This window comes from Shimazuella kribbensis DSM 45090 (genome assembly GCF_000428065.1).
In the GTDB taxonomy this organism is placed as follows: domain Bacteria; phylum Bacillota; class Bacilli; order Thermoactinomycetales; family Thermoactinomycetaceae; genus Shimazuella; species Shimazuella kribbensis.
Map to the genome: position 1 here is coordinate 115,150 of NZ_ATZF01000012.1, position 56,295 is coordinate 171,444.

General features: G+C 40.6%; 63 protein-coding genes (2 of these 63 cut by a window edge). 28 read left to right on the top strand and 35 right to left on the bottom strand.

Going from position 1 to position 56,295, the window contains the following annotated elements; all coding sequences use genetic code 11:
• From A3GQ_RS27220 to A3GQ_RS0115705, 3 genes are all read left to right on the top strand, one after another.
• Positions 1 to 320 carry the 3' portion of a hypothetical protein gene (locus A3GQ_RS27220; RefSeq protein ID WP_156877763.1) on the top strand. Its footprint begins 154 nt before the window's first position, so 320 of the gene's 474 nt are visible here — the last part of the coding sequence; its start codon lies beyond the left edge, outside the window; it ends in the stop codon at positions 318 to 320.
• Positions 321 to 489: 169 nt separating this feature from the next.
• Positions 490 to 930, top strand: a complete 441-nt coding sequence (locus A3GQ_RS0115700) for a peptidylprolyl isomerase (protein ID WP_028777868.1) — start codon at positions 490 to 492, stop codon at positions 928 to 930.
• Between the two features lie 127 nt (positions 931 to 1,057).
• Positions 1,058 to 1,303 (top strand): hypothetical protein, encoded by a 246-nt coding sequence (locus A3GQ_RS0115705; RefSeq protein WP_028777869.1) that lies wholly within the window; start codon positions 1,058 to 1,060, stop codon positions 1,301 to 1,303.
• On the opposite strand, the gene rlmD is transcribed toward A3GQ_RS0115705, so the two are convergent.
• The 6 genes from rlmD to gatC form a co-directional block, all read right to left on the bottom strand.
• The gene (gene rlmD / locus A3GQ_RS0115710) at positions 1,287 to 2,660 is read right to left on the bottom strand and encodes a 23S rRNA (uracil(1939)-C(5))-methyltransferase RlmD (protein WP_028777870.1); all 1,374 of its coding nucleotides are present in this window, start codon (positions 2,658 to 2,660) and stop codon (positions 1,287 to 1,289) included. The genes A3GQ_RS0115705 and rlmD overlap by 17 nt on opposite strands.
• Positions 2,661 to 2,672: 12 nt before the next feature.
• A complete protein-coding gene (locus A3GQ_RS0115715; RefSeq protein WP_028777871.1) occupies positions 2,673 to 3,422 on the bottom strand; it encodes a sirohydrochlorin chelatase in 750 nt (249 codons plus the stop codon).
• Entirely contained in the window at positions 3,419 to 3,724 is a 306-nt protein-coding gene (locus tag A3GQ_RS0115720) for a hypothetical protein (RefSeq protein WP_028777872.1), read from the bottom strand. Before A3GQ_RS0115720 ends, A3GQ_RS0115715 begins: the two co-directional genes overlap by 4 nt.
• Before the next feature lie 334 nt (positions 3,725 to 4,058).
• A complete protein-coding gene (gene gatB / locus A3GQ_RS0115725) occupies positions 4,059 to 5,486 on the bottom strand; it encodes an Asp-tRNA(Asn)/Glu-tRNA(Gln) amidotransferase subunit GatB (RefSeq protein WP_028777873.1) in 1,428 nt (475 codons plus the stop codon).
• Positions 5,483 to 6,931, bottom strand: coding sequence for an Asp-tRNA(Asn)/Glu-tRNA(Gln) amidotransferase subunit GatA (gatA, locus tag A3GQ_RS0115730; protein ID WP_245596799.1), 1,449 nt, complete (start codon positions 6,929 to 6,931; stop codon positions 5,483 to 5,485). Before gatA ends, gatB begins: the two co-directional genes overlap by 4 nt.
• Before the next feature lie 11 nt (positions 6,932 to 6,942).
• Positions 6,943 to 7,233, bottom strand: coding sequence for an Asp-tRNA(Asn)/Glu-tRNA(Gln) amidotransferase subunit GatC (gene gatC / locus A3GQ_RS0115735; RefSeq protein WP_028777875.1), 291 nt, complete (start codon positions 7,231 to 7,233; stop codon positions 6,943 to 6,945).
• 179 nt (positions 7,234 to 7,412) lie between these two features.
• On the opposite strand from gatC, the gene A3GQ_RS0115740 reads away from it, so the two are divergent.
• Together A3GQ_RS0115740 and A3GQ_RS0115745 are read left to right on the top strand one after the other, a co-directional pair.
• A complete protein-coding gene (locus A3GQ_RS0115740) occupies positions 7,413 to 7,679 on the top strand; it encodes a hypothetical protein (RefSeq protein ID WP_028777876.1) in 267 nt (88 codons plus the stop codon).
• 175 nt (positions 7,680 to 7,854) lie between these two features.
• A complete protein-coding gene (locus A3GQ_RS0115745) occupies positions 7,855 to 8,220 on the top strand; it encodes a hypothetical protein (RefSeq protein WP_028777877.1) in 366 nt (121 codons plus the stop codon).
• Between the two features lie 78 nt (positions 8,221 to 8,298).
• On the opposite strand, the gene A3GQ_RS0115750 is transcribed toward A3GQ_RS0115745, so the two are convergent.
• A complete protein-coding gene (locus tag A3GQ_RS0115750; RefSeq protein WP_037465194.1) occupies positions 8,299 to 9,243 on the bottom strand; it encodes an MBL fold metallo-hydrolase in 945 nt (314 codons plus the stop codon).
• Between the two features lie 125 nt (positions 9,244 to 9,368).
• Here A3GQ_RS0115750 and A3GQ_RS0115755 point away from each other — a divergent pair, with 125 nt between their 5' ends.
• Entirely contained in the window at positions 9,369 to 10,178 is an 810-nt protein-coding gene (locus tag A3GQ_RS0115755; protein ID WP_028777879.1) for a Cof-type HAD-IIB family hydrolase, read from the top strand.
• A gap of 231 nt (positions 10,179 to 10,409) precedes the next feature.
• On the opposite strand, the gene A3GQ_RS0115760 is transcribed toward A3GQ_RS0115755, so the two are convergent.
• On the bottom strand, positions 10,410 to 10,715 hold the full coding sequence (locus A3GQ_RS0115760; RefSeq protein WP_028777880.1) for a hypothetical protein: 306 nt from the start codon (positions 10,713 to 10,715) through the stop codon (positions 10,410 to 10,412).
• A 162-nt stretch (positions 10,716 to 10,877) separates the two neighbouring features.
• Positions 10,878 to 11,051 carry a hypothetical protein gene (locus A3GQ_RS27225; RefSeq protein WP_156877764.1) on the bottom strand — a complete coding sequence of 58 codons (174 nt, stop codon included), beginning with the start codon at positions 11,049 to 11,051 and terminating at the stop codon, positions 10,878 to 10,880.
• Between the two features lie 223 nt (positions 11,052 to 11,274).
• Between A3GQ_RS27225 and A3GQ_RS24610 the strand changes: the two genes are divergently transcribed.
• The gene (locus A3GQ_RS24610) at positions 11,275 to 12,234 is read left to right on the top strand and encodes a DMT family transporter (protein ID WP_051271899.1); all 960 of its coding nucleotides are present in this window, start codon (positions 11,275 to 11,277) and stop codon (positions 12,232 to 12,234) included.
• 99 nt (positions 12,235 to 12,333) lie between these two features.
• Here the strand turns inward: A3GQ_RS24610 and A3GQ_RS26345 are convergent, their stop codons facing one another.
• Positions 12,334 to 12,504, bottom strand: a complete 171-nt coding sequence (locus A3GQ_RS26345) for an ester cyclase (protein ID WP_083964265.1) — start codon at positions 12,502 to 12,504, stop codon at positions 12,334 to 12,336.
• Between the two features lie 219 nt (positions 12,505 to 12,723).
• Between A3GQ_RS26345 and A3GQ_RS0115780 the strand changes: the two genes are divergently transcribed.
• Positions 12,724 to 13,059, top strand: coding sequence for a hypothetical protein (locus tag A3GQ_RS0115780; RefSeq protein WP_028777881.1), 336 nt, complete (start codon positions 12,724 to 12,726; stop codon positions 13,057 to 13,059).
• 79 nt (positions 13,060 to 13,138) lie between these two features.
• Here A3GQ_RS0115780 and A3GQ_RS0115785 read toward each other — a convergent pair whose 3' ends face one another.
• From A3GQ_RS0115785 to A3GQ_RS25780, 4 genes are all read right to left on the bottom strand, one after another.
• Entirely contained in the window at positions 13,139 to 13,801 is a 663-nt protein-coding gene (locus A3GQ_RS0115785) for a response regulator transcription factor (protein WP_028777882.1), read from the bottom strand.
• Entirely contained in the window at positions 13,779 to 15,290 is a 1,512-nt protein-coding gene (locus A3GQ_RS24620; RefSeq protein ID WP_169818301.1) for a sensor histidine kinase, read from the bottom strand. Before A3GQ_RS24620 ends, A3GQ_RS0115785 begins: the two co-directional genes overlap by 23 nt.
• A gap of 434 nt (positions 15,291 to 15,724) precedes the next feature.
• Positions 15,725 to 16,885: an RNA-guided endonuclease InsQ/TnpB family protein gene (locus A3GQ_RS0115795; protein WP_037465197.1), complete on the bottom strand. Its 1,161-nt coding sequence runs from the start codon at positions 16,883 to 16,885 to the stop codon at positions 15,725 to 15,727.
• A 271-nt stretch (positions 16,886 to 17,156) separates the two neighbouring features.
• A complete protein-coding gene (locus tag A3GQ_RS25780) occupies positions 17,157 to 17,837 on the bottom strand; it encodes a Crp/Fnr family transcriptional regulator (protein WP_051271905.1) in 681 nt (226 codons plus the stop codon).
• A gap of 44 nt (positions 17,838 to 17,881) precedes the next feature.
• Between A3GQ_RS25780 and A3GQ_RS0115805 the strand changes: the two genes are divergently transcribed.
• Genes A3GQ_RS0115805 through A3GQ_RS0115815 form a run of 3 tightly spaced genes read left to right on the top strand, consistent with a single transcriptional unit; the run spans position 17,882 to position 20,999 of the window.
• Positions 17,882 to 19,255 carry an amino acid permease gene (locus A3GQ_RS0115805; RefSeq protein WP_028777884.1) on the top strand — a complete coding sequence of 458 codons (1,374 nt, stop codon included), beginning with the start codon at positions 17,882 to 17,884 and terminating at the stop codon, positions 19,253 to 19,255.
• On the top strand, positions 19,252 to 20,382 hold the full coding sequence (locus A3GQ_RS0115810; RefSeq protein WP_028777885.1) for an aminotransferase class V-fold PLP-dependent enzyme: 1,131 nt from the start codon (positions 19,252 to 19,254) through the stop codon (positions 20,380 to 20,382). The genes A3GQ_RS0115805 and A3GQ_RS0115810 overlap by 4 nt, the downstream gene beginning before the upstream one ends.
• A complete protein-coding gene (locus tag A3GQ_RS0115815; RefSeq protein ID WP_028777886.1) occupies positions 20,379 to 20,999 on the top strand; it encodes a YitT family protein in 621 nt (206 codons plus the stop codon). Before A3GQ_RS0115810 ends, A3GQ_RS0115815 begins: the two co-directional genes overlap by 4 nt.
• A gap of 35 nt (positions 21,000 to 21,034) precedes the next feature.
• On the opposite strand, the gene A3GQ_RS0115820 is transcribed toward A3GQ_RS0115815, so the two are convergent.
• Positions 21,035 to 21,223 (bottom strand): twin-arginine translocase TatA/TatE family subunit, encoded by a 189-nt coding sequence (locus tag A3GQ_RS0115820; protein ID WP_028777887.1) that lies wholly within the window; start codon positions 21,221 to 21,223, stop codon positions 21,035 to 21,037.
• A gap of 168 nt (positions 21,224 to 21,391) precedes the next feature.
• On the opposite strand from A3GQ_RS0115820, the gene A3GQ_RS0115825 reads away from it, so the two are divergent.
• The 6 genes from A3GQ_RS0115825 to A3GQ_RS0115850 all read left to right on the top strand — a co-directional run bounded on the left by A3GQ_RS0115825 (position 21,392) and on the right by A3GQ_RS0115850 (position 25,319).
• Positions 21,392 to 22,072, top strand: coding sequence for a response regulator transcription factor (locus A3GQ_RS0115825; RefSeq protein ID WP_028777888.1), 681 nt, complete (start codon positions 21,392 to 21,394; stop codon positions 22,070 to 22,072).
• Positions 22,065 to 23,114, top strand: coding sequence for a sensor histidine kinase (locus A3GQ_RS0115830; protein WP_028777889.1), 1,050 nt, complete (start codon positions 22,065 to 22,067; stop codon positions 23,112 to 23,114). Before A3GQ_RS0115825 ends, A3GQ_RS0115830 begins: the two co-directional genes overlap by 8 nt.
• Positions 23,115 to 23,211: 97 nt before the next feature.
• Positions 23,212 to 23,997: a LamG domain-containing protein gene (locus tag A3GQ_RS24630; protein WP_051271908.1), complete on the top strand. Its 786-nt coding sequence runs from the start codon at positions 23,212 to 23,214 to the stop codon at positions 23,995 to 23,997.
• A 56-nt stretch (positions 23,998 to 24,053) separates the two neighbouring features.
• Positions 24,054 to 24,305 carry a hypothetical protein gene (locus A3GQ_RS0115840; protein ID WP_028777890.1) on the top strand — a complete coding sequence of 84 codons (252 nt, stop codon included), beginning with the start codon at positions 24,054 to 24,056 and terminating at the stop codon, positions 24,303 to 24,305.
• 183 nt (positions 24,306 to 24,488) lie between these two features.
• Positions 24,489 to 24,839 (top strand): hypothetical protein, encoded by a 351-nt coding sequence (locus A3GQ_RS0115845; RefSeq protein ID WP_028777891.1) that lies wholly within the window; start codon positions 24,489 to 24,491, stop codon positions 24,837 to 24,839.
• Between the two features lie 138 nt (positions 24,840 to 24,977).
• Positions 24,978 to 25,319 carry a hypothetical protein gene (locus tag A3GQ_RS0115850; RefSeq protein WP_028777892.1) on the top strand — a complete coding sequence of 114 codons (342 nt, stop codon included), beginning with the start codon at positions 24,978 to 24,980 and terminating at the stop codon, positions 25,317 to 25,319.
• 192 nt (positions 25,320 to 25,511) lie between these two features.
• Here A3GQ_RS0115850 and pruA read toward each other — a convergent pair whose 3' ends face one another.
• Complete coding sequence (gene pruA, locus A3GQ_RS0115855) at positions 25,512 to 27,056, bottom strand: L-glutamate gamma-semialdehyde dehydrogenase (protein WP_028777893.1); 1,545 nt, start codon at positions 27,054 to 27,056, stop codon at positions 25,512 to 25,514.
• 163 nt (positions 27,057 to 27,219) lie between these two features.
• On the opposite strand from pruA, the gene A3GQ_RS0115860 reads away from it, so the two are divergent.
• From A3GQ_RS0115860 to A3GQ_RS0115875, 4 genes are all read left to right on the top strand, one after another.
• Positions 27,220 to 28,143, top strand: a complete 924-nt coding sequence (locus A3GQ_RS0115860; RefSeq protein ID WP_028777894.1) for a proline dehydrogenase family protein — start codon at positions 27,220 to 27,222, stop codon at positions 28,141 to 28,143.
• A 166-nt stretch (positions 28,144 to 28,309) separates the two neighbouring features.
• Positions 28,310 to 28,798, top strand: coding sequence for an Lrp/AsnC family transcriptional regulator (locus tag A3GQ_RS0115865; RefSeq protein ID WP_028777895.1), 489 nt, complete (start codon positions 28,310 to 28,312; stop codon positions 28,796 to 28,798).
• Between the two features lie 27 nt (positions 28,799 to 28,825).
• On the top strand, positions 28,826 to 30,028 hold the full coding sequence (locus tag A3GQ_RS0115870; protein WP_051271911.1) for an aminotransferase class I/II-fold pyridoxal phosphate-dependent enzyme: 1,203 nt from the start codon (positions 28,826 to 28,828) through the stop codon (positions 30,026 to 30,028).
• 168 nt (positions 30,029 to 30,196) lie between these two features.
• Positions 30,197 to 30,730: a hypothetical protein gene (locus A3GQ_RS0115875; protein ID WP_028777897.1), complete on the top strand. Its 534-nt coding sequence runs from the start codon at positions 30,197 to 30,199 to the stop codon at positions 30,728 to 30,730.
• A gap of 67 nt (positions 30,731 to 30,797) precedes the next feature.
• Here A3GQ_RS0115875 and A3GQ_RS0115880 read toward each other — a convergent pair whose 3' ends face one another.
• A complete protein-coding gene (locus A3GQ_RS0115880; RefSeq protein ID WP_028777898.1) occupies positions 30,798 to 31,232 on the bottom strand; it encodes a hypothetical protein in 435 nt (144 codons plus the stop codon).
• Between the two features lie 190 nt (positions 31,233 to 31,422).
• On the opposite strand from A3GQ_RS0115880, the gene A3GQ_RS0115885 reads away from it, so the two are divergent.
• Positions 31,423 to 32,157 carry a YheC/YheD family protein gene (locus A3GQ_RS0115885; protein ID WP_028777899.1) on the top strand — a complete coding sequence of 245 codons (735 nt, stop codon included), beginning with the start codon at positions 31,423 to 31,425 and terminating at the stop codon, positions 32,155 to 32,157.
• A gap of 49 nt (positions 32,158 to 32,206) precedes the next feature.
• Here A3GQ_RS0115885 and A3GQ_RS0115890 read toward each other — a convergent pair whose 3' ends face one another.
• The 4 genes from A3GQ_RS0115890 to A3GQ_RS0115905 all read right to left on the bottom strand — a co-directional run bounded on the left by A3GQ_RS0115890 (position 32,207) and on the right by A3GQ_RS0115905 (position 36,033).
• Positions 32,207 to 33,199: an asparaginase gene (locus A3GQ_RS0115890; protein ID WP_028777900.1), complete on the bottom strand. Its 993-nt coding sequence runs from the start codon at positions 33,197 to 33,199 to the stop codon at positions 32,207 to 32,209.
• 250 nt (positions 33,200 to 33,449) lie between these two features.
• Entirely contained in the window at positions 33,450 to 34,340 is an 891-nt protein-coding gene (locus tag A3GQ_RS0115895) for a YitT family protein (protein WP_051271914.1), read from the bottom strand.
• A gap of 103 nt (positions 34,341 to 34,443) precedes the next feature.
• Positions 34,444 to 35,367 carry a tyrosine-type recombinase/integrase gene (locus A3GQ_RS0115900; protein ID WP_028777902.1) on the bottom strand — a complete coding sequence of 308 codons (924 nt, stop codon included), beginning with the start codon at positions 35,365 to 35,367 and terminating at the stop codon, positions 34,444 to 34,446.
• A gap of 366 nt (positions 35,368 to 35,733) precedes the next feature.
• Complete coding sequence (locus tag A3GQ_RS0115905; protein ID WP_028777903.1) at positions 35,734 to 36,033, bottom strand: hypothetical protein; 300 nt, start codon at positions 36,031 to 36,033, stop codon at positions 35,734 to 35,736.
• A gap of 181 nt (positions 36,034 to 36,214) precedes the next feature.
• Here A3GQ_RS0115905 and A3GQ_RS0115910 point away from each other — a divergent pair, with 181 nt between their 5' ends.
• Positions 36,215 to 37,561 (top strand): helix-turn-helix domain-containing protein, encoded by a 1,347-nt coding sequence (locus tag A3GQ_RS0115910; protein WP_028777904.1) that lies wholly within the window; start codon positions 36,215 to 36,217, stop codon positions 37,559 to 37,561.
• Between the two features lie 277 nt (positions 37,562 to 37,838).
• Here the strand turns inward: A3GQ_RS0115910 and A3GQ_RS0115915 are convergent, their stop codons facing one another.
• The 4 genes from A3GQ_RS0115915 to A3GQ_RS27230 all read right to left on the bottom strand — a co-directional run bounded on the left by A3GQ_RS0115915 (position 37,839) and on the right by A3GQ_RS27230 (position 41,363).
• Positions 37,839 to 38,234 (bottom strand): hypothetical protein, encoded by a 396-nt coding sequence (locus A3GQ_RS0115915; RefSeq protein WP_156877765.1) that lies wholly within the window; start codon positions 38,232 to 38,234, stop codon positions 37,839 to 37,841.
• A gap of 826 nt (positions 38,235 to 39,060) precedes the next feature.
• Positions 39,061 to 39,597: a hypothetical protein gene (locus A3GQ_RS0115920; protein ID WP_028777906.1), complete on the bottom strand. Its 537-nt coding sequence runs from the start codon at positions 39,595 to 39,597 to the stop codon at positions 39,061 to 39,063.
• 155 nt (positions 39,598 to 39,752) lie between these two features.
• Positions 39,753 to 40,766 (bottom strand): P1 family peptidase, encoded by a 1,014-nt coding sequence (locus A3GQ_RS0115925; protein ID WP_028777907.1) that lies wholly within the window; start codon positions 40,764 to 40,766, stop codon positions 39,753 to 39,755.
• Positions 40,767 to 41,192: 426 nt separating this feature from the next.
• Positions 41,193 to 41,363, bottom strand: coding sequence for a hypothetical protein (locus A3GQ_RS27230; protein ID WP_156877766.1), 171 nt, complete (start codon positions 41,361 to 41,363; stop codon positions 41,193 to 41,195).
• A gap of 414 nt (positions 41,364 to 41,777) precedes the next feature.
• Between A3GQ_RS27230 and A3GQ_RS0115935 the strand changes: the two genes are divergently transcribed.
• Together A3GQ_RS0115935 and A3GQ_RS0115940 are read left to right on the top strand one after the other, a co-directional pair.
• Positions 41,778 to 42,071 carry an NHL repeat-containing protein gene (locus tag A3GQ_RS0115935; protein ID WP_028777908.1) on the top strand — a complete coding sequence of 98 codons (294 nt, stop codon included), beginning with the start codon at positions 41,778 to 41,780 and terminating at the stop codon, positions 42,069 to 42,071.
• Between the two features lie 319 nt (positions 42,072 to 42,390).
• Complete coding sequence (locus A3GQ_RS0115940; protein WP_169818302.1) at positions 42,391 to 42,975, top strand: SMP-30/gluconolactonase/LRE family protein; 585 nt, start codon at positions 42,391 to 42,393, stop codon at positions 42,973 to 42,975.
• A gap of 388 nt (positions 42,976 to 43,363) precedes the next feature.
• Here A3GQ_RS0115940 and A3GQ_RS0115945 read toward each other — a convergent pair whose 3' ends face one another.
• Genes A3GQ_RS0115945 through A3GQ_RS0115955 form a run of 3 tightly spaced genes read right to left on the bottom strand, consistent with a single transcriptional unit; the run spans position 43,364 to position 48,616 of the window.
• Positions 43,364 to 45,085: an acyl-CoA dehydrogenase family protein gene (locus A3GQ_RS0115945; protein WP_037465201.1), complete on the bottom strand. Its 1,722-nt coding sequence runs from the start codon at positions 45,083 to 45,085 to the stop codon at positions 43,364 to 43,366.
• Between the two features lie 11 nt (positions 45,086 to 45,096).
• Positions 45,097 to 46,275: an acetyl-CoA C-acyltransferase gene (locus tag A3GQ_RS0115950; protein WP_028777911.1), complete on the bottom strand. Its 1,179-nt coding sequence runs from the start codon at positions 46,273 to 46,275 to the stop codon at positions 45,097 to 45,099.
• Positions 46,276 to 46,288: 13 nt separating this feature from the next.
• Entirely contained in the window at positions 46,289 to 48,616 is a 2,328-nt protein-coding gene (locus tag A3GQ_RS0115955; RefSeq protein WP_028777912.1) for a 3-hydroxyacyl-CoA dehydrogenase/enoyl-CoA hydratase family protein, read from the bottom strand.
• Between the two features lie 236 nt (positions 48,617 to 48,852).
• Between A3GQ_RS0115955 and A3GQ_RS0115960 the strand changes: the two genes are divergently transcribed.
• On the top strand, positions 48,853 to 49,710 hold the full coding sequence (locus A3GQ_RS0115960; RefSeq protein WP_028777913.1) for a PIG-L family deacetylase: 858 nt from the start codon (positions 48,853 to 48,855) through the stop codon (positions 49,708 to 49,710).
• Between the two features lie 20 nt (positions 49,711 to 49,730).
• On the opposite strand, the gene A3GQ_RS0115965 is transcribed toward A3GQ_RS0115960, so the two are convergent.
• The 3 genes from A3GQ_RS0115965 to A3GQ_RS0115975 form a co-directional block, all read right to left on the bottom strand.
• Positions 49,731 to 50,000: a hypothetical protein gene (locus tag A3GQ_RS0115965; RefSeq protein WP_028777914.1), complete on the bottom strand. Its 270-nt coding sequence runs from the start codon at positions 49,998 to 50,000 to the stop codon at positions 49,731 to 49,733.
• Positions 50,001 to 50,085: 85 nt separating this feature from the next.
• On the bottom strand, positions 50,086 to 50,856 hold the full coding sequence (locus tag A3GQ_RS0115970; protein WP_028777915.1) for a sporulation protein: 771 nt from the start codon (positions 50,854 to 50,856) through the stop codon (positions 50,086 to 50,088).
• 331 nt (positions 50,857 to 51,187) lie between these two features.
• Positions 51,188 to 51,985: a hypothetical protein gene (locus tag A3GQ_RS0115975; RefSeq protein ID WP_156877767.1), complete on the bottom strand. Its 798-nt coding sequence runs from the start codon at positions 51,983 to 51,985 to the stop codon at positions 51,188 to 51,190.
• 209 nt (positions 51,986 to 52,194) lie between these two features.
• Between A3GQ_RS0115975 and A3GQ_RS27235 the strand changes: the two genes are divergently transcribed.
• Positions 52,195 to 52,740, top strand: a complete 546-nt coding sequence (locus A3GQ_RS27235; protein WP_156877768.1) for a hypothetical protein — start codon at positions 52,195 to 52,197, stop codon at positions 52,738 to 52,740.
• A gap of 60 nt (positions 52,741 to 52,800) precedes the next feature.
• Here the strand turns inward: A3GQ_RS27235 and A3GQ_RS0115990 are convergent, their stop codons facing one another.
• From A3GQ_RS0115990 to A3GQ_RS0116000, 3 genes are all read right to left on the bottom strand, one after another.
• Positions 52,801 to 54,315 carry a carboxypeptidase M32 gene (locus A3GQ_RS0115990; protein WP_211227740.1) on the bottom strand — a complete coding sequence of 505 codons (1,515 nt, stop codon included), beginning with the start codon at positions 54,313 to 54,315 and terminating at the stop codon, positions 52,801 to 52,803.
• 150 nt (positions 54,316 to 54,465) lie between these two features.
• Entirely contained in the window at positions 54,466 to 54,879 is a 414-nt protein-coding gene (gene speD, locus A3GQ_RS0115995) for an adenosylmethionine decarboxylase (protein ID WP_037465206.1), read from the bottom strand.
• 207 nt (positions 54,880 to 55,086) lie between these two features.
• Entirely contained in the window at positions 55,087 to 55,860 is a 774-nt protein-coding gene (locus A3GQ_RS0116000; RefSeq protein WP_028777921.1) for an enoyl-ACP reductase FabI, read from the bottom strand.
• A 244-nt stretch (positions 55,861 to 56,104) separates the two neighbouring features.
• Here A3GQ_RS0116000 and A3GQ_RS0116005 point away from each other — a divergent pair, with 244 nt between their 5' ends.
• Positions 56,105 to 56,287, top strand: coding sequence for a hypothetical protein (locus tag A3GQ_RS0116005; protein WP_028777922.1), 183 nt, complete (start codon positions 56,105 to 56,107; stop codon positions 56,285 to 56,287).
• Here A3GQ_RS0116005 and A3GQ_RS0116010 read toward each other — a convergent pair whose 3' ends face one another.
• Positions 56,288 to 56,295: the final stretch of a hypothetical protein gene (locus A3GQ_RS0116010; protein WP_028777923.1), read on the bottom strand. Its footprint extends 379 nt past the window's final position; the window shows 8 of its 387 coding nt (coding positions 380-387); its start codon lies off the right edge, out of view — the gene reads right to left on this strand; it ends in the stop codon at positions 56,288 to 56,290.

Genomic DNA, 56,295 nt, shown 5'->3' on the forward strand with positions numbered 1-56,295 from the left:
AAAACAAAGAATGGATGTTTACGTACAGGAAGGTTGGTATCCCTATCGTCTACATTTCGAGGATGAAGACTCGCTACTCCCTGAAGGAGCGGCTGAGTTACATGATCGAGCTTTCCCACGCCCGCCTCTACTTTGTGTGGAAAGGTCATCTCCCTCGTAAGTTCTCATCGGAAGAAATCGGTACGCGAATTTCGGTTCGTACAAAGGGAATTACCGTTCCTCACCGAATCCGGGAAGACACAGAAGAACACAGAATCATGCTCCAACAGTTCAAAGCGGAAATGGAGCAGCTAGCCCGTCAAGCGCTTCTCATCCACTAATTGCGCAAAACAAGAAAGCAGAAAATAAATGCTTTCCTCGTCGGCCAGAAGCTTTTGCTTCTGGCCGACACGCATGTTAAAGACGATTTCATCGCCTATTCTGTTGTACCTATGAAACTATCTACAAATAATGTTACAATAGACGATGATTACGTAAGGAGGGTATGAAATGGCAGTCAAAGGAAAAATCACTCTTGAAGATGGAAAAGAACTCCAATTGGAATTTTTTCCAGAAGTAGCACCTAATACAGTAGCGAATTTCAAAAAATTGGCTGATGACGGATTTTATAACGGACTAAACTTCCATCGCGTCATCCCTGGTTTTGTAAGCCAAGGAGGATGCCCACAAGGAACTGGATATGGAGGAGCAGGATATACCATCGCATGCGAAACAGAAGGAAATCCTCATAAACACGTTCCAGGAGCACTCTCTATGGCTCATGCAGGCAAAGACTCAGGTTCTTCTCAGTTCTTTGTCGTACATGAAGACCAAGCTCATCTAGATGGTGTACATACAGTATTTGGAAAAGTAACTTCAGGTATCGAACATGTACTTAGCATGAAACAAGGGGAAAAAATGCTAGAAGTTCAAGTTTGGGAAGAGAAATAATACAAAAGAGGCTTCTTTCAAGAAGCCTCTTTTATTTACAAAACATCTATCTTTTAACAAAAAAGTTCAACTTTGACCAAATACTTTGGATTGGTCATGATAATGATATACTTGTAAAGGCTTCTAATTGGAAGCACCCAACAACCTATTAAAGGGGGTTCTAATCATATTTACTTATGGATTCATTTTCATTGTTGTCATTTGTATCTTTGCTTTTCTAGCTACTTTTCAATTGGGAAGAAAACAAAACAAGCAACACAATCAACATTATGATCAAAGTAGAAAAAAAATGTTGGGCTTGCTTAGTATCATTTATTTGGTTGTTATCGTAATCGGACTTGTATTTGTTTACTACTTCATACTTGCAAAGTGAACAGTCCTACCAATTCCACATGGCTCGTTTGCGGAAACATATCTACAGGTTGTACTTCTTGCAGATGATAGCCATGTTCACTTAAATATTTTGCGTCTCTAGCAAACGTAGCTGGATTACAAGAGATGTAAACAATTCTTTCCGGTTTCATTTGTGATGCTGCTTCAAGAAAAGGCTCTTCACACCCCTTTCTTGGGGGATCTACAACAATCACATCTGCAAACAATCCTTCTTTTTGCCACCGTGGCAGAATTTCTTCTGCTTTCCCTAATTCAAACTGAGCATTTTTAATCTTATTCAATGTCGCATTTTGTTTGGCATCTTCAATCGCGGAGGGGACAATCTCCATGCCATATACTTTTTTTGCTTGATTTGCGAGATAGAGGGAGATCGAGCCAATGCCGCAATAAGCATCAATCACTGTTTCTCGGCCTGTAAGATTCGCATAAGCTTTTGCTTGTTCATATAGTACTTCTGTTTGGATTGGATTCACTTGGAAAAAAGAATGCGGAGAAATAGCAAAACGAATACCTCCAATGGTGTCATAAATAACGGGCATTCCCCAAAGTAACCGATTTTCCTTCCCTAAAATAACATTTGTTCGGGCAGTATTTATATTTTGTTGAACCGAGGTAATAATGGGGAAAGTTTGCCGCAGTTCTTTGACCAGCTCTTGAGCTGACGGGAGTTTTTCTCCATTGGTCACTAGTACAACCATCAACTCATTTGTATGTACTCCTTGACGAATAAGGATGTGACGTAAAATACCTTTGTGTGTTGTTTCATCATAGATGGAGATATGTAAACGTTCCACTATCTCTTTCACTTTACGGGTCAGTTCTGTCTGTAGTTCGTTCTGAATGAAACAAGTCTCCATATCTACTACTTGGTGTGTACCAAGTTGATAAAAACCTGCGACTACTTTACCTTCAACTGTTGCAAAGGGAATCTGGACCTTATTGCGATAACTCCAAGGATGTTCCATTCCTTTCATAGGGTGAATGGTAACATCAGTAAGTAAACCAATCCGTTCTAACTGATCTACTACTTGTTGGTATTTCAATTTCAATTCTTCTGTATAGGATATGTGCTGCAACTGACAACCACCACAACTGTCAAAATGAGGACAAATTGGTTCGATGCGCTCGGCATGAGCAGTTAGTACCTCCAACAGTTCCCCTTCTGCAAATGTTTTTTTTACTTTTGTAATGCGTATTTTTACTTGTTCTCCAGGTAGGGCTCCTCCAATAAATACAGCAAATCCTTCATATCTGCCTACTCCTGTCCCACTATGACCAAATCCATGGACGGTACATTCAATTATTTGTCCTTTCTGGACAGGGGGCTTTTGCCTCATCTTTCGCAACTCCTATATGGATAAATTTTCACGAGATACAGTTTCAATCCATCTTCCTACATTTTCATGTGGCAAATACGCTTTTCCGTCATAACGATAGGATAAGCCTTCCACGCGTCCGGGAATTTTCTTTTTTGTAAAATATCCTTCGCTTAAAAACAAAGGCAGGAGGAGAACTGGATCTTTGCTACTTTCTTCTTCTAACCGAGTTCGCAAATTATCTGGCAGCGTAAAAGCATAAGAGATAGATTTAGCATTTAGTTTCGCTTGCAACTGAGTAGCGATACCATTTGCCACTTTTTCCCATTCAACTTGGAACCAAGGAAGATTGCTACCATGTCCTACAAGTAAAATTCTTTCATTAGCTATATCTGTTGACAATGCAGTAGCTCGTTCGGCCAAAATATCTAAAATAAAAGGATGATCATTCATAGGAGCTAGTAGCTTTATAGAAGCTGTATGGGCAATTGGCTCTTCATCCATTTCCAATCGAGAATTTGCCTGTAATCCCAACAAATACCGTATTTCTTCGATATGTGTGCTTCCAGAAGACACAAAGAGAGGGAGAGCTGTAATATTCGTTACACCCATTTGTTCCAATTGATGTATGCCATTTGCAATCGTTCGATCTTCTACCATTTCCAAAAAACTAGTTACTACAGGAACAGGTAAATTTACACGCTGAATACATTCATCTACTTCACGAACCCAATTTTCGTTGCTCGAGCCATGAGCAATGACCAAAACCCCTTGCTTTTTCATTCTTCTTTGTCCTCCCTTTCATCAATTTTCCGTTGTTGGTAAGATAGCCAAGTGGACAAGGCATAGATTAAACTTAAAACTCCGATTGTAATATACACTATTCCGAGCATGGTAAAAGCAAAAATAGCATTACCCATCAGCACCAGAAATAAAAGTAAGTACATTCTGCGCGAAAAGGCTTGTTTTCGTCGTTCCATCCAACTAAACAAATGATAGAGCGACATGATAAAAAATAGAACAGAAATTATCGAATTAGCAGATAGATAAACAACTCCTATAAAAATAAACAGAAAATATACCAAGTACGATCTTCTCCCCAGTCTCCCCAACATGGAAACCTAAATTTCCTGTTCCATCTCTTTTCTTCCATTACGTATGTATACATCCATTATAAAGAATAGGAGACAAGTAAAGAAAACTTGCCGATTGGCAAGCCCTATAGGGCCGCCGCTAGAGGCATAGTTGCACTTATGCATCTCAGAATAGGGACAAGTCTCGCTACGTTGCTACTCTCCTAGTTTCGTTTTGCACCTCAGATAAACGTTATACTTTCTTATCTGAAAAAAACTCGCCCCATTGAGGACGAGCCTTTCCCTATCATTCCGAAGAAGGACAAGTCCTTACCAGGCAAATATATTAAGAACCAACTTGTTCACGTATCAACTGATTGACCAACTGTGGGTTTGCTTTCCCTTTGGTTGCTTTCATCACTTGCCCTACTAAAAACCCTAGAACTTTGTCACGCCCGCCTTTAAGCTCTTCTACAATAGCTGGATTTGCAGATAGAACATCTGCAACGGCCGTTTTTAGAGCACCTTCGTCGCTAATTTGCACCCAACCTTTTTCTTCTACAATGGCAGAAGGTTTATGTCCAGTAGCCAACATTTCTTTTAACACATCTTTTGCTATTTTACTACTGATGGTTCCTTTTTGAATCAAAGTGATCATTTCTGCAAGGTGGCTAGAAGTAAGAGGTGTATCTTTTAATTCTAGTCCTTCACTATTTAAATAACCAAGTACTTCAGAGAGTAACCAGTTAGAGGTAAGTTTTGGATCTGCTCCTTTTGAAACAGTATCCTCAAAGAAATCAGCGAGCATACGGCTAGAAGTCAGCACACCTGCATCGTAGGATGATAAACCGAACTCTGACTTATAACGAGCAACTCGTTTATCTGGCAACTCGGGAAGCCCAGCTTGGATTTCTTGTTTCCAAGCTTCATCAATTTGCAACCGAACAAGATCTGGTTCTGGAAAATAACGATAATCATGTGCTTCTTCTTTGGAACGCATGATTTTAATGGTATTTAATTCTTCTGACCAACGAAGGGTTTGCTGAATCACTTTATCCCCATCGTCTAAAACCTCTGCTTGGCGTACTTCTTCGAACTCGAGCGCTCGCTCTACATTTCGGAAAGAATTTAAGTTTTTCAACTCCGTTTTGGTTCCAAATTGTTCTGCACCCACAAGCCTTAAACTAATATTTGCATCACAACGCAAAGAACCTTCTTCCATCTTTACATCGGATACACCTGTATATTGAATGATGGATTTGATTTTCTCCAAGTATGCTTTCGCTTCTTTCGGAGAACGCAAATCTGGTTCTGATACGATTTCGATCAACGGAACGCCAACCCGGTTAAAATCAACGAGAGAAGCATCTCCATCGTGTGTTAATTTACCAGCGTCCTCTTCTAAGTGTAAACGTGTGATCCCAATTCGTTTGGTTTCTCCATCTACCTCAATATCAATCCAACCATGCTCACCGATCGGTTTATCAAATTGGGAAATCTGATAAGCTTTAGGAGAATCAGGGTAAAAATAATTTTTCCGATCAAATTTCGTATCCTCTGCAACTTGGCAATTCAGTGCCATAGCAGCTTTCATTGCAAAATTAACTGCTTGTTTGTTTAGAACAGGCAGAACACCGGGATGGCCTAAACAGATAGGACACGTTTGGGTATTTGGTGGTGCACCAAAGGAAGTAGAGCAACCACAAAAAATTTTGGTGTTTGTTGCCAACTCGACGTGTACTTCTAATCCAATAACTGTTTCATATTTGCTCATGCTTTCACTCCCCCTAATGCAGGCAGTTGAAGACGACCTGCTGTTTGTTCAAATGCATGAGCAACACGTAGGACAGTCTCTTCTGCAAAGGCTTTACCAATAATTTGAAGTCCAACTGGGAGACCTTGTGCCAATCCAGCAGGAACGCTAATAGCAGGTAATCCTGCTAAGTTCATTGGAATCGTACATATATCGTCCAAATACATTGTCAAAGGATCAGAAATTTTTTCGCCAATTCGATAAGCAGTCGTTGGTGCAGTAGGGCCAACGATCACATCGTGCTCAGCGAAAATATTATCAAAATCTTGCTTGATCAATGTACGCGCTTTTTGTGCTTTTATGTAATAGGCATCGTAATATCCAGAACTGAGTGCATATGTCCCTAGCATGATTCGGCGTTTGACCTCTGGCCCAAAACCGTTGCTTCGGCTTTGTTCATAAATATCAAGCAGATTTTTCCCTTGGCGAACCCCATAGCGAATACCATCAAAGCGAGCCAAGTTGGAAGAAGCTTCTGCTGGTGCAAGAATATAGTAGGTTGCTACCGCATACTCCAAGTTAGGAAGGGACACTTCGGATATATGTGCACCTAGTGCTTCCAATTGTTTTACTGCTTTTTCAATTTGTGCTTTCACTAGAGGATCTGTTCCTTCGCCTAACATTTCTCTCGGAACAGCAACTTTCAACCCTTTGATCTCCCCTGTTAGAGCAGAAAGGTAATCAGGTACTTCTTTGTTCACCGAAGTGGAGTCCAATTCGTCATGACCTGAAATCGCTTGTAATACAGATGCGGCATCTTCGACATTTTGAGTTATCGGGCCAACTTGATCCAAGGAAGAGGCAAATGCCACCAAACCAAAACGAGATACACGACCATAGGTAGGCTTTAACCCAACAACTCCACAAAAAGCCGCTGGTTGGCGGATTGAACCGCCTGTATCCGATCCAAGAGCAAAGGTGACTGCACCTGTAGCAACTGCTGCCGCCGAACCACCACTAGAACCACCAGGAACGCGATTTACATCCCAAGGATTCTTCACAGGATGAAAACTGGAGTTTTCATTGGATGAGCCCATCGCAAATTCATCCATGTTCGTTTTCCCCATGATGATTGCATCAGATGCGAGCAATTTATTGACTACTGTTGCATTGTAAATAGGTTGATAGTTCGCAAGCAATTGACTTGCACACGTAGTCGTCAATCCTTCGGTCACTAAGTTATCCTTTACACCAGTAGGAATAGCTGCAAGGATGCCGCGCTCAGAAGTCGTAGACAGCTTTTGCTCTAGTTCTTTTGCTTTTTCGATTGCTCCTTCTTCATTAATAGCTAGAAAAGAGCCGATTTGAGGTTGTACTTCTTTGATTCTATGTAAGGATTCTTCTACTATTTCTGTAACGCTTCGTTCTTTTTTTGCTAATTGACGATGTATTTCACGTATGGACAAAGCTTTTCCCCCTATTCTTCAAACACCGCAGGAACGCGGAATGAGCCATCTTTTTGATCTGGTGCATTCAGTAATACTTTTTCTCTATCCAATGACGGTTTGATCGTGTCTTCACGCATCACATTGGTAACAGGATAGACATGACTAGTAGGTTCTACATGATCTGTATCTAACTCATTTAATTTCTCCGCAAATTGGAGAATATCATTCAGTTGGCTAGTAAACTGTGTTTTTTCTTCTTCTGACAACGACAATCGAGCAAGTTTCGCCACATGCTCCACTTGCGCGCGGTTTATACTCATTTCCGTTCACCCCAATATGTAAACATTGCCTCCAGTATAGCATAAGCAATACTTCAATTTATAGTTTTGTAATCTCAAATTCATGATTCTTCTCTTGATCTTGATACATTTATTTTCTCTATCGCTTGTCATATAATGAAAGTAACTAGGTTAGGCTTCTAGATCCCTATGGAGGGAACATGTTCTCACTGATTCTGCCGGTAGCCTTGATGATTTTCCTCTACTGCCGAATCAATAGGCGATTGGGGGTTCCTGCATGGGTCATCGTCATGTGCACCGCAATCGGAATTGCCATGGGCATGGGCATCACTGCACGAGAGGGACATGACAAGGTCGACCAGTACCTGCTCGCAGGCCTGATCGGCTGGATCATCGGTCTGACCGCGCTGATCAACAGGAAGCTTGTCAGCCAGTACGCCTTCTTCTGGCGCAAGACGGCCAAGTAAGACGCGAACCGCCCCTTCTGAGCACCAGCTCAGGAGGGGCGGCGTGTTTTATACCATTCATCGCTCCTTCCCTTCATTCATCCCCCCACTTTGTTTTCTAATTTTCACGCATTTCTTTTTATTCCTACTTTGTTTAGAATGGTAATAAGTCCACAACTCGAACAATGGGGTTCACATGAGGACAAAATCGGAGGTAGTAGAAACCCTACTCAACACCGTGATCGAGACGGCCAGAGACAACCCCGACAGGGGCCAGGTCGAACTCCGTCCCGCAGTCGTCATCGCGTTCAAGAGCTGCTCAGAAGAGTTCTTCTATGTTCAGTACGAACAGACCGAGCAGGAAATTCACCAGCTCGACCTGTTTCGGCTGATCTGGGTATCCCTCGTGCTTCACAAGAGCAACGTGTTGCCCGAGTCGGTGGTTACTGCAATCCGTGCATACGACGGATACGATGGTCCCGGTAACGGTGACCTCACTACCGCTCGAAGGGAATTCATCGTGGCGCTCCGCGAAGTGTACGACTGGAAACTCATCGGGTAAGGAACAACCCATCCTCTGCTAGAGGATAAAAAACACCCGGGCACAGTGATGTGTCCGGGTGCCGCGTTAAACCCCTTTTTAACTAGAGGCCAAAATCGGATTGCTTTGTAACGTAAAAATTTGCCCTTGTTCGGTTAAAACAATCCGATCTTTTTCTTCTCCCGCTGCCTCTAATAATCGCTCCAAAGGCTCTTCTACTGGTTCTTGTGACAAAACAAAAGTATTCCAATGAATGGGTATCAACTGTTTTGCCCCTGTGTCCAAAAACATTTTCCAAGCCTGTTCAGGTGTACAGTGATGCCGTTGAAATGCATCTGGTGAATACGCTCCGATGGGCATAAATGCGATATCTATCTCCCCTACTTCTCGAAGCCACCTGAAATCTGGTGTATAAGCCGTATCTCCTGGGAAGAAAATACGTGTATTGTTACGTTCAATCAAGTATCCTGTATAGCCGTAGCTATGATTCCACGGGAAACGATTACCCCAATGTTTTACAGGTACAGCTTGTATCGTAACATCTTCATCTATTGTTAAGGAATCTCTTCCTCCAAGCTCAAAAATTTCTCCAAAAGGCAAACGTTTTAACAAACCGGATGTTCCTGTCGCAGTAATGACTTTGGTATTTGCATTAGCAAGTTTTTTTAAAGAAGGCGTATCGAAATGATCCATATGACCATGAGACAATAAAATCAAGTCTACTGGACCGATATCTTCTAGCTTTAGGGCAGGGGCCATATGACGAGGGATACCTACTTGTGTAAACCCAAGAGAAACACCTGCTTTTTTTCCAAATACCGGATCTGTCAAAATCCGATAACCAAATAAGTTAATCAAAATAGTAGAATGACCGACCCAACCTACTGTCACTTTATCTGAACTCCATTGATTTGGCTGCAAAAATTGTTTGGGTTGCTGATAGGGGACTTTTCCATTGAACCGTCTTTGAATAAACAAAAAAAATACCATACATAACAAACCCAGCCCAACAAGAGTAAGGAGTGCCCATCCAATGATTTCCATTTGTAAATATACCCCTTTTGCAAGAATTCCTAACTTATTCTAAAATAGCATAGGGAAGCAAATAAATATATCGCAAATTATTCAAAAACAAAATAATTACCTCAGCACTTGAAAGGAGATTGAATATGATCCGTCTGTTTGCTACTGATCTCGACGATACACTATTGAATCATGAAAAACAAATTGATCAACATAATTTGGACGCTTTAGAAAGACTACAACAAGCAGGCATTCAAGTAACAGTAGCCTCTGGTCGTAATGAAGTAGAAATTGATCAAGTCATTAAAAATGTACCAGGTGATTTTCATCGTGTCTGTCAAAATGGTGCATTTATATATTTAAATTCACAAAAACGAATTTATGACGGTTATTTTGAAGCAGATCTTGCAAAACAAATCTATCAAGTGGGTAAAAAAGCTGGTATGTATTGTTTTATCGGAACTGCACGTACCATGTATATTTCGGAGAAAAACCCTTTCATTGAAAGAAAATCACAACAAGTAGCGATTAATCTCGAATATGATCCTATCATTGAAAATCGTCTAGGCGAAGATGTTTTACCAAGCAAGTTTTGTTATCTTGGCGAAGCATCAGAACTACAACAACTGAAACAATTGCTACTCCAAACATTCCCTGAGCAAATCGATGCGTTTATTTCTGCACCACACTGTCTAGATGTTATGCCACATGGCATAAACAAAGGAAATGGAATTCGCCATTTAGCAGATCACCTTGGATTTGATCTATCCGAAGTTGCTTGTATCGGTGACTCTGAAAACGATATTCCCATGTTTCGAGTAACCCCTCACAGTTTTGCGATGAGTGTCGCCAAGCAATCTGTCCAAGCAGAGGCAAAACAAGTTGTCGAATCTGTAAGTAAAGCTGCTGATTGGGTGATTGCTTATAATGAAAATCTAGCTTTGTCTCAAAAGTAACTTTACATAAACAAAAGAAGGAAATTTGGGATGCTTCATCTTGTACGAGCCAATCTTATTTTATGTTTGATTCCAAGCAGAAACACGATCCATTGACCGTGTTTCTGCTCTATTCTTGTTGATTTATATGGAGAAATCGAACTATTTTTCAATCCATTGTTGTTCAGCCGCCATGCTCTGTGCATCACGGCTGAACAACAGTTGGTCCTGAACGATCCGCTCAGAAGTGGATCAGCCACACAACTCCAGCTCGTACTGCTCTGCCCGCTCCTCGTACTTGGCGAGACGCTCTTGGGCCGAGTAGATGAGGCCCATGACATAAAACGTCTCTCCATCGACGATGACGATGTACTCGCAGTCGTCATGATCGAAGGTGAACTCACCCTCGACTCCCCAGATGGCAAGGTCCTTCAGTGCCTGCTCAACTGTCTCGATGCCATACATCCAGATGTCGAGGCGGGGGTCACCGAGTGCCTTCATCACGGCGGTGGTCAGTGCTTCGTCGATGGTGATGTGCTGTCCGCGAACCCAGATCATTTTTGACGACTCCATCCTTCGATGAGAGATGCTCAGAACCGATAGTGTTCTATTTTCATTATATAGGATATATTAGGCAATTTGAAGTTGTGGAAACTATTATACAAACTTGGACATTGGTTAGAGCGATTATACTGGGGTAATTTCCCTTCCCAAATTTATTCATGTTCCATGGACCCAACTTGGAACTACTTTTTGGCTATGCTGCTGCAAAACCCGTTCCATACTCTCGAGTCCGTTCACAGTTAAATTTCTGATCTCAACTACTCCTTTATCGAGTAGTTTTTTATGCTGTACATGGTATCCCTCGATCGTTCGAACTATGGTACCTACCATTTTCGCACCAATGGAACTAATTTATTTGTACTCAATAATCATCAAGTAAATTCCCTCTTTCTTTTGGCTTGTTGTTGATAATCCTAGGCTAAAGGGTCATATCTATCAAACTTATCAAGAGTAAAAGAAATCTTACTTTTCTTCACTTCTTATAAAATCATAGATTATCATTTCACATTAGCGTTAAAATACTTATGAAGAACAGGACGAAAGGACTACTTTGATGAAAAAAGCAAGCAATAATGACTTCATTTACTATCTGTTGTTACTTGTAACAATGGTATTCTGGGGAAGTGCCTTTACAGGAGCAAAACTCGTCGTAGGACAAGTCCCACCTGAGGTAGGGGCTTTTCTGCGTTTTGGATTTGCTGCAATTTTTATGTTTCTTATTTTAATGAGTCGTAAAACAGGAAGAAATGATGCCCGTTCGATCGAAAAAAAATATTGGATTCCCATCGTTTTATTAGGAGTTACAGGTGTTGCCCTATATAATTTATTCTTTTTTTGGGGTGTCTCGTATTCTTTTGCATCGGACGGAAGTAGTATTGTTCCAACCATAAGTCCCGTTGTTACTACTATCTTAGCGATTATATTTCTAAAAAATAAAATAACAAACCGTCAAATAATCGGACTAGTCATTTGTTTAGTGGGGGCTACCTTTTATTTTTTCGGGATGTATCATCCTACCGGAAACGCTTCTCATCGACTACTCGGTAACGTATTTTTTCTGGCTTGTGCTTGTTGTTGGGGTGTTTATACGATACTAGGTAATAAAGTGTTAGCTGTATTAAAGCCACTCCCTGTTACTGCTTATGCAACATTGGTTGGCGCCATTATACTTGGAGTGATTTCTCTCCCCAAATTGGCTGACGTTTCATGGAGCCAACTTGGGAGTACTTTTTGGTTATTGCAAATTTACCTTGGTTTTTTCTGCACCGCACTTGCCAATTGGTTTTATTATTCCGGTGTAAAGCAGCTAGGAGCATCCAAAGCATCAACATTCATGTATTTTGTTCCCATAAATGGATTATGGATTTCCATGGTATTCTTACAAGAATCGCTGACCTCAGTACAACTGATCGCCATTGTAATAATGTTGGTTGGAGTATGGTTTGTAAACAAGAAAAAAAAGAAAAAAAACAGGATAAAAGAAAACAAAATCAATGCGAAAACAGTCAGTTAACCAAACATAATCTATGCGAAAGAGCAGTGTGGGTTCTATGTCACTCCAATTTTTTAAAACGGATTTTTTATAAAAACTACTCCTAACCGAGTAGTTTTCTTATATAGATATACCTAGTTGTTTGTTCATTATTCCCATATCAATCCATCCCTGATGCTCGGCAATCTTTCCATCTATCACCCGATACTGACGAAATAAGACTATGTCTATCGTCTTCCCAGTTGGAGCATTTCCAAAAAATACACCCTCATGTGTTCCTTTGACATTCATTCTAGTGATTACTTACTCTCCTTGTGCGATGGTATCTTCAATTATGTATTGCTTATCTGGGAAAACTACTAAGATGGCTTTCTCAAATTAACGATACATTTATACATCTATTTTTCTCCTTCTAAATTAAATTTATTTTCAAAAAAATGATCCCAAATGAAATTTACTTGCTATATAATAAAAAGTAGTTCTCGACCCATTGGGTGGAAGGAAACGCTCATGACCAATATCCTCGTTGCAACGTCCGAAGGTTCCCATTCCATCGCCGATCGGGAGATCGCCGAGATCGAGGCAGCACTCCGCGCCGGCCTGAAGGATGCAATCCAAGAAGGTTACGACGTAACGGAGGAGATCCTCGACCCCGTCTTCAGCCTGCTCGCCGACGACAAGCAGCACTCTCATGTCCCCTCGAAGCTGAGGGAGATCATCGCAGGTCACCGGCACAACAACCGCCGGTACCTCGACCGGTACCTCAACAACTACGATGGCATCGAAAACCTCGGAGCGTTCATCGGCTACACCATCGAAGACCTCGAGGAGTTCATCTACTCGTGAAGCAGTGTCTTCCCTGATGGGGCGAAATGCCAGGACTCACCCAAGTGAGCTCCTGGCACCCCAATTATTCTCCACCTCCTCACAAATTAAAACGATACCCAGCCCCCCAGATCGTCTCAATAAACGGTGTAGCAGATTGTATTTTCTCTCTCAGTTTCCGAATATGAACCACGACCGTCGCTACATCTCCATTGGAATCCATGCCCCATATCTTTTCAAACAAATGATCTTTATTAAATACTTGATTGGGATGAGAGGCGAGAAAGTACAACAGGTCAAATTCTTTGTTTGTTAAAATCACTTCTTTGCCACCCAACTTGACACGATGGGATACAGGATTAATCGTCAGTTCTCGAATCGTAATCGATTTGTCACGCTGCTCTTTATGCGAAAGTCGTGCATAGCGGCTCAGATGTGCTCTTACGCGGGCAACCAATTCATTTGGACTAAATGGTTTGGTAATAAAATCATCTGCCCCCAAACCCAAGCCTCTGATTTTATCGATTTCTTCTCTTTTCGCGGTTACAAATAGAATCGAAATATCTTTCACTTCCCTCACTTGCCTACATATCTCAAATCCGTCCATTTGTGGCAGCATCAGATCAAAAGTTTCATGCAAAGCCACTTGCAATCCTCTGTAACCATCTGTTTCGATTACTACTTCAAATCCATTTAACTCCAAGTAATCTCGCTGTAATTCGGCAATACTGAGTTCGTCTTCAATGATCAAAATCTTTTCCATCTGAACTTCCCTTTCGGTAGTGGAAATCGTGACGGTTAGGCATGTAACGAGGAAGGGTGAAGGAAATCATGGTACCTTGCTGCCATTGACTGTATACCTTGATCTGTCCATCGTGCCCTTCAACGATTTGCTTGGCGATCGCAAGTCCAATCCCGCTACCACCACTGTTTGAATTTCTACTTGGCTCTACACGGTAAAATTGATCGAGGACAAAGGGAAGGTCTTTTTCCGATATCCCTTGGCCATTATCGCTGATACGAACAAGTACATCATCCTCTTTCACATCATAACCTACATGAATAATTAACGATTCTTCTTTACGATAAGCGATACTATTTTGGATAATATTGAGGATAACCCGCTTCATTTGATCACGATCTACATAAACCTCTACTTCCCTCTCGCTTTCCCAAATCACTTCTGCATTTTGTGCAAGCAGCTCCATTTGCATTTCTTGAAAACATGCTCTTAAGTAACTTGGGAGGAGAGTAGACTGAAAATGGTAAGGATACTGTTCCAAATCCAGCTTAGAAAACAAAAATAAATCCTCAATCCGTTGATTTAAATCCTCTGCTTTTTGTTTGATGGTTGCTAAATACTTTGCCTGCTTTTCTGGTGTATTGGCAACTCCATCTTGCAAACCCTCGATATATCCTTTAATCGAAGTGATGGGAGTTTTTAAATCATGCGAAATATGGGAGATCAATTCTTTTCGACTTTGTTCATAGCTCAGGCGTATTTGGATTGTCTCCTTTAATCGTATTCGCATATCTTCAAAGGCACGGCATAATTGACCGATTTCATCTACTTCTGTACTCTCTACTGGTGTATCCAAATCCCCTGCTTGTATTCTCCTTGTAGAATGTTCCAATCCTTTTAAACGTGCAAATACTTTACGGGATAAGAAGTAATTAAAAAATACATTTGTCAATACCAAGAGCAAAAAGAGTGCCCCTGCAATGACAGGACCATAGGTAGTCATAATATCAGCAATCGGATTACGCTCTTTTAACAAATAGATACTTCCTGCTTCTTGATCCGGAAACACAAAATCATATTTTAAATAGGAAAACAGTCTTCCATTTACAAACAAGCTATTGCGGACATTGAGATTTGCAGGTTCATAGGGGGGCAAAGCCATCGTTTCATTCGACCAGCGATAGGAGTGAGACGAAAACAAAATATCTTGCTTTTTACGAATGATCAACCCCAATCCTTGTGCTTCCACGAGTTTATCCCATTTTTTTTGCACAGTAGCTTTTGTCAACGCTTCTGGTTGATCTGTCGCTATTTTTTTCAATTCCTCGGCTATGCGATATTCTGTTTGAGATAAAGGTTTCACTGCAAAATGATACTTATAAAAATTTTTATAGATATACCAGTCATCTGTGATGATAGCTGCAATGAGATAAATCATACTTAGTTGAATGGTGAGTGTGATCACTAGCATAATGGTATAAGACCATAATAATTTCACACGAATCGTCATTGTCATTTCCTCTGCCTTATTTTTGAGCAAAAATCCCCTATTGAATAGGGGATTTACACTTTCTTATTTTATCCGATTACTTCACTTCTATTTGTTTTTCAACTGCCCATGTACCAACTGGTTGTGCTTGATAAGTAACACCATCTTGCCACTGTCCTTGGCTAATCGCAAACGTACCAACAGCACCTTTCTCCTTGTGATACGTTCACTATACGGGAGAAAAATAAACCCTCAAGAAAGAAAAGAATGAGCCTCTCCCGCTTACGCTTCGCTAAGAAGCGGGAGTTTCTTACCACCAGAACCAAAATGACTTCACGTATCTAAGGGTTTTCCTTCTATACTCGATCGAAGTGATCGGAATGCATCGAGATTCCTAAGTAAGCAACAGGTACAACATGTACCAGGGTCGGAACAGACCATCTACTACTTTTCGTTTAAGCGATCCGTAGATACGTTTGCTTGGTGGACACATCCAGATGATAGATCTCTCCATAGAGCGATTTAGCTAGAATATTTCTTGCTCCATGCGTATCACGATGTTCTTGATAGCCACAGGAACAGCGATAGTTTCTAGAAGAGACCTTCTTTCTCTTCTTGCAGACAGGACATGTCTGACTCGTATACGACTCATCGATTGGATGAAGCCTCATTCCCTTCATTGCTAACTTGTATAGTAAGTACTTCTTTACTTTTCCAAAGGACCAATTGGAGAGACGCTGTGCTTGTTTTCGTGTTGCTCTCTTCTTCTGTCTCGTCTTTCTTTGTACTCCTTCTGGATTCCCTATATGAACATTCGATACTGCTTGGTTTACACACCAATCGACAAACTGTTTGGTCGTTTTATGGAGGGCATCTTGTAGTTGTTTTTCGGATTTCGAAAGCACATATCGTTTGGCCTTCTGGTACTTTTTCCACTGACGAGAACCTTTTTTACACTTGGACTGAAGGCGCTGAATCTCTGCTACCTTCTTATTTCGGAGTCGATGAATCGAGCGCACTTTCCGACCGGTAATGATGATGGCCTCTCCGGTTTCTGCAAAAGCAGCAAGGCTATGGATTTCACCAAGATCTACTCCAACAGATTGTTTCTTCTGATAGGGTTGATTCTCTTTTCCATCTTCAAAAGCAATCGATAGATAAAGCCCATAATCATAGCAAAGTTCGATTTCTTTGATCATCCCTTTTGGAAAATTTCGAGTATATAGCACAATCGGTTTCTCCCGTTTTCCATCATGGATTCCCATCGATAGCTCTATTTTTTCATTTGCATGAATTTTGAAGCCATCTTTTGCCCACTTGGTATTGAAATGGTTCTTGTTTCGGTAGGGATAACGTGCGGTTTTCCTTCCTTTTTGGATGGCTTGGTGTGCAGTGTCTCTGGCAAATAGATACTTGTGACAAACTGCTTGAATCGATTGGCTATGTAGATGAAACTTCCCTTTGGTCACTTTTTGTAATTCGGACTTCGTGATCCACTTTCCATTGTCTACATAATGTTGTCTGGAAAGAGATAAACAATGGTTCCAAACCAATGCAGATTCACGGTTACAGGCAAAGAGACGATCCCTATCGGATTTCGATGTAGTGAAGTACACTTTTTTGGCACGAAGTATGGTTTTCGCCCCCCTCTATTTATGTCTTAGAAGGGATTGTATACCAGAACAAACGATCGATCAACTATTTTTTGGAAAAAATTCGTCTGAAACTCGCAATTCATCTCACCGCTTATAGAAGCAGGAGACTTCTTGCGCAAATGAGTTAAATAAAAATAAAGTGTAGAAAATATCTGTCCATAGCAAATAATAACAGCCAGAATGTAAAGTTCTTTACAGCACATCCGACACAAAATGTCTACAATTTAAGTAGTTACTTAACTCCCTCTCGTAAGCGTTCCAAGGCAGCCACAGAGGCTAAAGTAATGTAACCGTTTTCTTTTGTGAGCACTTTCTCAAGACGTAGGAGTTGGAAGATTTGTGCGACTGTCACTCTTGATGTACCAGCTACATTCGCCATTTCTTGTTGGGTAAAACGAATCGTGATCCGAATCCGGTCATTCTCTTCTACCCCATATGTTTCGGCTAACTGGATCAATAATTGGATTACCCTTGATCTGGCGCTTCGATAAGAGAGCTCCACAATCTGGGTAGTTAAAAGTTGAAATTTCTTATCTAAGTTAAACAAATAAAAACGGAGTAATTCCGGATGTTTTTCTATCAGTTGGCGAAAAACAGCAGAGGGAAAGCTGTATATGTGACAAGAGCTTGCTGCAATCGCACTTGTTAAATAGGTTTGGCTCGCATATAAACCCAAATCGCCCACAATTCCATTTGCTCCTACGATCATGATCGCTTTTTCTTCCCCTAGTTTGTTGGTAATGGATAAGCGAATTCTCCCTTCCCTTACCACATAGATTTGGTTCATTGTCTCTTCTTGGTCAAATAGAACTTGATTTTTGTACATCGTCCATCTCGTCGCTTCTTCGGAAAACGAAGACCAATCAAATTGTAGATTTTCTATCCACATGGATGTCTTTTTATTCTTCTTCATCGGATCTGCCTCTTTTTCTACTTTCATTCAATAGGGGTGACAACATGTCTAAACAACAAGAAGCAATCTTTGAACGTGAGAATGATTTGCAACGAAAGCTTTCGCAGCGACAATTGACGATGATCGCCATTGGTGGTGCGGTAGGAACTGGATTGTTTATGGGATCAGGGATCGCGATTAGTTATGCTGGACCTGGTGTATTAATCAGTTATGCTATTGCTGCCCTTATTGCACTTACGATGATGATGTGTTTATCAGAAATGACCATGGCTCACCCTACTTCTGGTTCTTTTGGTTCCCATGCGGAGCGATATATTGGGCCTTGGGCAGGTTATTTGGTACGATATACGTACTGGGGAGCCCAAGTGATAGCGATTGGCGGGGAGGCAACAGCCGTCGCTCTTTATATGAAGTACTGGTTTCCTGCTGTACCCGCTTGGTTATGGATTATCGTTTTTGCAGCCGTTATCATTTTTGTCAATGCTCGATCTGTCAATAACTTTGGCGCATTTGAATATTGGTTTTCTACAATTAAAGTCACAGCAATTATCGTGTTCATTATACTAGGAATTTGTGTCATCTTTGGACTTGGCACGGAACCAACAGGAATTAGCAACTATACTTCCAACGGTGGATTTATGCCAAATGGATTTTCAGGTGTATGGATGGCCGTATTGATGGCAATCTTTAGCTTCTATGGTGTAGAAGTCGTTGCTGTTACTGCCGGGGAAGCAAAAGATCCACAAAAGGCAATCCCAAAAGCCATGCGTACAATGGTTTTTCGATTGATCATCTTCTATATCTTATCTCTTGGAATCATGCTTGCTGTCGTTCCATGGGAACACACAGGTGCACATGCGGTAACAGAAAGCCCCTTTGTAAAAGTGTTCGCTTCACTCGGGATTCCATATGCAGCCGGAATTATGAACTTTGTCGTCTTAACAGCAGCACTTTCCAGTATGAATACAAACTTATATTTATGTAGCCGAATGATTTTCTCTCTTGGCCGTGGTGGCTATACACCGAAAGCACTCGGAAAACTGAACAAACGCGGTGTACCATTTAATGCCTTGCTGGCTTCGAGTGTGGGACTAGCTATCGCCATGCTGCTCAATGTCCTCACTCCAAATGCTTTTGGTCAATTGTTTGGCATCTCCATCTTTGGTGGTATCTTCGTCTGGATCATGATCTTTATTACTTTCTTACGGTTCCGTAAAGAAAATGGAAAACTGCAAAGCTTATCGTATCACGCGCCATTGCATCCAATACCAGCTTTCGCAGGCTTACTCCTTCTCATTGGGATCATGGTCACGATGCTGTTTAGCGCAGATTGGCAATATGCTTGGTACTTCGGTGCACCTTGGATCGTTTTGGTTCTTATTTCTTACTACTTTTATGGAAGGAGAGCTAACCAATGAGTTTATCTTCATATCGAAAAGAGTTTCCTATTCTTAGCGAAAAAATTCACCTTGGAAATTGCTCGCAAGCACCACAATCGCTACCTGTTTTGAACGCCATGGATGAATACTTTCACAATTGGCGAACGATAGGAATGGATTGGGACTATTGGATGACAGGTGTAGAAAAAGCAAAAGCTAGTTTTGCAAAACTTATCCATGCTGATGTCGACGAAATCGCCGTTGTTAGTTGTGTCTCAGATGCCGTCACGAGTATTGCTAGTACTTTTCCTTGGAACGGGCGAAAAAAAGTGATCACAACAGAAGCAGAATTTCCTTCGGTCGGTCATGTTTGGAATAGCTTTACGAAAAAAGGATTGGTGGATGTATCGTTCATCACTTCTGATGACGGCCTATACTCAGCCGATCAGCTCGATGGGATCATCAACAAAGATACTGCACTCGTATCCATCCACCATGTCGGTTACTATAATTCAGCAAAACAAGATCTAGCCGCTTTTGCTAAAAAAGCACATGAACATGGAGCAAAAGTTTTTGTTGATGCCTATCAGTCACTCGGAACATGTGACATCAATGTAAAAGAGCTAGACATCGATATGCTCGCATCTGGTAATTTGAAGTACTTGCTCGGTATTCCTGGAGTGGCTTTCCTCTATGTTAAAAAAGAGATTGCCGAACAATTAGAACCTGCAATGACTGGTTGGTTTGGCCGCATCAATCCGTTTCATTTTGATGCTACACACCTTGATTTTGCAGAAGGGGCTCGACGATTCAATACAGGTACTCCCCCTGTTATTGCGGCTTTTGCTGCTCGTGGCGGAATGGATTTCTTACTAGAAGTCGGAATGGACCGTATTGAACAGCGCATTCAAGAACTATCCAGCCACACACTCATAGAAGCTGCCAAGCGTGGTCTGGAAATCGCAAGCCCATTAAATCCCGCATTAAAGGGTGCATCTACTGCTATCCGTGTTAACGATGCACATAAAGTAGAAAATTATTTAGCAGAACATCAAGTAATTGGCTCTGCACGCGCAGATGTCATTCGACTAGCACCTCACTTTTTTACAGAAGAAAAGGAAATAGATCGAGCATTGGATCTTGTGGCAGAAAGCTTAAAACAATGAAAAATAAGACAAAAAAAGAGATTTATGATTATCTGTATATCACAATTGGCACCTGTATCTTGGCTGCTGCCTTTCATCTATTCATCAAACCAAATGACTTACTAGTATCCGGAATGGGCGGTATTGCACTTTTGATCGCCCATTTCTTCCCTATTTCCTTAGGAGTAATTTATCTGGTACTCAATATTCCATTGTTTTTTGTTGGATGGCGGTCCATTGGGATGCAATTTTTACTAAAAAGTATTTGGGGCACCGTGATCCTTTCGCTGTTACTTTCTTTGTTCGCTTTTCTCCCTAGTGTTCCGAATGCGTTTTTTGGAGGAATACTGGGTGGCATCTTATCTGGTGTGGGAATAGGGATGGTGATTTTAGCAGGAGGGGCTACGGGAGGAACAGATATTGTATCTATCGTGATTAACCAAAAATATACTTGGTCCATCGGTACTGTTATGTTTCTCATCAATGTAGCGATCGTGATTGCCGGCACCTTTTTATTTGGATGGCAAAAGGCAATACTTACCGTGATTTCCCTCTATGTCACAACGCTTGTCATCAATTTCATCTTAAAAAAGTTTGCCAAAACACAAAAAAAAGAAGAACATCTCCTTTCTCCATGAGATGTTCTTCTTTTCTTATTATCTACTAAAATAAATTAATTTCCTTTATTCGCTTCGCTTTTCGTAACTTTCTTCTCTTCGTCATCCAAAACGCCGCTCATACCATTTTTGAACTCACGAAAGCTTTTTCCTACTGCTTTTCCAAGTTCAGGTAATTTTTTCGGACCGAAAAGGAGGAGTGCAACGATTACGATCAGAATCCATTCAAAACCGTTAATACCCATCTTTATCCCTCCTCAATCTTGTTAACCATTTTATATTATACTACCATCAAGGAAAAACCAAAAAGGAAAATCTTTCTTCTTGTTCATTTGAAACAATAATTGTTCATCTTCTATTCATACAAGACCTCTAAAATGTAATTACTACTCGACAAAAAGGAGATCACACAAATGGCACGTGTTATGGTTGTAGACGATGATGATCACATTCGTGAAGTTGTTTGTATCTTTCTTCGACAAGAAGGATTAGAAGTACAAGAAGCCGTCAATGGAAAAGATGCACTTAAACAACTGGAAACTTCTCAAGTAGATATGGTCATTTTAGACATAATGATGCCAAAAATGGATGGATGGGAACTCTGCTTAGAACTGCGAAAATATTATGATTTCCCTATTTTAATGCTAACAGCAAAAGGGGAAACAACAGATAAAATAAAAGGCTTTCGTGCTGGTACAGATGATTATTTAACCAAGCCATTCGAAGTAGAAGAACTTATGATGCGAGTCAAAGCCTTACTCCGGCGTTATCAAATTATTTCCTCCAACCGGGTACAAGTAGGAGAGCTGCTATTGGATCAATCCAGACACGAGATTTTATACAGACAATCTCCCATATCCATTCCGCTAAAAGAATTTGAGCTCTTATTTGAATTTGCCAACTACCCCAATCGCACCTTAACTCGGGAACACTTGATCGAGCGTATTTGGGGCTATGATTTTGCGGGAGACGAGCGAACGATTGATGTTCATGTAAAACGATTGCGTGAACGTTTTCCAGAAGAACGATTTTCCTTTTGTATTCGAACCGTTCGTGGGTTAGGATACCGTTTGGAGGTCGTCAAAGATGTCTAAGAGGAAAAGAGTATTGGGGTCTCTATCTGGAATAGGAATTGTGATTTTCTTCTGGTCTATCTCCTATTGGGTTATCCATCTTGTTTTTCCTACCCTAGAAATGGTAACAAATGAGTATATAAAAGATCTCGTTATCGGTCTATTTGGATTTATATTGATGATAAGCTCTTTCTATCTCATCGGCAAACTTTTTCGTTCCCGTCGAGATGATGTATTTCATCTCCTCATCGATGCTTTAAGTCGAATTAGAAAAGGAGATTTTAATGTAAAACTAAACCTAGGCCGTACCAATATGGGCCACCCTTTTGCTACTTTGGCTTCAAGCATCAATGATATGGCAGAGGAATTGAGCGAAATGGAAGCAATGAGACAGGCTTTCATCTCCAATGTGTCACACGAAATACAATCCCCACTTACTTCGATACGTGGGTTTGCACGTGCACTGCAAAATGATGCTATCTCTCCCAGTCAACGTAATCGTTACTTGGATATCATTATCACCGAAAGTAACCGTCTATCCAAGTTAAGTGATAACTTAATGAAATTGACTTCTTTAGAATCGGAACATCATCCTTTCTCTGTAAAAACATATCGCCTAGATAAACAATTGCAACAAGTGATCCTTGCAAATGAACCACAATGGCTAGCCAAAAAAATTACAATTGAACCCATTCTATCGGAAGTAGAGATAACAGCAGACGAAGACCTACTCAATCAAGTCTGGATCAATCTGTTGCATAATAGCATGAAATTCACTGGAGAAAATAGTACTATTTCCATTACATTAAAACATATAGTTGAAAATACGATCGTAGAATTCATCGATAACGGCATTGGTATTGATCCAGAAGATCAACAACATATCTTTGAACGATTTTATAAGGGAGATAAATCACGAAACCGAAATGCTGCTGGTAGTGGACTTGGACTATCAATTGTGAAAAAAATCGTTGAACTCCATCTAGGAACGATAACGGTAAAAAGCGAAGTAGGAAAAGGAACCAAAATGACAGTGAGTCTCCCATTAACGTATGGAAAGTGAAAAGGACAAAAAAAGTCCTTTTTTTTGCTAAATAGACAAAATAATTGAAATAGAAATCGTTTACAATGATTGATAAGCATCGTACTGGAGGGATGACATGAATAAAGTCCAGAAAATATCCATTGCCACGTTTACTTTACTTGCAAGTTTTTGTATTCAAACAAATGCAACAAAAGCCGATGAAGATAATCCGTTAATAGGAAAGATCGTTTTCCAAGAAGATTTTGACGATCTTCAAGTCGGTTCAGGAAAAAAATGGGGATGGAAAACAGCAGCTTATGAATTTTGCACCACCAATCCCAAAAACAATAAGTTGGACAACCTCACCACAGAGGCAATGAAAATAGAAAATGGAAATCTTCATATTCATGCAACACCAAAAAGCAACGGCTTTTGGGATACGGGTTTGGTTACCAATGGGGATTCCTGTGATTCCGGCGGGGATCAATTCCTTGTAAAACCAGGTGATTTTCTCTTGACACATGTCAAACTCCCTACTGGAAATGTTGGGGCATGGCCCGGATTTTGGACATGGAAAGATGGTAGAAACGAGATTGATGTTTTCGAATGGCATTCAGACCAACCACATAAATTGGAGTTAACCAACCATGTCAATCCAGCTGGCTCCATTTATGAGGACAAAGACCTTATCGGACCTGATAAATGGGTCTACATTGGAACAAAAATCGGAGAGACGAGTAATACATGGTATGTCGGTTCTTCGGAAAAAGATTTAAAAGCAGTATTCTCTGATCAGACTGGTGTAGGCCCCGATTGGTCTGCTTATATGATTGCCAATCTATCGATCGATAATGGGAAACGCGCTCCACAAGGTGATGCTCCAATTGACTATTATATTGATTCGATCAAAGTATTCCGTTAATTCCGATTTTATCGTATAATAAATATCCAAGTATTCCTGCTACAGGAAAGGCCACCATGAAGATCCAGACACTTGAAGCCGCAGATGCTGAGATCGCAGCACTCTACTCGCAGACTCAGGTACAAGAGGACCGAGATCGAATCTACGTCCTCGAGTGCTTCGTCCGAGATGGAGGTTGCCTCGTGCTTTGCGACTTTCAGGAGCAGATCCAGAATGAGGTTGATCGACTCCGCAGAGGAGAAGATCTCCTTCTGGGCTACATCCCGGTCGTGGAAGCACTGATTCGCTTCGCTGCGAGATCTAACTAGATCTCCACATGGGGGGGCCTACTCTAGTAGGATGGATGTGAACATTCGATTCAATCGATAATCGCATCCTCCCATATAAAAATCAAAAGCCCTAGATGGGGCTTTTTTTAATCTTTGTTATGAATTATTATCCGTTCTATTGTATAATAATTCATGTCATTGTTTCTCTTTCGAAGGACGGAAATGAGTATCATAAGAGAAGAAGCTTTTCGTGCCATTGACGAAGGGATAAACCAACTAAAAAAAGACATCCAACGTCAAGGATCTGGAAATCTGCTTTGGAGATGGTTTGGCGGAAAAAAAAAACACAGTGAGGACACCATACTCGCTCTAAAGGCTCGTATCCATGATTTCGAGACCTTGAAGAAGTTCATCTTCACACGAAACCCGAGCAAAAACACAGGTTGGGTTATCGAATTGTGGTTCAATGCCAACCTTCTTCGACAGGGTAAAGAGCTAGTAGGAACACCCTACTCCAAACTCGTGCGAGAGGCCATTCTCCCCTACTTGGCCTTCACCTTCCCTTCCGAGTGAGAAACAAGGTGGTGTTGTGTACTTGTTACCTTCACCACCCCACATCATCTATCTATTCTCTTCTAAAAATGTACTTCTCAACTAACTTTCCTTCCTTTATACTGAAGGCGCAACAACCGATCCCTATTAGGAGACTTCATGTCCCAGCAGACCCGTCCTGTCGATCACAAGCAGAAGGCGATCGAGGCCTTCAAGAGCGAGATCACCACCATCAAGCGAGCGGATGACAGTATTCGCTCTAAGTCTGCGTTGCGCATGCAACTCACTCTTCTTGAGTGTGCACTTCGCCAGCTCATTGAACTCGCCACCAAGGGAAATACCTACCGTCTCACTTCTCCTCTCGCACGTGAATTCCGTCGGGATGCACATCGCTTGGCTTCTGGAAAGAATGCAGTAGGAGACCACTTCGAACCGATGATCGAAGGCCTGCGGCACCTCGGTCTGCACCTTCAGGAAGAGGCCAAGGGCAACCAGAAGTAATCCCTTATAGGGGCCGGGTGGTGTTGGTTGAGATAGAAAAACATTCAACCAACACCGCCCAAGCGAATATCTACTATTTTTTCTATAAATAATCGAACTGTATGTTTACCACTGCATTTTCCAATCACCTTTACTTTGATTACGAAAAAAAAGACCACTTTCTAGTGGTCTTTTCATACTTTATGAATAAACTTAAAGCGCTTCGGAAAGCGATTGTGCTTGCAAGAACAACAAGAGATAGTCACGTCCGCCAGCTTTGGAATCTGTACCAGACATATTAAATCCGCCAAATGGATGAACACCAACCAATGCACCTGTACATTTGCGGTTGAAGTACAAGTTACCAACATGGAATTCTTTGCGTGCTTTTTCTAGTTTGAGACGATCGCGGCAAATAACGGCACCAGTGAGACCAAACTCTGTATCATTGGCGATGTCTAACGCTTCGTCAAAACTATCTGCTTTGATAAATGCAAGTACTGGTCCAAAGATTTCTTCTTGGGAGATGCGTGCTTTTGGATCTACATCAGCAAAGACGGTAGGCTGAATAAAGTATCCATGCTCGTCTCCTTTTTCTCCACCTGCTACTAAGCGTCCTTCTTTTTTCCCAATCTCGATATACTCTAAAATTTTATTATAAGCTTTGTCATCCACTACAGGACCAAGATCGATGGTAACATCTTGTGCTTCGCCTAGTTTTAAACTCTTGGTTTTCTCGGTTACTTTCGCTAATACTTCGTCATAAACGTTTTTATGCACGATTGCGCGTGAACAAGCGGAACATTTTTGTCCAGCGAATCCAAATGCAGATTTTACGATGCTGTCCGCTGCTAGATCAAGATCTGCATCTTCATCTACTACGATCGAATCTTTCCCACCCATCTCAGCAACAACACGTTTGATCCATTTTTGTCCAGGTGCAGTTTGTGCTGCTTTTTCATTGATCCGCAGGCCAACTTCACGAGAACCAGTAAAGGAAATAAAACGAGTCATTGGGTGTTTGACGATGTATTCACCAACTACAGGGCCTGGACCTGGAACATAGTTGACAACACCTGCTGGCAGACCAGCTTCCTCAAGTATTTTGACAAATTGGTAAGCGATTACATTGGTAGGTGTAGCAGGTTTTAACACAACGGTATTTCCAGCTACAATCGCTGCTGTTGTCATTCCAACCGTAATAGCTAATGGAAAGTTCCATGGGGGAATAACCGCACCAACACCAATTGGTAGATAAACTAACTCATTTTGCTCTCCAATTAAAGGTGTGATTGGTTGACGTTCGCTGAGACGAAGCATTTCCCTGCCATAAAACTCCATGAAGTCAATCGCTTCTGCTGTATCTCCATCTGCTTCTGGCCAGCTTTTACCAGCTTCGGCAACCATCCAAGCAGAGAACTCATGCTTTTTACGACGTAAAATGGCAGCTGCTTTGAACAATACACGTGCACGAGCTGCTGGCTCTACATGTTTCCACCATGCGAATGCATCTACAGCAGTCTGCATCGCCTGTTCTGCAAGCTTTTCATCTGCTTCTGACACAATACCTACTACTTCTTTTGTATTAGAAGGATTGATGGAATCTACTTTTTGTTCAGTTTTGATATGTTTTCCACCGATAATCACATCGTATTCTTGCCCTAATTCGGACTTTACCTTATCTAAGGCAGCCTCAAAATCTTTGCGATTTTCTTTCAGAGAAAAATCGGTGAATGGTTCATTGCGAAACGGAATCATAGAATTTTTTCCTCCTATTTTTTATAACTCGATAAAATTGTAACGCAGAAATCGATCAAAAACAATCATTTACAACGATCTATTGTCTATTTTCTCTAGAATTTGTATAATAATAACTATAAATTAAACTATATTCATTATTTCATTATAAGTAGGTGTAGTCATGTCATTTGCCAGAAAAGTAGTTTTATCACTAGCTGCGAATCGGGTTATCCGCTCCTTTGCAAGCAAATATGGGATGAAACTGGGTGCTGGGCGATTCATTGCTGGAGTCACCTTAGAAGAAGCAATCAAACGTACAAGTGAACTGAACGATCAAAATCTATGGGTGACATTGGATCACTTAGGTGAAAGCGTTACCTCAAAGGAAGAGGCATTGGAAGCTACACGCATGGCAATCGATACCTATGCAGCAATTTATGCAGCTGGGTTGACCAAAACAAACGTTTCCGTCAAGTTAACACAACTTGGCCTAGATATAGATTCTTCCTTTTGCTTAGAAAATATGAGGGAAATCGTAACAAAAGCAAAAGAAACCAATAATTTTTTACGAATTGATATGGAGGATACCCCTCGGATCGACATTACGATGGAGATTTTCCAAACTTTGTTAAATGAATTTGGAAGCGCTAACATCGGACTTGTTATCCAGTCTTATTTGTATCGATCGGAAAAAGATGTGGAAAATTTAGGAAAACAAGGTGTCAACCTTCGCATGGTAAAAGGAGCTTACAAAGAACCAAAAGAAGTAGCTTACCCATCCAAAAAAGATGTGGATGATCAATACATTGCTCTTGTCAAGCAACATTTGTTAAACGGAGCATATACAGCTATTGCTACTCACGATGAAAACATGATTCATCCATTGATTACATGGTTGAAGGGAAATAATATCCCAGATCATCTATATGAATTTCAAATGTTGTATGGCATTCGAAGTGATCTTGCTAAAAAGCTCGTTGCAGATGGATTTAAAGTAAGAGTTTATACACCATTTGGCAAAGAATGGTATCCCTATTTTACAAGACGTCTCGCAGAGAGACCAGCAAATGCTCTTTTCATCATTAAAAATCTATTCAAAAAGTAAAGACATTTTATAGGTATTTATATTTTATCTGCATAACCAAAGGACTCATTCGTTCGATTATAGCTATCTTAAGAAAAAAGGGCCCATGGGCTCTTTTTTTGTATTAGTATATAGGGAACGCAGATTTTGCAGACTACCCATTGATCGAGAAAGGGGCGAAAGAGACATGGAACTGCAAGAAGAGATACTATCGTTGCTGACTGAGAATGCTCGACTCACCATCGAACAGATCGCACATATTGTAAATCAGCCAATCGAACTGGTAGATGAGACGATTGCGTTATTGGAAAAAAAACAAGCTATCATCGCCTATCAATGTGTGATAGATTGGAAAAAAATCGGAAAACAAAGAGTCCGCGCTCTGATCGATGTACAAGTTACTCCCCAACATGGTTATGGTTTTGATGTGATCGCAAAACGAATAGCTATGTATGAAGAAGTGGTAAATGTATACTTGATGTCTGGTGCTTACGATTTATCCATTTCGCTGGAAGTGGATTCTTTGGAAGCAGTAGGTCTTTTTGTAACCGAAAAACTAGCCCCATTAGACTTTGTCGTCAACACAAGAACTCATTTCGTCTTAAAAAAATACAAAGAGGCAAATGTTCTACTCGATACAGACAGTCCTGATAATCGATTACATATTGCCCCTTAATTTATTCAGGAAAAGGTTGTGTTTGTCATGGATTTAGAGTCTAAATTATCTCCGATCGTGCGAGATATGGCTCCCTCTGGAATACGTCGTTTTTTCGATCTTGTCAATCAAATACCAGATGCTATTTCCCTTGGTGTGGGAGAACCAGACTTTGTTACTCCTTATCACATTCGTAAAGCAGTAACGGATTCGCTAGAACACGGGCCAACCAGCTACACTTCTAATCAAGGTTTGCCAGAATTCCTTTCCGCTATCTCGAATTACTTACAAAAGCAATTTCAATTAACATACAATGCTGAAACAGAAATTATTACAACGTTTGGCGGCAGCGAAGCAATTGACCTTGCATTGCGTGCGCTCCTCTGTCCTGGTGATGAAGTACTCGTAGTAGAACCATCTTATGTCTCATACGAGCCTTGTGTTGTGCTAGCAGGTGGTATTCCTGTACCTGTTGCTACGCATGCGAGTGAAGGGTTCAAATTACGTGTAGAAGATTTGGAACGAAGAGTAACTCCAAATACAAAGGCACTTATTCTCTGTTATCCAAATAACCCCACTGGTGCGATTATGACAGCAGAAGACTACGCTCCCATCGTGGAATTTGTCAAAAAACATGAGTTGATCGTCATTTCAGATGAAATCTATGCAGAACTTACTTATGGCGGAAAAAAACATGTCTCCATCGCATCCTTTGACGGTATGAAAGATCACACCATCTTAATCAATGGATTCTCCAAATCTTTTGCGATGACAGGTTGGCGAATCGGCTTTATTGCCGCACCTGAACCGCTATTTCGTGGAATGTTAAAAATCCATCAATATACCGCACTCTGTGCACCACGAATGAGCCAAATTGCTGCTCTTGAAGCACTACAAAACGGGCTGCAAGAATGCAATAATATGATGCAACAATATGATCGAAGACGTCGTTTTGTCGTTCATTCTCTTTCCGAAATGGGACTGACTTGTATGAACCCAGAAGGAGCTTTCTATGCTTTCCCATCCATTGCCTCTACAGGGCTAGATGCAGAGACATTTGCTGAACAACTTTTGTTAGAAGAAGGGGTCGCAGTAGTTCCTGGAGGAGTATTTGGCCCAAGTGGAACAGAGCATATCCGTTGTTCTTATGCCACTTCTTTGGATCGATTGGGAGAAGCAATGAAACGGATGAAGCGATTTGTAGAGAAGAAAAAAAAGGAAAAACAAGATCCCTTTCTTCAGTTGGGATAAAAAAGATCCGTTTGGATCTTTTTTTGTTTTAGGACTTACGAACGGGAATCCTTCCCGTTTCAATGGGGTAGATGAAAGAGAGCGTTGCCTGAATCTCCACTATGAGATGATTTGGGGCAACTCATAAAACGCAATGGGCTAGGAACTAGCCTTCGTGAAGGGACTGGCATGAGTCGACCCAATGAAACAAGAATCTCTCCTATTCATTGGAGAGAGGTTCACGAAAAACCAACCTTTATTAACATATTTCAATTATTTTATACACGATTAAGATATACTTATCTTATGTTGGAGATAAAGGAAAACACGGATGGCGATTGGCTTTTGGATAGACCAGCAACTGATACTCACACACTGAAAGGGGAAAAAATATACTCCTTCACTGGTGCTTATGGTCCCGTTTCCATTACTGTCTTCACTGCACATCCTGACCAAGTCACATGGAACAAAGACAAAGTGACTTGCAGAAATGGGATAATTTTCATCGATTATCCCATCGAAGATCGACACCTTTGTTTCGAGATAAATCCAAGCCTAGAACAAGTTTTTCTGCTCCATCAAGGAAAAGTGTTTTTCAGCATCACATCAAGAGGATTCCTCTTTAAAGAATTGACCGAACCGTTTCGTTTCCTCAGGGATGAATTGTTCATCCCTGAGATTGAGCGCCTGAAAGACCGCGTCTTGGTACGGGCTTTCAGGTAGACATGTGGCCGGCCCTTGATTTGGGCCGGCCGCAACGCTTTTCCAAAATTATAGACTTCAGAGCTTTTTATGAAAAAATATGTAGATAAATAAAAATAATAGCTAAGATGAACCAAATAGGTGCAAAAATAAAAAATAATACGATAATTGTACCTAGACATCCTCCACTCTCCTCTTCTATGAAAAGAAGATCAAGGCAGTAAAAAATACTTCCTCCTACCACCAGTATTTGTTTTACATCTTCTCCTTCTTTTTGGCGAATCCATTCCTCCATTTCTGTTTTTTTATTTTCTGGAAAAAATACAATCTCTACTTCTCTGGAATACTCTTCGTCATCATCAAGTTCTACAAGTATATGGGTATCTACATCCTCTATATAAACAATATCGTTTCGATCTTTGGTAAAATCTATCAATAATTGTGGGTTTTCTTTAGGAAAAATGTAATACAACCTCTTCTGTATATTCTCTTGGTCATTTCGATGTATATCTAATGATTCCAATTTACACCCACCTTATAAAAAAATTATTTAAATAATGCATATTATAACAAAACTGCTATCCCATTTACTTTTATTCTCCTACTCTATTTCTATCTGTAATAAAAACCCTTCAAAGGGCAATAGCACTTACATACCAAAGCCCCTACTCATAAACTAAACGTAAACGGATCTGACAGGTGGGTGAGAAACATTGCAAAAAGAGATTAGTAAGATAGGCAATGCCAAGATTCTTGCCAGCAACCACTATGTTGCACCACATATCCCCGAATATCACCAGTTAACCAAAGCCAACTTACAAAATATGTTACACAAATACCCCACGGTCTATGTCAAACCGAATAACTCTTGTCAAGGTAAGGGTGTTATTCGTATTGAACGCAAAAAAAATTACTATTTGATAAAACCACGCGACCGCGATAAAACATATCGTCTGGCTTCTATAGATGCTTTACTACGTTGTATTCAGCGAGAAAAAATGAAACGAAAGTATCTCATTCAAAGAGGAATTGCCAGTTATACAGTGAAAAAACGATTATTTGATATCCGAACACATCTGGTGCGTATAGACGGCAAATGGGAAATGGGGGCCATCATTGGCCGTGTTGCTACAAAACGGGGAGTTGCTACAAATGCATATAGTGGCGGTACTCCTGTCCCTATCCAATCTTTATTAAAAGATCACTTGGAGTTTGATGAAGCAAAAAGTGAAAATTATATCGAGCAACTAACTGCCCTTTCTTTAGAAGCAACCAAAACCTTTGGTAGCGCATTTCCTAAGTGGACAGAATTTGGACTCGATATCGGAATCGATGAAAGAGGGGAATTGTGGATATACGAAATTAACATCAAACCAGGAATGTTGGTGTTTCGCAAAGATCGTCCATCTTACCAACGAATCATGCAAATGAAAAAATTGAAATCGTGAAAAAATAAAGTGGCAATACGGCAAAGGTATTGCCACCTCTCCTGATGTTTTATGATCTATCGAAAGCAATTGGTCTTTCCATGATCTTCTTTACTTCGCTTGGTTCTTCGCTTTTCCCCAAAGTCCACATTAGTTTTGCCACTATGGCTTCCGTATTCATATTCTTTGTATGAATGATACTTTTCTCTACAATATTGCGTCCAACTTCATACAAATGCAGGTCTTCTCCCTCTTCCAAACATTGTGTGGTGATCACTACTGATATCTCACTATCGATTAACTCTTCAATCTTTGGCAATAGATTACGGCCGACTATTGGGATTCCGCCACTACCAAAACTTTCCACAATAACCCCCTTATATACCTCTTGCTTGAGGTAATCGAATATATCCGGTTTTATCCCTGGATATAACTTCAGTACGATCACATCTGTACAAAGAGATGTATCACAAAGGAGAAGATGATTATCATTTGTAGGTCTCCCTAATGGATAGGTCACATCTTGATTGTTTACATAACCGATATAGGGATGGTTGACACTTTCAAATGCATCATAGCTTTTTGTTTTGATCTTCACTGCTCTTGTTCCCTGAATAACTCGCCCATCAAATACAACAAATACACCACTTATATCTTCACAAGCAAACCGAATGGCATCTTGGAGATTTCGTTTGGCATCCGTAATTTCAAAACTCATTGGTACTTGAGAACCTGTCAAAACAATTGGTTTATTGCCTTGTTGCAGCATATACGACAAAGCAGCAGAGGTATACGCCATTGTGTCTGTACCGTGTGTGATAACAAATCCATCATATAAATCATAGTGATCTCGAACTGCCTCCGCTATCGTCACCCATGATTCGGGCTGCATATTGGTACTATCAATATTCATCAATACTTTGGTATCTAGTTGATCGAGTAGAGGGATCTTCTCTACAAAGCGAATGAACTCATCTGGGGTCATCCCTGGCGTTAATCCTTTTTCTCCTTGAATCGATGCAATGGTTCCACCTGTTGCGAGCAATAAAAGCTTCTTTTTCAACCTGATCCCTCCTCTGTATATAAATCCGGACAGCTCTTTTGTTTTAATCTTTCTATTGAAGCAAACAATATACAATCTCACGGAAAATAATCAATGCTTTATTCATATAGAATTATACAATATCTAATTAAAAAAATTACAGGATAAGCTTTTAAATTAAACAAAAAAGATTTTAGCCCTTTTTTACTCAAGCAAAATGACCTCTAGGTGTACACCTAGAGGTCACAGCGTAATAAATATAAGAAAAGTTCTAGTGAATATCTCGTTTCTTAAAGCTTTCTCCTCTGACTTCATGGATATTGCCAATAGCCAGAAAAGCGGCTGGATCAATATCTTCTACAATCGCCTTGAGTTTTGCTTCTTCTAAACGTGTCACCACACAAAAGATTACCTTTTTATCATCTCCTGTATATGCTCCTTCGCCATTTAAATAAGTAACTCCACGTCCTAAACGATGTAAAATAACATCCCCAAGATCTTTTGATTTTTCGCTAATGATCCACACAGACTTTGTCTCTTCAAATCCTTCTATCGTGATATCGATAACTTTAAAAGCGATGAAATAGGCGATCAACGAATACATGGCACGATCCCATCCAAACACAAAGCCCGCACTTCCTAAAATAAAGATGTTAAAAAACATGACCGTCTGACCTACCGAAAAAGGGATCTTTTTATTAAACATAATCGCCAATATCTCTGTACCATCCAATGATCCCCCATAACGAATAACAAGACCAATACCTATCCCAATGATAATTCCGCCGAATACTGCGGCTAATAGTGGATCTTCTGTTAAAGGAGGAACAGGGTGGAGCCATACCGTCCCAATAGACATGACAAGAACCCCAAATAAAGTAGAAATCGCAAATGTTTTTCCTATCTGTTTATACCCTAAGAAAAAGAACGGTAAGTTTAATACAAAAAGGAAAATCCCTAAATTCCATCCGGAAAGATGGGACAACATAATCGAAATACCAACTACTCCACCATCTATAACTTGATTGGGAACAAGAAAGATTTCCAATCCAACCGCTACTAATAGTGCACCTAACAGAATCAAGGTTCCCCGTTTTAGTATTTTTGCGGCTGTTAATTTTTTATGATTTATTTGTTCGGTTGCAGATACAATTTCTCCCATAACTTGTACCTCCCTTTATTTTTTCTGATGAATTCAAGCAGTAAGAGGATGTTATATAAGGACATCATAGCTTTGGTTCTCTTAATAGCAGAAAGATGGCCCCTTAATCTATCGCTTTCAATTTTGCCTTTAGTTGATCCCGATTCACGGAAGTGTACTTCGCAGTGTTTTGAATTAGAGGTGCTCCTTGCTTCGTGACGTGTCCAAGATAGTAAGCAATTTCATCTAAACTCCATCCCGCTTTGATTGCTCGATGTGCAAAATCCTGTCGCAGTTCATGAAAAGTAATATCGTGAATAAGTTCCCACTCTGTTTTTGTAGCTTTCTTTTTTAGACTAGCAAACCAGCGATGAATACCATTTTCGCTAAGATGTTCAGACTTTTGGGAGAGGAATACAAACGTACTCTCTTTCTTTTTTCGTTCTTCACTATGCAAGTACTGGTATAACAGTTTACGTACCTTATTTAGCAGATCAATGTCACGTTTTTTGCCACTCTTATTTCCAACCGTAATCCAACCCGATTTTGGACCGATATGACAATCTTCTACTTGAAGCCATGACACATCACAGACACGGCATCCTGCCCAGTAACCCAAAGCAAAAATCGCTTCTCCACGAAGATTTCGTTGTCTTTCTACTAACGTTTGGAGTATATGTCGTTGGTCATCACTCAGTTCTCGTGGAGCGACCGTGACTGGAGGGGGAACATAGACATCATGTGCGGGGTTTTGCGATAGTAAGTGTTTTTCTTGAATGAGCCAATTTGCAAAACGGCTCAGCGCGGCGCGAACTTTGTTCAGATGTGCACTGCTGTATCCTTTGGACTTTAGTTCGCCAAGGAAAATCTCTACGTTTTCACGAGATAATTGCTGTATCAAAAACTGTTCTTTGTTTCCAGAACATTCTCCCATCCACTCGATAAACTGTCGAAGGACTCGTAAATAAGCATCCACGGTTTGACCACTTTTGCACTGTGTCAGATACACTTCATATTCATCCAGCAGAGGCAGAGAAAACCCTTTCATTATTCCAGATCCTTTCTGTCCATTTCTGTTGCGTTTATTTGAATACAATATTCCTGGATAAAAATAATACAATGCTTTATTTGCATGCTCTTATTATAACATAAAACGCAACGGAAATAAAATTCCGTTGCGTTTTATGTGAATGGAAATTTCCCCAGAAAATGCTGCGGCGGTGCCGTCGTACAGAACGGAGATGCCCCGAATCTTCTGACCCTTATTGTTCATCGTCTTCCTTGATTGATGATTACAACTGAATTTAATCGTACCAAAGAACAGCCAGACGAAATACCTCTTTATTATTTATTTATGAATTTTTTTATTCTACGTCACAATAGAAAAATAAACAAAAACCTATCAACCGCCCTATTACGAACCAAAAATATCATAATGATAACCTAGTACTAACTGCTTCCCCGTTTCTAGCTCTAGCACCTGACAATTACTCAAATCAAACGAGATCAGCTCCCCGTTCTCCGTTGTCATACAAATCCGCGAAAGGCTAGGCTCTTTTTCTTTCAACTGCACATAACAAACTCTATTTTTTTCATTGGAATTTGGTTTTATCATTTCGGTTTGATCCCATAAATGCAGAGTAGAATCCATTTTCAAATGACCCCAAAACTTATCTACTTGGCTTGCTTCCCCTTCAACCATGATTCGCAGCATGTATCTAACTCCTTTATTTCATTACTATTATTGGTAAAATCATAGAATAATAGGTAAATTTTTTCAATCATTATATTCTTTTGTCATTTCCTAGGAAATATCGCTCTCATAAGGAGGATTTACCTTTTAAAACAGAGAAATCTTGGAAAAGATATCCATTGTTCCAAAACGAGGTGAATAGATGAACCTACCACTTGAAAAAATTGGTCCAATCCTCCGCAAGCGACGAACAGAAATGGGCCTGCGTATCCATGACTTAGCCGACGAACAAATATCCAAATCGACGATCAGCAATGCAGAACGAGGCCTTCCGATCGTGACCGAGGCGATGTACGAATACCTTTTGAAAAAATTGGAACTTACCCATACCATGCAGACGATGCTAGAGGAGACCGAACAACAAGAACAAGAAGCGAAAGAGGCACTATTGGCTTTAGAAAGTATGATTTCCACAGACCCAGAGGAAGCTTTGCAGAAACTCCAACACATTCAACACACCTACCCCATTCCAAAAAATACACCACTCTATGCCTTGCATACTTTTTTACTTGGTCGATGTGCGTTTGAACAGAAAAAATGGGAGAAAGCGAAGAAGTTATTTGGGGAAGTAGCAGAACTAGCACAACAAAAAGGCAATCTGGCATATACCAATCTTTATTCTGCATGTATGAATGAACTAGGCAGGATTGCATATTATGAAGATCAACTAAAAGACGCACTACAATACACCACAAATGGCATAAACCAATTGGAACAAGAAGGAGAACGGGCACATTATTTGTTTCATTTGCTATTAAATAAGGGAATCTATTTAGAAAAGGTAAAGGAACCAGAGAAAGCATTAGAAGCCATCGAGGAATTAGACAGGAAAATCAATCAACACTCCACTGTTTGTGATGCATTGTATATCGTGCATTTAGATATTATCATTCAAATGCACAACATGTACGCTTCTATCTACAATGAATTACAAATGTATCAAAAAGCATTGGAATATGCGCAGAAAGGTGTAATTCTTGCACAGAAGAATAAATATTTTCATCTGTTATTGCTTCTTCGTACTACCCTCGGTATTATTCTGTGTAATCTAGGTAAGACCCAAGAAGCTGAAAAATGTTACTTAGCTATTCTTAACTTTAGAAATAGAATAAACGTTGAACATGACTTTGTTTTTGTATATGTAGAACTAGGTGATCTCTACTTAAAACAAAAAAATTGGATAGAGGCAGAAAAAATATTTAATCAAGCAATTGAAATTAGTAAAAGACACAACGATTTGATACATGTTATTGAATGTTTGATACGTCTAGGTGATTGTTTTGTAGAACAGAAAAAGTTTGATCAAGCAATTCAGTACTATCAAGACGCTGAGTTAAATATAAAAACAAGCGGAAATCTTCAAAAGGAGAGTGAAATTGTCACCAATCTAGGATATTGTTACCTCAATATTGGGGAGCAAAACAAATTGCAAATGTATCAACAAAAAGCTTTAGAAATTAATACTAAAATTAGATGGGGGGATAATTGATGTTTTGTTATGGCAGTAAACCCTCAGGTGATTCAATTATTCGTCATTAAATAAAATGTAGTACAAAGTATATTATTTTTTCAGTGATAGCACATAGATAACTTATATGGTAACTATCAAAAGAAGCTGTCCATAATCCATAAGCTATACCCAAACACAAATAAAGAGCCTTTATTACAGAGGCTCTTTTGTTATATCTATAGAAACAAAAACGAATTTCCCTTGCCGGCTCCCCTTCTGAACAGAAGGGGAGCCGGCGTTTCCTGAATGAGAACATCTATCGCTTACGCTTCAGATAGACCATGCAGGAGAACAGACCGAACCCCGTGACGAAGACAGTGGAGAGTACTGCACCCCACATGTCTACATCGGAGTAGGCCTTGATCATGTACAGGGAGCCGGTCACCAGCGTCCCGAAATACACAGCCCATTGAAGGAAGTCATTCACAGGCTTGAACCGAGATGCGAAGATCGCTGCATTTGTATAGAAGGCCGCCGACACAAGGAGAGAGATAACGTTGGGGGAACCGCTGCTCACGAACAAGGCATGGAGCAGCTGAAACCCCGCTGCGAAGATGGCGATATTCACCATTCCTCGTACGGAGAAAAACGTACGGGAGGACTTCTGTCCATCCTGCTTCGTCACCACAGGCTCCACCGGCTGCTTTTCCATTCCCATTGGTTCTCCTAGGAGTGAGTCGGAACTACTTGTATTATATAGTAAAATTAATTATTTTGCATATTCGTATGTTCTTACTTAATTATTTGCCAAAACAAAAACCCCCACCGGCCAACCGATCGGGTAGGGTTTGATTTATGTTCTTTTCCATTCATTTCGGGTGGGCGTGCAGAGCCCAGTGTTGAGTTCTGCACGCCTCAGCAAGGAAGGTTCCCCTACTACTCCCCTATCAAGTTGAACAAGCAACCAAAAGTCATAATCCTAATAGCAAAATCTTCTATCAGAGCTGACTTAATCCAAACATATAAATGAAAGCTACTAAAAACATAAGGTTAAATGATCATCACATTTAATATCAACCAATTCCATTACAAATATAAACAAATGTACAAACTCTTTTTCTATATATTATAAAAATGTATTTATTCAAACAAAAATATGTTATTATATTATTACCCTGTAAGCTAGGTTCCGAGAGGTAAGGTACAGAAATGGGTAAGAAGCTTCCCAAGATCAGGATCTGTCTCTGTCTGGGCGGAGCGAAGAGGGGCAAGGGACACGCAGGCTGGTGTCCCGCTGTGAGGCCCTGACACCTGTCAGAGCTTCCATACACCCTTAACGGGTGTGTCGTTCCCGGCTGGAGTGATTCAGCCGGGAACCAAATCAAATAACAAAGTGATTTAAATATATATAGATAAACATAATTTTCTGAATATTAAGATATTATTCAGGATACATATCCAATACTTAAAAATGCATCGCCCCTGTGCCCGAATCCTAATGGAATCGAACACAGGGACGTTGCCACGCTGTCGGAGGACTAGCTCATGCTCGGATGCTCCACCTCGATGTAGAGGAACTCGCCGTTCTCCACCTTCTGGATGATGACCCAGCAGAACCGCATATCACGTCCATTGGTGTCCTTCAGCGGGGCTCGCTTCATCACGATATCCCCGCAGGACAGATCACCAAGGTCGTAAAAGGTGTACTCATCCTGATCCACTTCCTTGTCATCACAAGGGAATCCAAAGAAGCTTTCCCCCTGGTGACAAATCATCTCAGGGTGATTGCGAATGACCTTCTCGCAATCTGTTGTCATCTCCGTGGAAGAGTTCAGATGGGATGCCAGTTCCTCCGTGGTCATCTCCATTCCACCAGAGAACGATTCCGTCACATTCACATACCAGAGAAGGAGCGGAGTATCGCCCTGATCCTGCTTCTCCAACATCTCATAGAGAACCGACGGATCCTCCTTGATCTGGTCATGAAGCAGAGGAAGATCCTCGGAGAACAGAGGAAAGCCCTCAAACGCCAGCTCGCGTCGAATCTCGGGGCTAAGCATCATCGGCAGTCGCATTTCACATCCATTCCGGCCATCTCTCAAGACGGCCTATCGCATGGCAATGATTTCTTCTAGTATATCAAAACAAAGATACAAAAACGTGGCACTTTTCAACAATATGAAAATACAAATAACAGCACCAAAAAAAGACGCATCACAGAAGCGATACGTCACCAACTATATTCTTTACAACTCGGTACCCTATTTTTATATGCCCCTTCAAACGAAATGGATGATGCCTCCCTACAAGCATGATATATGCTCTCTTGTACTGCTTTAGCCGCTGCATTGCCAATCTTATCTACTTCGGCACTTGGCCAATTTGGGTCTTTCTTGGTCGTTGTTATCTCCTCTGTCGAAAAGACAAACACCACATCCCCATCAATGGAAGTATGTACAGGATAAATCGCTCTTACATGCCCATGTGAAGCAAGATGGGCAATCCGATCGTAATTTTCCATTGTATGTAAATCTACATTAATCCCAACGATGGAGATCGTTGTATTCATGCTGTCTTGTGTTGTGAAGTCCTCTATTTCATCATAAGAGAGGAAGGGTTCATTTTCCCCTCGATTACCAGCAAGGATCGTTCCATCCGGCAACACCACATTCCCGACCGCATTGACGACAGATAAAGCACATATGATCATGCCATTACCGAGATCCACTCTCGCTGATCCAATCCCTGCTTTCATCCCAGGAAACGAACGGCCAGCCTCTAAATAGTGAAATTTTCCAACGGTTGTACCTGTCCCAGCCCCTACATTTCCATTTGGAACAGGCTGGTCACTTGCATTATCATATGCTTCTCGTCCGTAATCTGCGTTGAATTGTGCAATCCTTGTCCCCAAGTCATACACAATCGCCCCGCTGATACTTGGATTGATGATATTCGCTGATCTATCTCCGATCCCATCTTCGATCATCCGTTCCATAATCGCTGAAGCACTCATTAGTCCAGGTAAACAGCCTCCTGCAACAAATAGACCATGCCGCCGATAATAGGATTTACCAAGGTTCAGGGTATCCGTGTTAAACGTACTGGATGCTCCTCCGTAAGCGGTATATGCTACCGGAAGGGCACGGTCAAACGTAACAACGGTACATCCTGTCCATTTATCGATATGAGTAGAATGTCCTACTTTTACTCCTGTTAATGCGGTTAGTGTATGGTTATCTTCCATGTTCGTTCCTCCGTTTTTCTTTAACAAAAGAAATCACCTTTCGATGATGGATTCTTCTCGTTTATGCCTTTTCTAATTGGAAACCTAAAAAGAGTTTACATCAAGAAAAAAAGCTACGATTTCTTTGATTTTCAAATCTCTATATAAAAGTCAGACTGCGATCTTAATCAATAGAGCCACCATCTCATTTTCTTCCCCAATCCCAAAAGAGAAACCTCTTGCAAAACACATATTTTAAATTTGATTATATTTATCCTGATTCGCCAGAATAATCGTTACGATTTTATATAAACACTAGAATCACAACTCATATATTTATAATATAATTAATTTAAATTATAATAATAAAAATCAGATAATTTATCTCGTGCTCCTCGGCCAGATGAAAGATTCTGGCCGAGGCGGAGTCTCCTCAGGGCAAGTTGGTTACTGCTGGTTCAGATCCTCGTCCCTTACGGGAATCTTGCTGGTGCCGATGGCGGTCACTTCGCCTCCATGCTCGATGATGGCGTTGACGACCTTCGCTTCATCTTCACCAGTGTTGACTGCTCCAGAAAATCCGGCAATGTTGTGGTGAACATCCTGACGCTTGCTCATTTGTTTTCCTCCAAGTAAGGTGAACGGAGGAGACTCCATCTCGATTATAATGAAAATAATTTTAAATACAAATTTTTATTTATTTAGAAATAAAATAATAAACAAAATTAAACCGACTGCCGTGTGTAAGGAGTCGGTTATTTTTATCTTTTCAAGTTTATTTTCGAACATATGTAAGATTTTGTATTAAAATTATACTTGTATGTTGTATTTTGCAATTGAAACCATATTCAATTAACTATACGAAAAACTTCCGTGAAGGGTGATCGAGTGAACTTCAGAGTAAATCAAGAAAAACATTCCTCCATTTTAGCCAGAAGCCTAACAGCGTTGATAATTTCTATTCTCCTTTAATCTAGTATTACGACTCCTATTGAAGCTGCAACAACCTTTAAAACAGAAATCTTTACCAAAGTGCCATCGCCTAGGTTTCCTGAAGGTGTTACTGTTGCAGATGAAGACACGATCTATGTAGGTACTCATCAAGGTGCTGTTATCCCTTCCACCTCTCCTTCTCATGTATTTACTTATGATCGGAATGGAAATTTAAAACGGGATTATGTCATCCAAGGTCAAAATGCTAGTGGTCAGGGAATTCTAGGAATGGAACTGGATGCCAAAGGACAGCTATATATCCTTGATCGTCATCCATCTGCGAGTGAGAAAATCCACTGTTTGAATCGTGGGAGGATAGTGAGTGTCGGATGAGAGAGGGTTTATCCCTCGCGTAAGTCCAACACTTTTTTCAGAAATATTTTTACAAACATACATTCTATTGATAAACTACCAATCAGTTGCTCTTTGAAAAATGGATAGGATATCGGGTTGTGCAAACCAATCGTTTTGCACGTAAAATGCTATGCGTACCGAAAAATAGATAGACGGAAATGCGAAAACCAAGCAGTAAGTCTATTCTATGTCGTAGCAACAAAAACTCTGTTCAACCGTGGGGCTCACGGAGTTAGCTTGGTAATGAAGTAGTCATCAGACTACCGTCCCAAGAATCCCAAGGCTTCAGCCGTGTGGAGTGTCAAATGTAACGGACTTGCAACAAGCGTTGATTTGGAAAATTCCAAATGGCGGAGGAAAAGCGGAAGTGTGGTACACTCATCCTGATCTAGATTCTATCTTTGGCCCCAACGGAATTCGATTTGCAGACAATGGTCGCACCCTCTTATTCGCTGTTACTTTGCATCCATTTTTTGATCCAACCAAAATCCTCCATGCTAAAGGTAGAATATACAAAATAAGCATAGATAAGACCGGAAAACCCGGTAAGCGGGAGCTTATATGGGAAGGTAAACCAGGGGAAGGACCAGATGGATTTACCATTGGTGAGTCAGGAAAAATATATGTATCTCTGGCTCTTCCAGAAGCTATGATGATCCTCTCCCCAAATGGAAAAGAACTGAATCGAACGCCAGCAACCCTAGAAGAAAAGCTTCAACAGGAAGTCTCTTATTCTTCACCAGCTAATGTAGCATTTCATGGAAAACAAGTACTTGTCACCAATCAAGATTTCTTTGTAGGTGATCCTCAAAAACATGTAGTATTTAAGGTGTACGCAGGAGAACACGGAAAACCTTTGTTCCGCCCTTATATAAAACAATAAGTGAAAAAAAGCCACTCTCTTAGAGTGGCTTTTCTATATGAAAGTTTTACACTTGATAGACGCGAGGATCACAACAAACTAATTGCCATGATCCCGTTCTTCCGCTCCGCTCGTATCCTTCAGTCAAACAAAATGCCACGTTAGGCACCTCGGAGGAAGGTATCATCAGAGGGGAAGAACTGTTTAGTTGTTGAGCCTAATTCGGGCATGTCGTGCGCTATGTTATTCGCTATGTTGTTCGCTATGTTGTTCGCTATGTTATTCGTTGTTAGCTCAAGTCTAATAATAGAATATCATTATTTTCCGAGTATTTCAAGATTAGAATTGATATTTCTTCCACACCAATAAAAACAAGCCCTTCGAGATGAAAGGCTTTGATCAAACACCCTTATATCTTTAACATCAGCTTTGCAATCTCTCGCTTCACTTCCACTTCATTGATCGGTTTCACTCGATTATATCTTCTTAATATCGCTAGATGAGTGGTCAACTCATCTCCGGTAAAAATGGCAGAGAGGGCATGTCGGGCAGCACGATCGATCTTTTCTTTGGTATCAAAAGCAAAAGCTAAGGTCAGTATTTCTTTTGCTTCATCTGGGTTTTTCTTTGTCCGGAGGTATGCGCTCTCCAAGGCAAATACGAGTGTGACCATATCAGCTAAATCTCGCAGTACCTCTTGTTCTCGATCGATTTTTTCTCGATATCGATCAACTGCTGTTCCAGCAACAAGTAAAAAAATCTTTTTGCTGTTGGTGACGATTTTTTCAATGACAGCCAGATGATCTGTGTCTTGATCCAAACTTGGAGCATAGTTCATGATCTCTTTCGTCAAATCACTTACTGCTGCCATTAAGGCTAGTTGACCCGATAATGCTTTTTTCAATAACGTTCCTGGGATAATCAAACGGTTGATTTCATTGGTTCCTTCGAAAATGCGATTGATTCGCGAATCACGATACATATTCTCAATCTCGTACTCTTGCATAAAGCCATATCCGCCGTGAATTTGAACGCCTTCATCTACTACATAATCCAGCGTCTCCGAACCAAAAACTTTGGCTAAAGAGCACTCAATCGCCCATTCATGAATGGATTTGGCAACAGAAGCACCATCGGACTGCTCAATGCTACTTAATCCTTGTTCGAACAATCCAGCAATGCGATAGACCATGCTTTCTAGAGCAAACGTCTGAACTTGCATATTGGCTAATTTTTCTCGAATTAAGCCAAATTGGGCGATGGGTATCCCAAATTGTTTTCGCTCTAGAGCATACTGTTTCGAAATTTCGATTGCTCTTTTGGCAGAACCAAGTGTGCCCGCAGCTAATTTGTATCGACCTAGATTCAAAATATTAAAAGCAATCCGATGCCCTTTTCCAATCTCACCTAGCACATTGTCCACTGGTATCTGAGCATCTTGCAAGATGAGGGTTCGAGTCGAAGATCCTTTGATCCCCATCTTTTTCTCCTCTGCTCCAGTCGATACACCTGGAAAATCGCGCTCGATGATAAATGCAGTAAACTTATCTCCATCTACTTTGGCATAGACAATAAATAAATCTGCAAAAGCTGAGTTGGTAATCCATTGTTTTTCACCATTCAAGATGTAGTGTGTTCCAGCTTGATTTAAGACAGCTGTTGTTTTTGCCCCTAGTGCATCAGAACCAGAGCCCGGTTCGGTAAGTGCATATGCAGCTAATTTTTTTCCGCTCGCTAGATCTGGTAAATATGTTTGTTTTTGTGCATGGTTCCCAAAGAAAACAATTGGCAATGTCCCAATTCCTACATGGGCACCATGTGACAACGCAAATGATCGTGCAAGTGCCATTTTTTCTGTAATCAGGGTGGAGCTGATCTTATCTAAATCCAGTCCATCAAATGCTTCTGGCACATCAGCACCCAGCAAACCTAACTCACCCGCTTCTTTCAATAAACGAACGGTATGAGAAAACTGATGCTCTTCGATTTCGGCAAGTACTGGCCACACTTGTTCTTTTACAAACTCTTCCGTCATTTTTGCGACCATTTTTTGCTCTGTTGTAAAATCTTCTGGTGTAAATACATCAGCAGGTTGTGTTTCCGTAATGAGAAAAGAGCCACCTTTCGCCATTCTTCTCCCCCCTATATACGTTCGAATAATCCCGCTGCACCCATTCCCCCACCAATACACATCGTGACCAATCCATATTTTTTCTTTGCTCTTTCCAGTTCGTGTAGAATGGATACGGTTAATTTGGTTCCTGTACACCCAAGTGGATGGCCAAGTGCGATGGCTCCACCGTTTACATTCACGCTGGACTGATCCAATCCCAGTTCACGAATGATCGCTACCGACTGGGAAGCAAATGCTTCATTCAATTCGATCCGATCAATTTCATTTAATTGCACACCTGTTTTCGCTAATAGCTTTGGAATCGCCTGAACGGGTCCAATCCCCATTACTTCTGGTTCTACCCCTGCTACTGTAAAACCTCGGAAAATAGCCAGTGGTTTTAAACCTAGCTCATCGGCTTTTTGCCGACTCATGACAATCACTGCTGCCGCCCCATCACTTGTTTGAGAAGAATTCCCTGCTGTAACTGTTCCACTTAGTTGAAAAGCAGGACGAAGTTTTGCTAGTACTTCCAAAGTCGTGTCCGCACGAACTCCTTCATCTTCTTGAAATATGCGCCTACTTGCAGCAGGTTTTCCATTTACCGATTCATGCCACTGAGTTACTTCGACGGGAATGATTTCTTCTTTAAAAAGCTGAGCTTGTAAGGCTTTTGCAGCTTTTTGATGACTAGTATAAGCAAACTCATCTTGCATTTCTCGACTTATGTGATAGCGTCTTGATACTTCTTCCGCTGTATGACCCATCGATAAATAAGATTCTGGATAATTCAGCATTAAATAAGGATTTGGCGAAGGACGAGAGCCACCCATTGGTACCATGCTCATGCTCTCTATACCGCCTGCGATGATAATATCCGCAGACCCACACATGATTCTCTCTGATGCTAGAGCAATAGACTGTAACCCTGAGGAACAGTAGCGATTGATCGTCATTGCAGGGATTTCAACGGGCAAGCCAGCCCGCAAGCTGACAGTTCGTGCGAAGTTCATCCCCTGTTCTCCTTCAGGAAAAGCACAACCGATGATGATGTCCTCAATCTCTTTGGGATCGATCTGTGGGTAAGCTTTCAGCAAACCTTGTATTACCATCGCACCAAAATCATCTGGCCGTGTATGACGCAAAGAACCTTTTTTTGCTTTTCCAACCGCGGAACGTTTTGCTGCAACGATTACTGCCTCACGCATACGTTTTCCCTCCTCAATTGCGAAGCGGTTTTCCAGTACGCAACATATGAGCCATACGAGCCCTCGTTTTTGGCTCGCCGATCAAACTCAAAAAAGCTTCACGCTCTAAGTCGAGTAGGTATGATTCATCCACCAAAGTACCTTCTGGAACATCTCCACCAGCTAATACATAAGCAAGTTTTGAGGCTATCTTGTAGTCATGCTCCGAAATGTAGCCAGACTTCCAAAATTGAAAAGCACCAAGCTTCATCGTATTCGCACCATTGCTGCCTAGCACAGGAATTTTTTTCGCCTTCGGTGCCTGATAGTAATTGCGATCCAACGTTAGAACTGCTTCTTTGGCGTCATGTAACAAAAAGTCACGATTCATCGTAATTCGATCTTGCTGCCGTAAATAGGTGTAATTTTTTGCATCCAGTCCACTTGATGAGACTTTGGCCTGCCCAATCGTCTCAAATGCTCGATGGACAAAAGGTTCAATCGCTCTAGCCCCAGCTCCATTTGTCTGCTCATGAACACGAAGTAGTAATTCTTTGCATCCGCCTCCTGCGGGGATCAAGCCAACACCCACTTCTACTAAACCCATATATGTCTCTGCAGATGCCTGGATTTGATCTGCAGGCAAACACATTTCAACTCCACCCCCAAGCGTTAAGCCATAGGGAGCAGCAACGACAGGACGAGGGCAAGTGCGAAGCGAACCTAATGTTGTTTGAAAACGACGAATCATCAGGTCAATAGCATCATAGTCATCGTCTTCTACAAACATCAGCATCATCATCAGATTTGCGCCAACACAAAAGTTGTTACCTGCACCTGTAACTACTAATCCACGATAATTAGCGGCTACTTCTTCAACTGCATACCCCAGCATTTCTAGCGCATCATTGCCAATGGCCTGTTTTGGGGAATGAAACACAAAACAAGCAACATCGTCGCCGATATCGATTAAACTTGCTCCTTGATTTGCTTTCAATTTCTGATGGATGTCCCTTGCAATTGGGATGATTTTGGGATGAGAGAGAATCGGCTCATACGTTCCATCTGTTCGCACTACTTGTTCATCTGTATAGAAAGAGGATTTGCCTTCTTTCACTAGATTTTCAACCCAGACAGGGATTATTTCCCCTTCGTTTTGCATGCGCAAAACGGTACTTTTCAATCCCAATTGATCCCATAGTTCAAAAGGTCCAACATCCCAGTTAAAGCCCCATCGCATCGCACGATCTACATCAAGAATATTGTTGGCAATCACTGGTGCATACGTTGCACTATAGAGTAATGTTTTTTTGGTTATATACCATAAAAACTTACCTATATCATTATCCATTGCAAATAAAGTCTGTAGCCGATCCGCTAGTTTTTTTTCACGCTTTGCCAATTCCACTTCGGGAATTTTCATTTTCTTTTGGTCTTGATACTGCCAAGTATCCAAATCCAAAGCTTGAATCGTATTTTTGTGTTTCCGATAAAACCCTTGCTTTGTTTTTTCTCCTAAAGCACCTTCTTTGATTAACTTCTGTATGACGAGCGGGGTTTGAAATGCTTCTTTTTCCGCATCATCCTGTGCTTGTTCACGAACGTTTTTTACAACGTGAGCATACGTATCGAGCCCCACCAAATCCAAGGTGCGAAACGTAGCGCTTTTGGGTCTTCCGAGCAATGGGCCAGTTAAATTATCTACCAATGATGGGGAAAATGGCCATTTCTCCATCGCTTGGAGGATTATTTGAATTCCATAGGTTCCGATTCGATTAGCAATGAAATTAGGGGTATCGCGTCCGATGACTACACCTTTACCTAATCGTTCTTCAGCAAATTGTTGAATTTCTTTGGTGATGGAAGGAAGTGTGTGCTTGGTTGGGATTAATTCAAGAAGTTTCATATATCTGGGAGGATTAAAAAAGTGTGTTCCTAAAAAATGTTGTTGAAAAGATACCGACCGATCGTATATGATTTTATGGACGGATATGCCAGAAGTATTGGAACTTATAATAGATTTACCATTCCAAACTTGTTCCACTTTGGCAAGCAACTGTTGTTTGATCGATTCATCCTCTACAACCGCTTCGATAATCCAGTCTACTTCTGCTAACTTCTGAAAATCATCTTGGAAATTTCCAATACGAATAGATGAAGCTAATGTTGAAGAAAAAAGGGGAACCGGCTTTTCTCGAAGAAGTGATTCTTTGGCTTTTTCTGCTAGAATGTTTCGATTTTCCTCGTTTTCTGGAACCCGATCGAACAAATATGTGACAAAACCTGCGTTAGCAAAATGGGCGGCAATCGCTCGGCCCATTACACCAGCACCCAACACAGCTACCTGTTTTATCTCTAGCATTTTTTCATAGCTCCTTTTCGTTAATCCGAATGAAACCAATTGTTCGGCGTAGGGAAAAAATAGCTACATCACTTTATTATTTCGTTACATTTACAAATAGTCAATATTTTTTAAAATGTTATCTATTAACATTTTCCAATAAAATGTTAATCTTAAATTGAGGATGAATATGTTTTTTCTCCTATTCCTATTCCATATTGCACACATGGAATCATTATGCTTAAGGGGAATGTATGATGGGAAAGTGGATTTGGAATTTTTTCCTATTGGCTTCGTTTTTTCTAGGTTGTTATGTGATTTATAGTTTTTTTGAATTGGGTTATGGCGTGAATGCCATCAGTAATACAGATGGACGACTCCATAAAAAAACAGATATTAAATCATACGGTTTGACCAAACTTCGTATTCCTGAAGAATCACTAAAAAACAAATCAATATCTGTATACTATGTCCCTCATCCTGATGACGAGATATTAACTTTTGGGGTACCGATCCGTAATGACATAAATGCAGGTAAGACTGTATTCCTTGTTTTGTTTACACACGGTGAAGGTTCTGCCATCTTAGCAACACTAAACAAAAAAATAGCACCAAATAAAATCACTGCAGAAGATATAGGACGATCACGGGTGAGGGAGTTCTTACATTCCGCAGAGGCACTTGGTGTAGATAAGCACCATCGCGATATATACGATCCAAGTAAAAAAAGAATGAAATTGAGACTAGTAAAATCGGTCGCACTCTATTTTGAAAGCTTATCTAACGATGTGACACATAACGGAATGAGTGAGTTAGATGTACTTCAAGAACATGCGATGACAGGTAAAGTTCTCAATCAACTTCAAAAAGAAGGAAAAATAAAAAAGAAAGAAACCTATGCTTCTGTGTATATGTCCCGTTTCGCTAAGAAAAAATTAAAAGGTTACCCTATACGATTGGACAATGCAACAGATGAATTTTACATTGATTCATCCATCAATACGTATAAACGATGGGATCCTGAAAATGGCTGGTATGCTTGCGGTTATATTAGCGTTACGAACCAATTTAACTCTTTACATGCTGACAAATATTCCATTAAAACGATAAAATAAAAATAACCAGAGATCTCTGGTTATTTTTTGTTAAAGATAAAGGCAAATAATACACCACCAACGGCAAGAACCAATAACCCAGTTGATTGTAAGCCTGTATCGTTGATAAAGTTTTTGATAGAAGAAACTCCGTTATTTGTCACGCTACTGCTTGTACCATTGTGATACAACCAATAAATCCCGTAAACAATAGCTGCAAAGAAGAGGATTCCTAATAGGACCCCTACCACTTGCTTGCTACTAAAACTACTTGAGTGCCTTGATTTTCCTTTTTTAATCGGTTTTGCCATCTATCTCCCTCGCTTCGCATCTTAATCGCTAAAAAAAGTTTATTCGATGCGGGCGATCTATTCAACAATGAATTATTTAACTTTATCAACCATATAATCCTTCAGAATTTTTGATGATAAATTGCTGGATCGTTTCCTTTGCTCGTTCAACAGAAGAAAGATCATTGGAGTAAAAAGTGTATCGCCCTTTTTTCTCATCTAAATCCAATTTATCTGCAAGAGCTCCCAAGGAACCCCTCGTTTTTTTATCTAATTCAAACCATCCTGTAATCTGGGTATCGGTAAGATTAGTAGCATAAGAAAATACAATTTCATCATATTGTCCATATAACCATGTTGTAGGATGGAACTGTATAATCTGTGTAGAATCTCTTTGTCCAGTGTATCCTTCTGCATAATGAATAAAGCCTAATGATTGGAAACCATTCAAAAAGTTTTTCAGAATTCCAGATGGCAATACCGTTACATGATCTCGATCTTTCGCATCTATCGCATTATCAATATCAAGGTCTGTCTCAAAATAATACTTGGTATTGACAGAACTAACTGGCAAACCTTCTGGACATACAAAGGAAAACGGATATTCTAAGCGAGAACCTGGTTCTAGTACAAGCTTTTCACGAGTAATCGAGATTGTAGCTATTTTTTCGTGAACACTTAGTACGTTATCTCCTCTTGTATACCGCGAAGATACGCGAAGTGATACACTTAAACCTTCTGTCTCCTGTTTTGTTTCTCCACCAACCACTAAAATGGTACCTGTGATTGGCTGTCCCATCGTAACCACATCTTGGTCCAGTTGCAAGTTTACTTTTGCCGCTCCAAATCCCATCGATGCTAAAAACTTTTTCAACATAGTGGTATCCCTGCTACTGAAAACATAGAAAAATATCCCTATGTCCAGAGTTTTCCTGTTTCAACGTGTCCTGTCTCGCCATAAACTCGCTACTACAGTTTGCTATAACACTCCACAGGCGTAAATTCCCGTGTAGCCCACGGTACATATACACAACCTCGTTTAGTGAAGTTGGTGTATTCAACTCGGCTTAGTTTTCGCCATAGGGCACCATTCTACACGCAGCAGGAATTCACCTCCTTTTTTTGTGAATAATTCTAAGGTGTTTTCACATCTTTTTCTGCATTCTTTTCTTTATAGGAAACAGTTGATGTCTCCTGACACTATTGTATCAAAGAAAGTGTCCGATGAGATCAATAAGATGATAAGTCGTATACACGTTTCCGTCTTTGGTGCGGAAACCTTGTTCATACGCTTTCATCCAACTATGTAACATATGATTTTTGTTATTTATTACTTGTTCTTCCATCGTTTGAAAATAACCAAACTTAGCAGCTATCTGAAAAATAGCATGGCTATTGTGATATGTTTTACGGAATTGATCTTCTTGCACATCATCCCAATAGAAACCATGAGGTTCTAATCTTTTCTCCCAACTGTTTCTTGAAGGAAAGGCAACTGCAGGATATTCTTCATTTTCAGAATGATCGATCCAGTTCAGGCATGTCTTCATCTCTAAAAATGTATTTGGGCCAAAAAAGGTAGACGCAACCATACCATTCTTCTCCAACAATGATCTCGTCCAATCCATAAGAACAGGTATTTCTTTCCCAAACTGGCAGTTAGGAGCAATAATGATAATATCAAATTGCTCTGGAACACCATCCCGATGATGAGAAATAATTTGTACGATGGTCTGCGTATTCCAAGAGATACCAGCATCCATCTTGAACAAAAAGAGATCAGAGTCGGGATAAATATCCTTTAAAAGATCAGTATAAATAGGCTGTGTCACATAGATCTCCAATATAGATATGGCAAACTGTCTTCGTTGTTTTACTTTATGTACGAGGCGAAAAGCGATTTTCTGGCATATTTCATTCTCTTGAAAAGAGGAGGGAGCTGATAGGAATGATGAAATTCCGTACTCATGTTCTTGATTCACATCTGCACCTTTCTTTCTTTTCATCTTTACAAACTTGCTTCTCTTTTCAGATAAAAAACTCCTTCTAATCGATGTAAATAATCCTGTTTTTTGGAACAAAAAAATTCGAGAGTATATGTAAACCATTGTATTTCTTATGAATTAGGATTGCTTTTGTGATCCTTCTGTTCAAATTTTCTATATTATTGTATATAATAATAGCACTGTCACTCTACCTGATTGAGGAGCCGAACATGGCCGCCAACAACGCTTTCCAGCCCGTCATGCCCGCCGTCGAGTCGTTCATCCACATCGAACTGATCTCGGATACCCAGTATAAGGTCGTGATCGACGAGATGCATCTCACCGGCACGCTCCCGAAGAACATCGTGGACAACCCCGACTCCGAGATCCGCTACTCGTCCGCCTCCGACACGGAGGTTTACGTCGACAATGAGATCAACTGGGCCAAGGGGTACTACGAGGAACTGGTCCGCAACGTCAAGCGGATGCTTCACGGTACCGAGACCATCATCGAGCTGGACCTCACTCTCTCGCTCTACGAAGTCACCGGAGCCGATCTTGGTGACTACATCCCTGAGGACGAGGAAGAGGCTGCAGAGGAGAAGTGCATGGCCCCGTACTGGAAGGCGGTCGATGAGGGGGACGCGCTGGACATCAACGTTCCGGTCACCAAGGACGTGGCCGATGCGGCCGTTGCCTACTTCCAGCAGGGGATGGTCATGGTTCAGAGCCCGATCGAGAGTGCATGGAAGCACAGCACGAAAATAAATTATTGATATAGATGAACGTAAAAACCCACTTCTTGTATTTATTTAGAAGTGGGTTTTCGGTTATTCTCATGAAGTTTGCAAAGTAGGATAGATGGTTTGGTATTTTTCTGTAAGATACTTTACATATGGATCGATTGTTAAAGACTGTCCTGTAGCTCTTTGAATAATTTCCGTCGTTGAAAACTTTTTCCCATGCTGATAGATGTTGTTTTTGAGCCATCTATGTAATGTATCGAATTGACCGTGTCCCATTTCTTTGATAATGCTTGGATGAGCACTTTTAGCAGCTTCAAATAGTTGACAACTTAAAATATTTCCGATGGTATATCCTTGAAATTGACCGCCAATAAAATCAGCAAACCAATGCACATCTTGTAAAACGCCATCTTTGACCTCAGTCACATCTACTCCTAAATCTGTTTTGTATCGCTCTCTCCAAGCTTCTGGAAGGTCCACAATATCTAGCTTTCCAGTTAATAAATCCAACTCTAGGTCAAAACGAATGATAACATGTAGATTATAAGTAATCTCATCTGCTTCTGTTCGAATAGCGGAAGGAGATACATGGTGCATTGCGCGATAAAACGTTTCCATCGGAATAGACCCTAGTTGAGTTGGAAATACAGATTGCAATTTCGGATAGAAATACTCCCAAAATTCCCGGCTTTTCCCTACTAAGTTTTCCCATAAACGCGATTGGCTTTCATGCAAACCCGATGACACACCTTTCATCAATGGAGTATCAAATAGTTCTGATGAAATTCCTAACTCGTAAAGCGCATGTCCAGTTTCATGAATACTACTAAACAATCCATCCGTCACTTCCCATTCACGAATCCTAGTAGTCATCCGAATGTCATCTCCTGCCAAGCGAATCATAAAAGGATGCGGAGAAAAATCCTGTCGTGTGCGGGTTCGATCAATGCCAAGATGATCAAGGACAACATCAATAAATTGAAGTTGCTTTTGTTTGGGGAAGTGTTGAAGAAGAGGTTTGCGATCTACTGGTTCAGATTCACGAATTTGTTCTATCATAGGAACAAGCTGCGTTCGGAGATTCTGAAAAAGCGGTTGCAACACATGTACATACATGCCTTCGTCCGATCGATCAATAAGAGGATCAGCAATATGCGCAGCTCCTGAGAAAAAGGAGGCATACTCTTTGCTATACTGTAAAGATTCACGTAATAAAGGAGATACCAAAGCAAAGTTATTTTGCTCTCTCGCTTCTACCCAAGTCTGATAAACACGCGCAGTATGCCCAAAAAACTTTTCCATAAAAGAAGAAGGAATATTAACTGCTTTCTCATACTCTTTTGCTACTTCTGCTACCAACCTCGCTTCTACTGAATCTGCTGGTAAAGTAGCTGCCCATGGGACAAGTTGATTTAGCAATCGACCCATTTGTGGATCTACTAATTTTTCATGCGCTAATTTGCTGATAAAACCAATTTGTTCCCCACGATATTGTGCATTTGCTGTCGGCATATTCGTGGATTGATCCCACACAAGCATATGAATGAATGAATCCAAAGTCATATATTCCTTTAAGTAGGTTTTAAAAGATTGATAAAGTTCCAAAATAAAGACCCCTTTCTACTCATAAGTTACATTTACGGCTAACTTACATTTTTCCTGCTTTGCAACAAACTCACTATCTATCATCGCAAAAAAAAGCGGTGATTTCTACTTATTTAGTAGAAAAAACACCGCAAAAAACCGAAAGTTAAACTAAATCGATATAACTTTTTTTGTACGCTCTATCATTGGCTGCTCTAAATCGACGATTGGTCCATCGCCACGCTTTAGCACTTTGGAAAATGCCTGTGATGGTTGTAAATACTCAACCATAAAGTCGATGGCAATCTGTGGGTCAACGGTATGACCACAGGTATAACAGTCTAGTGCAGCGAATCCTTTTTCAGGATACGTATGAATCGACAGATGACTCTCCGACAACATAACTAGCACTGTAACACCTTGAGGGTCAAATTTTTGGGCCTGTACCGACAGAACAGATGCTCCACAGGACTCAGCAGCCTGTATCATATACTTCTTTAACTCTTCTGCATTGTTTAACATGTCAAACGGCACACCCCAGGCATCCATAGCCACATGCCTTCCGAAAGTAGAATATTCTTCCATCTTCCGGCCCCCCTTCCTAGCAAAAAATTGGTGTGAGCCAAATTCCGCTAGGATCGTATTGGATCACTTATGGGGGAAGGTTAGTCCAATGAGGTCCCAACCCTTTCGAGTGAATCACTGATCCTAATAGCTCAAGTTGGTTTGATTGCAACATCCTGTACCTTATCATACAATCAGAAGAATTTCAATTACTTTCTTAAAAATAATCTACATCCCAATAATATTATAGCCTCCATCTACATGAACCACTTCACCAGTGATGCCACGCCCCATATGACTACACAAGAACAATGCTGTGTCCCCTACTTCCTCTGCATCTATGCCTCTACGTAATGGAGCGCGTTCTTCCACTACAGATAGCATATAGTCAAAATCTCGAACTCCCTCTGTCACTGAAGTACGAATCGGACCAGCTGAGATCGCATTTACCCTAATATTGGCAGGTCCTAATTCATTTGCCAAATAACGGATACTGGATTCCAGCCCTGCCTTCGCTACTCCCATTACATGATAGTGAGGAAGTACTCGTTCTGATCCCATATGAGTCAATGTAACGATAGTTCCCCCGTCCAACATATACTGTTTTACTTCCTTGGCCGTCGCTACTAGGGAATATGTACCAATATCATGGGTTAGAGCAAATTGTGCACGTGTTGTATCTAAATAAGAAAATGGCAAATTTTCTGTTTTTGCATATGCTATGCTATGAATGACTCCATCAATCTGGCTCCAACGTTTATTTATATCTGAAAAAGCGTTTGTTATATCTTGATCTTTTGTTACGTCACATCTGATACAAAAGGAATTCGGCATCTCATGATCTACCATTTGATATACGGTTTGTTCAACTGCATCGTTTTGATAGGTAAAAGCAAGCTCTGCGCCAGCAAAATACAACGACTTGGCAATTGCCCAAGCGATGCTTTGCCTATTGGCCACACCCATCACCACTATTTTTTTCCCATCCATCAAGCCTTTCAATGAAGCACCTCTTTCTCCCAAAAAAGAAAAATAAAACCAGATACAAGTCAGACTACAAAAAAATAATGTCCCTGTCAATTTTAACATCATTTTGGGAGATACTAAAGAAAACATGCCTATGTGTCATGCCTTTAAGGCGGAGACTCAGGGCCTAGTTGCTCTTATGTAAATAAGAAAGAAGGAATGTATCCTTTCTTATTTATATAAGAAAGGAATTCATCCTTTAGGGAGGTAGCTGCGCTTTATGATTTCTCTTAATGAACAAGAAAAAGAGATTGTAATCCTTGCCCTGACCAAAGTATTAGAAAATGATCATTCCTATCGAGTAGATGAATATAAAAAAGTATTAGACCGCTTAAAAGCGGATGAGGACCATCAAGATTATGTACAACAAGTTCATTTGCTTCATGACATAGATGAATACTAATTACCAAC

Excerpts from the sequence above, each read along its gene's own strand:
- A3GQ_RS0115745 (WP_028777877.1), top strand. The coding sequence starts at position 7,855 with ATGAGGACAAAATCGGAGGTAGTAGAAACCCTACTCAACACCGTGATC.
- A3GQ_RS0115975 (WP_156877767.1), bottom strand. The coding sequence starts at position 51,985 with ATGAAAAGAAAGAAAGGTGCAGATGTGAATCAAGAACATGAGTACGGA.
- A3GQ_RS27230 (WP_156877766.1), bottom strand. The coding sequence starts at position 41,363 with ATGAGCAAGCGTCAGGATGTTCACCACAACATTGCCGGATTTTCTGGA.
- A3GQ_RS0115945 (WP_037465201.1), bottom strand. The coding sequence starts at position 45,085 with ATGGCGAAAGGTGGCTCTTTTCTCATTACGGAAACACAACCTGCTGAT.
- A3GQ_RS0115910 (WP_028777904.1), top strand. The coding sequence starts at position 36,215 with ATGAACCTACCACTTGAAAAAATTGGTCCAATCCTCCGCAAGCGACGA.
- A3GQ_RS24630 (WP_051271908.1), top strand. The coding sequence starts at position 23,212 with ATGAATAAAGTCCAGAAAATATCCATTGCCACGTTTACTTTACTTGCA.
- A3GQ_RS0115840 (WP_028777890.1), top strand. The coding sequence starts at position 24,054 with ATGAAGATCCAGACACTTGAAGCCGCAGATGCTGAGATCGCAGCACTC.
- A3GQ_RS0115750 (WP_037465194.1), bottom strand. The coding sequence starts at position 9,243 with ATGGAAATCATTGGATGGGCACTCCTTACTCTTGTTGGGCTGGGTTTG.
- A3GQ_RS0115780 (WP_028777881.1), top strand. The coding sequence starts at position 12,724 with ATGACCAATATCCTCGTTGCAACGTCCGAAGGTTCCCATTCCATCGCC.
- A3GQ_RS0115960 (WP_028777913.1), top strand. The coding sequence starts at position 48,853 with ATGGGAAAGTGGATTTGGAATTTTTTCCTATTGGCTTCGTTTTTTCTA.
- A3GQ_RS0115820 (WP_028777887.1), bottom strand. The coding sequence starts at position 21,223 with ATGGGTATTAACGGTTTTGAATGGATTCTGATCGTAATCGTTGCACTC.
- A3GQ_RS0115760 (WP_028777880.1), bottom strand. The coding sequence starts at position 10,715 with ATGATCTGGGTTCGCGGACAGCACATCACCATCGACGAAGCACTGACC.
- A3GQ_RS0115815 (WP_028777886.1), top strand. The coding sequence starts at position 20,379 with ATGAAAAATAAGACAAAAAAAGAGATTTATGATTATCTGTATATCACA.
- A3GQ_RS0115870 (WP_051271911.1), top strand. The coding sequence starts at position 28,826 with ATGGATTTAGAGTCTAAATTATCTCCGATCGTGCGAGATATGGCTCCC.
- pruA (WP_028777893.1), bottom strand. The coding sequence starts at position 27,056 with ATGATTCCGTTTCGCAATGAACCATTCACCGATTTTTCTCTGAAAGAA.
- A3GQ_RS0115715 (WP_028777871.1), bottom strand. The coding sequence starts at position 3,422 with ATGAAAAAGCAAGGGGTTTTGGTCATTGCTCATGGCTCGAGCAACGAA.
- A3GQ_RS24620 (WP_169818301.1), bottom strand. The coding sequence starts at position 15,290 with ATGACGATTCGTGTGAAATTATTATGGTCTTATACCATTATGCTAGTG.
- A3GQ_RS0115900 (WP_028777902.1), bottom strand. The coding sequence starts at position 35,367 with ATGAAAGGGTTTTCTCTGCCTCTGCTGGATGAATATGAAGTGTATCTG.
- A3GQ_RS0115955 (WP_028777912.1), bottom strand. The coding sequence starts at position 48,616 with ATGCTAGAGATAAAACAGGTAGCTGTGTTGGGTGCTGGTGTAATGGGC.
- A3GQ_RS0115700 (WP_028777868.1), top strand. The coding sequence starts at position 490 with ATGGCAGTCAAAGGAAAAATCACTCTTGAAGATGGAAAAGAACTCCAA.
- A3GQ_RS0115785 (WP_028777882.1), bottom strand. The coding sequence starts at position 13,801 with ATGGAAAAGATTTTGATCATTGAAGACGAACTCAGTATTGCCGAATTA.
- A3GQ_RS27235 (WP_156877768.1), top strand. The coding sequence starts at position 52,195 with ATGGCCGCCAACAACGCTTTCCAGCCCGTCATGCCCGCCGTCGAGTCG.
- A3GQ_RS26345 (WP_083964265.1), bottom strand. The coding sequence starts at position 12,504 with ATGAATGTCAAAGGAACACATGAGGGTGTATTTTTTGGAAATGCTCCA.
- A3GQ_RS0115850 (WP_028777892.1), top strand. The coding sequence starts at position 24,978 with ATGTCCCAGCAGACCCGTCCTGTCGATCACAAGCAGAAGGCGATCGAG.
- speD (WP_037465206.1), bottom strand. The coding sequence starts at position 54,879 with ATGGAAGAATATTCTACTTTCGGAAGGCATGTGGCTATGGATGCCTGG.
- A3GQ_RS0115925 (WP_028777907.1), bottom strand. The coding sequence starts at position 40,766 with ATGGAAGATAACCATACACTAACCGCATTAACAGGAGTAAAAGTAGGA.
- A3GQ_RS0115970 (WP_028777915.1), bottom strand. The coding sequence starts at position 50,856 with ATGTTGAAAAAGTTTTTAGCATCGATGGGATTTGGAGCGGCAAAAGTA.
- gatC (WP_028777875.1), bottom strand. The coding sequence starts at position 7,233 with ATGAGTATAAACCGCGCGCAAGTGGAGCATGTGGCGAAACTTGCTCGA.
- A3GQ_RS0115740 (WP_028777876.1), top strand. The coding sequence starts at position 7,413 with ATGTTCTCACTGATTCTGCCGGTAGCCTTGATGATTTTCCTCTACTGC.
- A3GQ_RS0115920 (WP_028777906.1), bottom strand. The coding sequence starts at position 39,597 with ATGCGACTGCCGATGATGCTTAGCCCCGAGATTCGACGCGAGCTGGCG.
- A3GQ_RS24610 (WP_051271899.1), top strand. The coding sequence starts at position 11,275 with ATGAAAAAAGCAAGCAATAATGACTTCATTTACTATCTGTTGTTACTT.
- A3GQ_RS25780 (WP_051271905.1), bottom strand. The coding sequence starts at position 17,837 with ATGAAGAAGAATAAAAAGACATCCATGTGGATAGAAAATCTACAATTT.
- A3GQ_RS0115825 (WP_028777888.1), top strand. The coding sequence starts at position 21,392 with ATGGCACGTGTTATGGTTGTAGACGATGATGATCACATTCGTGAAGTT.
- gatB (WP_028777873.1), bottom strand. The coding sequence starts at position 5,486 with ATGAGCAAATATGAAACAGTTATTGGATTAGAAGTACACGTCGAGTTG.
- A3GQ_RS0115965 (WP_028777914.1), bottom strand. The coding sequence starts at position 50,000 with ATGGCAAAACCGATTAAAAAAGGAAAATCAAGGCACTCAAGTAGTTTT.
- A3GQ_RS0116005 (WP_028777922.1), top strand. The coding sequence starts at position 56,105 with ATGATTTCTCTTAATGAACAAGAAAAAGAGATTGTAATCCTTGCCCTG.
- A3GQ_RS0115830 (WP_028777889.1), top strand. The coding sequence starts at position 22,065 with ATGTCTAAGAGGAAAAGAGTATTGGGGTCTCTATCTGGAATAGGAATT.
- A3GQ_RS0115915 (WP_156877765.1), bottom strand. The coding sequence starts at position 38,234 with ATGGAAAAGCAGCCGGTGGAGCCTGTGGTGACGAAGCAGGATGGACAG.
- A3GQ_RS0115905 (WP_028777903.1), bottom strand. The coding sequence starts at position 36,033 with ATGCTGCGAATCATGGTTGAAGGGGAAGCAAGCCAAGTAGATAAGTTT.
- A3GQ_RS0115810 (WP_028777885.1), top strand. The coding sequence starts at position 19,252 with ATGAGTTTATCTTCATATCGAAAAGAGTTTCCTATTCTTAGCGAAAAA.
- A3GQ_RS0115845 (WP_028777891.1), top strand. The coding sequence starts at position 24,489 with ATGAGTATCATAAGAGAAGAAGCTTTTCGTGCCATTGACGAAGGGATA.
- A3GQ_RS0115755 (WP_028777879.1), top strand. The coding sequence starts at position 9,369 with ATGATCCGTCTGTTTGCTACTGATCTCGACGATACACTATTGAATCAT.
- rlmD (WP_028777870.1), bottom strand. The coding sequence starts at position 2,660 with ATGAGGCAAAAGCCCCCTGTCCAGAAAGGACAAATAATTGAATGTACC.
- A3GQ_RS0115950 (WP_028777911.1), bottom strand. The coding sequence starts at position 46,275 with ATGCGTGAGGCAGTAATCGTTGCAGCAAAACGTTCCGCGGTTGGAAAA.
- A3GQ_RS0115865 (WP_028777895.1), top strand. The coding sequence starts at position 28,310 with ATGGAACTGCAAGAAGAGATACTATCGTTGCTGACTGAGAATGCTCGA.
- A3GQ_RS0115805 (WP_028777884.1), top strand. The coding sequence starts at position 17,882 with ATGTCTAAACAACAAGAAGCAATCTTTGAACGTGAGAATGATTTGCAA.
- A3GQ_RS0115860 (WP_028777894.1), top strand. The coding sequence starts at position 27,220 with ATGTCATTTGCCAGAAAAGTAGTTTTATCACTAGCTGCGAATCGGGTT.
- A3GQ_RS0115875 (WP_028777897.1), top strand. The coding sequence starts at position 30,197 with ATGAGTCGACCCAATGAAACAAGAATCTCTCCTATTCATTGGAGAGAG.
- A3GQ_RS27225 (WP_156877764.1), bottom strand. The coding sequence starts at position 11,051 with ATGGTAGGTACCATAGTTCGAACGATCGAGGGATACCATGTACAGCAT.
- A3GQ_RS0115895 (WP_051271914.1), bottom strand. The coding sequence starts at position 34,340 with ATGGGAGAAATTGTATCTGCAACCGAACAAATAAATCATAAAAAATTA.